The following is a 56,115-nucleotide window of genomic DNA, read 5'->3' as shown; positions in this document are numbered from 1 at the left end:
CGCAGCACATCGCTCTGGTTGCTGTCGGGCAGGCTAATAGTGCTGCCCTGCGTTTCCAGACCGTAGACCGGATCCACGTAGCTGAAGGTGGTCTGGCTTTTCTGACGAATCAGCTCGCCGCGATAAATCTTGCGGTACTCGTCGTCGATGCCCACCAGTACATCGTGCTGCATCCCCAGCCACTCTGGGCTGCCGCTCACTGTCAGTGTGGTGAAGCGGTCGGTACTCAGTGCGCCGCCAGTGCCGTCCATGGAGCGGGTCAACGTGCCGGTCGCCGGATTGACCGCTGTGATCCGCACCTGACTGGCGTCGTAGGTTTCGCGGTTGTAGCTGTACCCCAGATGGCCTTTCCAGTTGTCATCGAATTGATGATCGGCCTCGAAGCGATACAGATCCGAACGCCCTTCCATATTGTTGAACGGCTCGTCCAGCCGACGCGTGGCGGGAATGTCCAAGGGGTGACCGATGCCGGGATCAATGGCCGTACCGCGATCGAATGGGTAGACAAATTCACGGTGTTCGTAAGCGCCGAGTAACTGCGTGGTATCGCCATACCAGGCCAGCGATGGCGCCACCAGCGACTCGCGATGCACACCAAAATTGCGCCAGTAATCCTCGTCTTCATGATCGACGATCAGGCGATAAGCCAAGCCCTGCCCCTCCTGACCCGGCTCACCCAGCGGCCCGGTGCTGTCGAGCGTACCGCCGCTGCCGCTTTTACCGTCGCCAAAGGTCGAACCGCGTGCGGTCAGTGCGTGATAGGCCGTCATCTGCGGACGTTTGCTGACCACATTGACCACGCCGCCCGGGTCCTGAATGCCATACAACAAGGTCGAAGGGCCTTTGAGCACTTCGACCCGTTCAGCTGTGGCATTGAGGCTGCGGCCCTGCACCACGGGCATGCTATCGCGCATGATCGACCCGTCGCGGTTATCACCAAAACCGCGCTTCATCAGCGTGTCTTGCGTGCTACCCAGCGTGTTGCCCTGGGTGACGCCGCTGACATTGCTCAGGGCATCGTCGAGGTTGCGCGGCGCTTGGTCGCGCAGCACTTGAGCTGGCACCACGCTGATGGCTTGCGGCGTATCGAGCGTCGATGCCGACGAGCGCGAGACCGAGTTGGCGGATGGCGGTTGATCGAGGGTGGGCGATTGCACCCGCGAATCGATATTCGTTGCCTGCAACGTGATCGCACCTGACTGACCCGCGACAGGCTCGAGGGTGAAGGTGTGCGGGGTTGCGCGGCGATAGGTGAGTCCGGACGTGCCCAGCAGGGTTTTCAACGCCTGTTCCGGGCTGAATGCGCCGTTGAGTGCGGGAGCATTGATCGCGTAGGGCGTTTCCTGGGTGTAGACGACGCTCAACCCGGTGACACGGGTGAACTCACTGAGCGCTTGCGGCAAGGGCCTGGCCGAAATCGAAAAGCTGAACGTAGGCTCGGCGGCCTGTGCACACAGGCTCCAGAGCGCGAATGCGCCTCCACCGATCCAGTGTCTCAACGCGCTTCCCTCTCTCCAGTCATCTCTGAAGGTCTGCAGATCATGGTCATCACCGCAGCACGATCACGCGCCCCAACAACGCGTACTGCTCAAAACCCACCACAGATTTCAAACTGGCCAATATCGCTTCAGGGTCGTTGCTGGGGAAGCTGCCGCTGACACGGGTAGCGCCGAGTTTGTCGTTGAGCAACACAATGCGGCCGGGGTAATACCGGCTCAAGTCGCTGATCACATCGGCCAGCGGCGTGCGGTAGTAATTCAGCCAGCCCTGACGCCAGGCCAGAGCGCTCTCGCTGTCGACCGACGCAGGAACCGTGGTGAGTAGCTGGTCATAACGCACCTGTTGCCCGGCCGTCAGAACCTGTTGCGGCTGATCACCCACCGCGCTCACACCGACCTTGCCCGACAGCACTGTCACCTGCGCGCCGACCGGTTGCAGGCGGACCTCGAAACGGGTGCCCATCACCCGGGTATGGCCGGCATGCGCGTCGACCACAAACGGCTCATTGGTGTGCGTGACATGGAAGAACGCCGCGCCGCGACGCAGTTGCACGTGGCGCTCACCGATTCTGAAATCCACGGCGATCGCACTGTCGGCATCCAGCGTCACCTCAGACTTATCGGCCAGCGTAACGGTGCGCACCTGCCCCGGTGCCGACACATAGTCGGCACCGAAATCATCTGCCCAACGCTGCGGCTGCCAACCCATGCCGACGCTGACCATCAGCAGCAGACACGCCGCCATCGCCAAACCCGCTGACCAGGGCGCGACCCTGCGACGGTGGCGCGCCACTTCAGGCGCATCCATCGCAGCGAGCAGCACATCCAGTGACGCGGCGTTTTCACGCGCCAGGCGCTGGGCGGGTTCTTCGGTCAACTCCCACACCACCTGCGCCTGAGCGTAGGCTTCGGCGTGCACGGGATCGGCGCGCAGCCATTCGCTGAACCGGGCCTGATCGCCAGCGCTCGGCCGACCATGCAGACGGCCCAGCCATGCCAGCGCGGCGGCGTGCTGATCGGGCGACACGTTGACACGCGCAGGCGACGCATTCATCGACGGGCATCCTGTGACTTGCCACGCAGGCCACGGGCCGGCGGTGCGTCATGCGCAAGACTCGCCTTGCAGGCCTGCAAGGCGCGCATCATGTGTTTTTCGACCGCGCTTTGAGAAAGCCCCATGACCTTGGCGATCTCGGCGTATTTACGCCCGTGAATGCGATTGAGCAGGAAGATCTGCCGGGTTTTTTCCGGGAGCCCGCGCAGTGCAGCCTCGACGTGCCGCAGATCGTTGCCGGCTTCCAGCGCGGCATGGGGCTGATCATCGACCACGTCGTTCGGCTGGGTCATGCATTCCTCGCTAAGCCGCGCGCGCGTGCCCTCGTTGCGCAGATGATCAATGGCGATATTGCCCGCGCATCGCAGCAGATAGGTGCTCAGTTCTTCCACCTGAACCAGCGGACGACGCCAGAAACGCACGAACAGATCCTGTACCAGATCGGCTGCCGTTGCCCGGCATCCCACGCGTCGACTGACCAGCGCCTCCATTTGCAGCCGCTGGGACAGAAACACCTGGAGAAAATGCGCACGACTGCCGTTGGAAAACTCTGACTGCGCACAGGGCTGACGAGGCTCCGGAGTGTCCGGGTTTGGTGAGGTCATCAGGCTCACGTCAGGCCAACCACTGGCTAATGGCGGCGACCGGACTGATCAATAGCGCCATACCCGCCAGCAATAAAGCCAGACGGGGTCGCCAGGACAGCGCGATCAACAGCGCCATCGCGCTGATCATCAGTGATGCGGACCACTGCACCAGCCCCATCCCCCAACCGCCCGCTTCGATCCCCGCCCACAGCGAAAACAGCAACGCGACCCAGCCCAGTACACGCAGCCACTGGCGCCGCCCGGGTGCAAGTTTGCCGCCGATGGCGTCCGTGTAATGCCGGCTCATCGACAGGCTCAGCGCGCTGAATCCGACAAAGCACAGCAGCGTGGTCAAGAGCATCAATGCACCTCGTGACGGGAAGTGTTGAGTTCGTGAGCAAGCTCCCTCCCACGGCCGTCAGCCAGATGCAGCTTTTGCGTGCCGCTGGCGTGTGTGAGCTTGCTCGCGATGCTTTTTTGCCGCCCGGTGCGAAACTTCAACGCCGACCCGCCAAGAAATAACCCGGTGACCAGCGCCGTCAGGTCCACCCCCGGAATTGCCCAGTGCCCTTCGCGCACCGCTGCCGCCAGATAAGGCCAGGCCGTCAGTGCATCGAGCAGCGGCAGACCGGCAAACAGCAGCGCGCCCAGCCCCAGTTGTTCGCGCCACGCCGCTTTGCCCTTGCGCAGCAGGGCATGCAGCAAAGCCAGGCCCCACATGATGAAGAAGACGTTGATCTCCCAGCCATCGCGTCCGACCAGGCCGACCGGCAACAGCCGATTGGCCCAGAAAAAACTGCCCACGGCCAGCATCAGTCCGGCCATGCTGGCGACGTTCAGCACCTCCACCAGACGCAATTCAAAGGGCAGCACGCCACTGATCGCGTGCTTGAGGCGGCGCTTGCCCAGCCACATCACCAGCCCGGTGCCGATCAGCGCCGTACCGCCGACACCGAATACAAAGTAGAGCCAGCGCAAGACAGGCCCTGCGAAATGCCCCATGTGCAAGCCGTACAAACCGCCAGCCAACATCAGCGGCGCGGCGGTCATGACGCTTTCGCCGTCCACTGCGCCGGTGGTGCCGCTGAACGTCATGCCCGACCCTGGCTCGTAAAGAATGCGGTCATCGCTGCCGCGCTCGAACGTCACCGTTGCGTTGGCGTCTCCCGGCCGATTGACCACCAGCCGCGCGATCGACGCGCCCTGCCAGTGCTCCCGCGCGGTGTCCATCATCGGCCGCAATGGCGCCAGCGGTACCGCTTTGCCCGACGCTTGCACCGGCTTCTGCGAAGGGAACAGGTCGTTGAAAAACGTCTGCGTGTCGCTGCCGTAAGCGGTGAGAATGCTAGCTGGCATGACCATGGTCATGAAGATCACCAGGCTGCTGTAAGTGATCATCAGATGAAACGGCAGGATGAGCACACCCACCGCGTTATGCCCGTCCAGCCACGAGCGCTGTCCCTTGCGCGGCCGGAAAGTGAAGAACTCCTTGAAAATCTTTTTGTGAATGATGACGCCGCTGATCATGGTGACCAGCATCACCATGGCCGCGATCGCCGCCAGCCAGCGCCCCCACGGATAAGGCATCTGTAACTGAAAATGGAAACGGTAGAAAAACTCGCCGCCTTTGGTCTCCCGTGCGCTGGTTTCAGTGCCGGTGAGTGGGTCGAGGGTTTTGTTTTCGAAGCCTCGAACGGGCTTCTGCCACATCACCGTCAAACCGGGTGAGCGTGCGTCCGGCAGGTTGATGAACCACCGTGGCGAATCCGCCGCGTTCTGTTGCAGCCAGCGTTGCGCATGATCCAGGCTATCGCCTGGAGCAACGTCGCGCAGCTGCACCTCAGGCTGTGCCCACTGAGTGATTTCATCTTTGAAATACGACAACGTGCCCGTCAGGAATATCGCGAACAGCAACCAGCCGAACACCAGGCCCGCCCATGTGTGCAGCCAGGCCATGGACTGACGAAATCCTTCTTTCACGACAGCCACCGCCCGATGCCATAAAGGCTGGCGAACACGCCCGCGGGCAGCAAGACACCGAACCAGGCCAATACGACGCTGCGACAGGCAAAACACCACAGGGCCACGAGTAGCCAGGCAAGAAACGACACCGTCATGGCCAGCACGACAGACTCTGCGCGAGTGAACGGCAGCCACTGCGCCAGGCAGACGCTGAAAAGCGCCGCGACCAGATAGCCGCCCACAGCCGCAGCCAGCACCCGGAACGCTACAGCCAGGCGCCAGCGCAAGGAAACCCCGCCGCGCTTGGCCCTGCCAGGATTACGCCTGACTGATGAAACGCTCTCCATCAGTGAGCGATCCTCGATGGCGTGTAGGTGATTTCGACAGAATTTGTCTGAATCGACATCGAGTGTTGAGTCCTGATGACGGCATGTCGGTGGGACTTTGCCGGAGTTGAAACAAAAGAACGCAATATTAATGATAAATATTCTCATACGCAAAGGACTCTGACAGAATCGTCCGCATTTACAGGCCCCTCCCGGATCACCACTGGCTATGTCGACCGCTCATCCCCTCTCCCACCACATCGTGGAAGGTCTTTACAGCGCTCACCATCGTTGGCTGACGACATGGTTGCGCCGCCGTCTGGGTTGCCCGGACAGCGCGGCCGACCTTGCGCAGGACACTTTCGTCAAAGTCCTGCTGGCCCGTGACACGCCGCAGCTTGTGGAACCTCGCGCCTTCCTCACCACCGTCGCCAGGCGTGTGCTGTGCAACCATTACCGACGTCAGGAGCTGGAACGTGCCTACGCAGCAGCGCTGGCCGAACTGCCTGAATGCGTGGCCCCGTCGGAAGAAGAACGCGCGATTATTCTGGAAACGCTGGTGGAGCTCGATCAACTGCTCGATGGCCTGCCGATATTGGTCAAGCGCGCGTTTTTGCTGGCACAGGTGGACGGCCTGACCCACGGCCAAATCGCCGCCTGCCTGAACATCTCGATTGCCACCGTCAAACGCCACCTGAACAAAGCGGCCCTGCGCTGCTACTTCGCTCTGTGAGCATGAATCGCCCGGATATTTCGCCAGAGGTCGCCGAGCAAGCAGTGAGCTGGCTGGTGGAAATGCAAAGCGGCGCCCTTGAGCCCGGTCGGCAACACGCCTGGCAGGCCTGGCTGACCAGCCACCACGATCATCAACGCGCCTGGGCACATATCCAGCGGGTCAATCAGCGCTTGAGCGGTTTGTCCTCGCCGCTGGCCCACGCGGCTATCAACGCACCCGCCTCTCAAAGCCGGCGACATGCGTTGAAACTGCTGCTGTTACTCGGCGCAGGCGGCGCGTTGACCTGGGGCATGCGCGACCAGTTAGCGCTGCCACCCTTGTTTGCCGATTACCGAAGCAGCGTGGGTGAGCGGCGCGAAGTGGCGCTGGCGGACGGCAGCCAGGTGCAACTCAATACCGGCAGTGCGATGGATGTACGGTTTGACAGCCACCAGCGGCTGATTCGCCTGCTCGAAGGCGAGATGCTGATGACGGCGGCGTCGGACCCGCGCCCACTGCAACTGCTGACGGCGCAGGGCAGCCTTCAAACGCTCGCCGGTGAAACGCGTTTTAACCTGCGGCAACTGGACGGTCACTCTCAACTGGCGGTGTTTACGGGCAGCATGAGATTGACCCCGGCTGCTCGTTCAGGCCCGCCTTTTTTGCTCCAGGCCAACCAGCAAGTCACGTTTACCGCATCGCAATGGACGCCAGTGCGCGAACTGGATGCCAGCAACGGTGCGTGGGCCGACGGGATGCTGGTGGCTGCGCACATGCGGCTGGAGGACTTCCTCGTCGAACTTAACCGCTACCGTCGCGGCAGGCTCAATTGCGATCCCAACGCCGCAGACCTGTTGATTTCCGGCAGCTACCCGTTGGCGGACAGCGAACGGATTCTCGACATGCTTGAAGTAGCGTTGCCGGTAAAAGTCCAGCGTTTTACCCGGTATTGGGTCACCGTCGAAAAGCGCGTCTAGACCCAAGCATTTACTGCATCGGCAGGGTCCGACTCGACCTGTCCGCCCACAGCCACCGTTCGTGGCGCGATAACTCGGAATCCGGCGGCATCTCAACGACGAGGGGATTGCCTACAGATTATTTTCAGTTTTTAACAAATTTTATGAGCTGTTTTCATCGACTCGCGTGACAGACAGGAAAAGCACTTTTTATCCGTCTTTCCAAAGGACTCCTGCATGTCATCCCGCCCGACCCCGCTGCTGCCGCTCGCCCGCACATTGCGTCATGTCATCTTCGGCGCCAGCCTTTCACTGGGGGCGGTGTCGCTGAGCCACGCGGCCGAAGCGACCAAGCCGTATCACATCGCCCCCACTGAACTGGAAGCCGCGCTGAACCAGTTCGGCCGCGAAGCCGGTGTGCTGATCTCATACAGCCCGGACGTCACCAGCGGTCGTACGAGCCGAGGCCTGGAAGGCAGTTTCACCCCTGAGCAAGGGCTCGCCCAACTGCTGGAAGGCACCGGCCTGCAAGCCAGGACAGACGGCAATAACGGCTTCACCTTGCAGCCTGCCACTCAAGCCCAGAGCGCCGAAAACACTAACGACCCGATTGAGTTGGGCGCCTCCACGGTAGTCGGTGACTGGCTGGGCGCCGCGCAGCAGACCAACGTCTTCGAGCATCCTGGCGCACGTGATGTAATCCGTCGCGACGAATTCGAACGCACGGGCGCCACCAGTGCGCGTGAAGTCCTGAACCGCATTCCTGGCGTCAACGCGCCGGACAACAACGGCACGGGTAGCCACGATATGGCGCTCAACTTCGGCATTCGCGGCCTCAACCCACGACTTGCCGCCCGCTCCACGGTGCTGATGGACGGCATCCCGGTGCCGTTCGCGCCTTACGGTCAGCCGCAGTTATCTTTTGCGCCGATCAGCATGGGCAACATGGACGCAGTGGATGTGGTTCGCGGTGGCGGTGCCGTGCGCTACGGCCCTCAGAACGTGGGCGGTATCGTCAACTTCGTGACCCGGGCGATCCCGGACGCGCCGACTGTCAAGGGCGGGATTCAGACACAAACCAGCCCATCGTCCAGCCACGACGGCTTCAAAACCACAGGCAATCTGCTGGCGGGCGGTACAAACGAAAACGGCTTGGGCGGCGCCGTGTTGTATTCCGGCACGCGCGGCGGCGATTGGCGTGAGCACAGTGATACGCAGATCGACGACCTGATTCTCAAGGGCAAATACCAGATCGACGAAGCTAACAGCATCAATACCGAAGCGCAGTACTACGAAGGGCAAGCCGACATGCCAGGCGGCCTGAACGTGGATGACTACGACGCTGATCCGTACCAGTCGACGCGCCAGAAAGACAAATTCTGGGGTCGCCGCACAATGTTCAACATCGGTTATCGCTACGAACAAGACGCGCGGGTTTTTACCGTCAACAGCTTCTTCACCAAGACCCTGCGCAGCGGCTATCTGGACCAAGGCTCATTCGTGTCGCTGTCACCGCGTGAATATTGGGTGCGGGGGCTGGAAACGCGTTTCTCCCAAGGCTTCGGGCTTGGCGACACCTGGCACGAGGTCGGCGTTGGGTATCGCTATGTCAACGAAGCAGGCCATGAACTGCGCTATCGCGAAAATACGGCGCTGAATCTGCTGCCTACCACTGACAGCCGCAATGACCGGGACACCCGAGGCTCGACCCAAGCCCACGCGTTCTACATCGATGACCGCATCGACATCGGCAAATGGACGTTCACCCCCGGCATTCGCTACGAAATGATTGATTCTGCGCAGAACAACAACCTGACCAACGTCAAATATCAGGGCGATTACAACACCGCACTGCCTGCGCTCAATGTGCTGTATCACCTGACCGAAAGCTGGAATCTTTACGCCAACACCGAGGGGTCTTTCGGCTCCGTGCAGTACAGCCAGATGCCAAACCGTGTGATTGGCGGCGAAGTGAAACCGGAGAAAGCACGCACCTGGGAACTCGGCACCCGCTATGACAATGGCAACCTGCGGGCGGAGATCGGCGCGTTTTTGATCAATTTCGATAATCAATACGAGAGCAACCAGACCAACGACACGGTGATTGCTCGAGGGCAGACACGTCATCGCGGCATCGAGACCAGCGTCAACTTCGCGCTTGATGGTTTGAGTCCGATGCTGGGCGGTTTCGATGTCTACGCCACGTATGCGTTCGTTGACGCGACCATTGAGGAAAGTGGCCCGAACCAAGGCAATCGTGTTCCGTTCTCGTCAAAACACAAAGGCACCTTGGGTGTCGGTTACACCGAAGGTCCGTGGAAGCTGAACGTGGACAGTTCGTACCAGAGCAGCCAGTTCGCTGACAACACGAACACCTCTGCCGAAAGCGCCGACGGCAGCACCGGGCGCATTCCAGGCTTCATGCTGTTCAGCAGCCGTGCGGCCTATGATTTTGGTCCGCAAATGTCTGACCTCAACGTCGCCATAGGGGTGAAGAACATCCTCAATCGCCAGTACTTCACCCGCTCGTTCGATGACAACAACAAGGGCAAGTACGTGGGCGAACCTCGCACGCTGTATGTGCAGACCTCGGTTTCGTTCTGATCTCGCCCGGTGGGCCAGCTGGATAATTAGTTCCGTATCCAGCTGAAATATATTCTCTGGTTTTAGGGGTTGAATTGTTCGCCCATCGGCGCCAACACTGTGACTGAGGGCAGACGCAACTCTGTGACGTCGAGACTCTCCCGAGCAAGCCAAAGTAAGGGAAGAATTATGCAAATCCAGGTCAACAGCGATAACCACATCGAAAGCAGTGTCCGACTGGAGGAGTGGGTACGAAACACCGTTGAAAGCACGCTCGAACGCTACGAAGAAGACCTCACCCGTATTGAAGTCCATATCCAGGACGAAAATGGCGACAAGCCAGGCCCGCACGACATCCGTTGCCAGATGGAAGCCAGGCCAAAAGGACACCAACCTATTTCTGTCACCCACAAAGCCAGCTCACTGGACATGGCTGTGGACGGCGCTGCGGTGAAACTCGATCACGCACTGGAACACCTGTTCGGCAAACTGCGCAGCAAACGCGGCGGCGTGTCGGCCATCAGCAACACCAAAGACAGCGACGCCGAAAGTCCGGATGCGCTGCTTCAGGAAGAATTTCTTGAGAAGGATGATGCGCTGCACGGTTGATCCGGCAGCGATGGACCGACTGACAACAGCCGGCCCAACGAATTGAAGCACTCGAAAAGGGCGGGCCCGTGAAGACAGGCCCGCCCTTTTTCGGTTTGGCTTATTGCGTCGAAATCACGGAACTACTGGCTCGCACACAAAGCATGCACCCCGGGCACTAATGGTGCTTGTCGGTCCGGATAAGGGCATTTGCCTCTTGCGCTTTACCGCCAGCGAAGCGCCGATGACTGAATGAAAACAGGTTGAATGCCGCTGAATTGATGCGTTTGCACCGTTCATCGTACGTGGCCCAAACCATGCAGGTTACTCAGGGCAACGCCAAATACGTGCGCACAAGCGCGAATGCAATCCTCATCAGCTTCACGTCCAATCAGTATTCGCTTAACCGATAGCATCAACGGATCAGAAACAGGACGAAACCGTTAAGTCAGCGATAACGGCCAAGACAGGAATTTTTCTACCGTTGATCAGCGTCAAGAACTAAAGGGACTAACCCCCAGTCAACTTATGCAGACTCGATAACCAGGTACAGGCCATGGACAATCCATTTCAACAGATCACCGACGCTTTCCACCCAGACTACCGGGTTAATTTGAGTATCCAGGGCTTGGACGGGACCATCATGCTGACACTCTCCAACGAGTCAGGGGTGGTCGCTAAACGCTTGATCAGCGCAGAACAACGCAACTCCCCCAAACGCCTGAGTCGCTTGATCGAAAGCGTACAATTTGGCATTGCGATCGAACAGGGTCACAGCGCTATCAAGATCCTCGCCGCCATGACTGACGGAGACCTTAAACAACTTGCCCCCGTCGCAGCCAAGCCCCGCATGCTGAGCCGCCCCACAATGGCTGCGGGCATCTGAATGAGCTCAATCAGCGCGGAGGCGATGACCGTATCGCCTCCCTCTTCCTCAGGCGCTTAACCCAGCTTTTCCTGCCCTTGGTCCACCCAAGCCAACTGTCCGCCACATCAAGAATCAACAAACGCCAATACCGGCGATCGCCACAACGTCCCGATCCCCTGCCAGTTCAGCGCCCAGACAGAAAAGACCTGTTACAACAAAATCACAAGAGAGACTTCGGTCAATCATTCGTGGGTTGTTTCACGTTGTGGATAAGTCTGAGGTGGCGATATGTTTTTACGTAATGCAGCAGTGATTGCAGCACTGGCCATGACCGCCGGTTGCGTACAAGAGCGCGTCGTTCATGAACGCCGCGTAGTCGAGCGACCCGCACCCCGGACTGAATACGTCGAAGTCGTCGCTCCCCAGGCACCACCCGAGCGAATCATCGAGGAAGAACCGGCCCCCCGCCCCGGCTACATCTGGGCACGGGGTTATTGGCACTGGAACGGCAACCGCTACGTCCCGGTCCACGGACATTGGGAAACCGTGCGCCCTGGCTACCGCTATCAACATCCGTACTGGGAAAGCCGAGGCGATGGCTGGCACTACCACGTAGGCGTTTGGGTGAACTAAGCAATCCCGGACAATCCCAGACAGCAAAATGCCCGATGACCGGGGCATTTTTTTGGGGGTGGATGCTTGGGGACGAGTGAATGGTCACCGGCAGGTTTGGGCCCAGGCTGTGTGAAAACGCATGCACCATTTTGAAGTCCGCGTCGCTAATTGAAGTCTGCCAGCGTTCGGTTGGTCAGCGGACCTGAAATTTTCGTAGGGGCGCGATTTTCGGTCCGGTTCTGATCGTCAACCCTGCTCTAAAACGTTTTCACACAGCCCGGGCCAGAAGCGGACGTTCAAACATAGGCCGGAGATGTCTACCACAGCGGGGCGGTTCAAGCAGTCATTCAATGCATCGACAAAAGTAGGGTCGATTCAGCTGGATGAGTTTTTTTGATTTCAAACCCTTGCGAAGGCTAATAGATTACTTGTTGAACATTTCGTAAAAAAGCGTAGCATTGCCGACCATGATACTCGAACAGCTCAAAGCCCTGGCCAATGACACTCGCATGCAAATGATGGAGTGGCTCAAAGACCCACTTAGTAATTTCCCACCTCAGGATCATGGCGATCCTGCAATAGGAGTATGCGTAACCCATTTGCAGCACAAGGCAGGGCTTTCACCTTCTACCGCTTCTGCACACTTAGCTATCTTGCAGCGCGCAGGCTTCGTGCTAACCACCCGCATCGGAAAGTGGACTTACTACCGACGCAGTGAGCAGGCGATTGACGACTTTGCGGCTAGGTTGATGATCGAGTTGTAATTTTTAAACTTTCATTTCGTTATTTCGCGTAATTAGAAAACATAAGGAACCCCCTATGAGCAGCAAAACTATCTTCGTCCAACCCGGTGGCGGCTATGAAAACGTTGTGGTCGGCAGCAGCGAAGTCCAAGCCGCAGCGCTTGGCGAAATCACCGTACGACTTCACGCCAACTCGCTCAACTACCACGACTTCGCGGTGGTCAGCGGTATGTGGGGCCCTAGCGAAAAACGCATCCCCATGGCCGATGGTGCAGGCGAAGTCATTGCTGTCGGCCCAGATGTCACTGAATTCAAGGTGGGTGACTCGGTCGTCAGCACATTCTTCCCGGAGTGGATCGACGGTGTGCCACTGGTTGAAGGATTTGTCAGCGTCCCAGGCGATGGCATTGACGGCTACGCTCGTGAGCAAGTGACGGCCAAAGCCACATCTTTTACCCTCGCGCCTAATGGCTACAGCCATGCTGAGGCGTCGACGCTTACCACCGCTGGCCTTACTGCATGGCGCGCCCTGATGGCCGATGACTCACTCAAGCCGGGCGACACCGTGCTCGTCCAAGGCACCGGTGGCGTTTCAATTTTCGCCCTGCAGTTCGCTAAAATGGCCGGTGCTACCGTCATTGCTACCTCTTCAAGCGACGAAAAACTTGAACGTCTGAAAGCTCTAGGCGCTGATCATGTAATCAATTACCGCAAAGACCTTAACTGGGGCGAAACTGCACGCGCTCTAACGGGTGGCCGTGGTGTTGACCACATCATCGAAGTCGGCGGCCCTGCGACGCTTGAGCAATCGATGATTGCAATTCGGGTTGCTGGTCACATTTCCGTCATCGGGATATTGAGTGGTGTAAGCGGTGCAATGAATTTTGTGCCGGCACTGATCAAGCAAGTGCGTCTGCAGGGTGTATTGGTGGGTAGCCGCAGCCAGCAGCAAGACATGGTCCGAGCCATCAATGCTAATGGCATGCGCCCGATTATTGATCGTCATTTCCCTTTGAGCGAGATTGTCGAAGCGTTCAAGTACCAGGAAACCAACCAGCATTTCGGCAAAATCTGCCTGGATATCTAAGCCCACATAATGGGCATGATCCATATGCCTATCTAAAAAATATGCTGACATCGCTGCCGACGCAGCGGATCAGAGATTGGCCCATAGCTGCCTGTAGCACCGGCAGCTATGGGTCGATTCTGTTGAAAAAGTCCGCCGTGGTTTTCACGTTAGAAAAGTATGCGCGTGAGATTGAAATCTAGAGTCGGCGCAGAGGTATTCGGACTCAGACTTCAAGTGGCAGCGCATAAAAAAGACACTTTCACTGATCAGTATTATGGCAGTTTGAGAAAACCGACTTTTTCAACCGAATCGGTCGGTTGCAGCCCTTCATGAAAGGCAGTAATCGGGCGTAAACGGGGAGGCTCCCGTATGAGTTTCCCATGCTCAGCCATGCCCACCTATCAGAGATACGAAAGCCGTAAAGTTTTCCTCAATACTTTGCACCGACTCTTCTGGAGCAATCGCATAGAGTCAACGATAGGCCAGGGTGGTAAGTTCCCTTTGAGATCGAAAGCCACAAGCTCACCGCCGCCGTTGCTCCCGAAAACAAACATCTCTGGAGCTGCCTGCGCTTAGTGCGAAATCTCCCAAGGGTCGAGCACAACCTCCACAGCATCGAGTGCGAAGTTAAACGGGCCTACAGGCAACGACATCTCGTCAACATTGCTCAAGCGCAGCAACAGGTAGTAATCATCAGGAAGCACTTGCGGCACAGCCGCTCTTAGCGCGGTTAATGCATTTTCAGAAGCTCCCGGCAATTGGTGCCACTCTCCGTTGATGTCAGAACACTTGATCGGGAAGTTAACTGCGGCATGACTAAGCAATACAGATTAACAACGGCCGCCAACGAATCACGGGCATTAAAAAACCCGCCGAAGCGGGTCATTTTTCTCCATCAAAACCATTCCAACATCCTGTCGGTAGCCGTCCAGGCAATGGTGATCATCCGTGACCTCCGAAGCGCTTCCTGCACTTCAGTTGATGGCCTATCTTGAGCAATGCTTCGATGCTAGTAAACGGCCATTACACTGAAAAGCGTGTAAGCCTTTCGCTATCCGTGAGCGTACTGCTAGCTTGCTGAACTCCGTTCTAATGGATTTGCGCAGACTGATGACGCAGAGCTGACGCTGTTTGTGTGGCGAGAGTGCTGCGAGCGTCCTGAGTCACCTCCCATACAAGGCCCGTCTGTTGATCAGGTGATTGAGACTCTACGCTATGAATTGGGTTTTCAGCGCGCATGCATAAAAGGTGGCGGGTAGCGTCTTAGAAGCAGAAACACAAACCCGCCTATATAGGATCGTCGCAGTGGTTGCGGCAAACCCCAGGCGGTCCCGGGCCTGGTTCATGACAGCCCGTCCCGAAGAGTTCGCCTCAAGATCTGTTGGTACGTCAGCTTTGTACGGACAGCACTCGACTAAAAGAGCGAAATGAGCTCAGCTAGCACGGGTTAAAACAAGGCTGCCGGTCGCCTTCATTTCTTCAACGAAACCTGCTTGGCTTCGATATTCAGCTCGCTCATGCGTTTGAGCAGCGCTGTGATGTTCGCCCGAGCGGAGCCTTCATTGGCCAGGCGTAGGCGCTTGACACCGATGACCGAGTCGCCAACGCCAGCGGTGAACGGGGTTCGGATGATTTCGCGCCAGAGGACATTACTATTGCGCGATTCGATCAATGTATATTCAACCTCACTGGTCACTTCGAAATTCAACCCAATGAAGGGCTGGTCCACGCGCAGCAGATTGGCTCGCAACGAATAAGGGGCCGACCCATCGCCCAACAGGTTGGCATTGGCGAGAGACTGCTTGAGTGCGGCACCGAAGTCAGGCCCGTCGATTTCCGACGTCCATAGCGGGTTGGTTTTATCTCCGCCATCCACCTGGGAAATTTGCACGTTATGTTGCAGACCTGAATTGTAGGTAGCGGCCTGAGCCTGGTCAGCTCCGACCGACATTCCAGATACTTGGGCGGGCGAGGCACAGCCAGCACAGAGAGCAATGAGTGCTGACGCTAAAAGCGGGCGTAGATAGGTCATTCGACAATTCCTTTTGAGAAGTAATCCGAGGGGTCGCCGATGATAGCGCATTGCCATTCCAGTGACGAATTCTGGCAACGTTAGATTGGTCGTGGCGTTCGCATTGTGAAAATGCCAGGATTTCCTCACCGTTGAAATAGGCTCGGTCAGCCAGCACCGAAAGCGAATCCGAAGCCATGGCCATGGCCATGGCGCTGAGCTGATCGCGGTCGGAACCGACGGTGAAGTTACGGTCGCGGTCGTTGGCGGCGTTCTACGCAGCGTTGGTCGAAAACAGCCCTTTAGGTCAGACAGCAATCGGTCCTAAGCGGGTGTTTGCACCACTTCGGCTTTCAGCCGAATGCTACCGTCATGCAACACCCTCCGGTGTTGCCCCTCTCGACACTCATGTGAGACGTTGAGGTGTGGCTAATTTTTCAGGAAAATCATGCTCATTCGACAGACGGAAACAACAGACTGGATACGTTTGAAGCAAGTGCGACTCGCTGCGCTTTTGGACACACCAACGGCGTTTGGTGTGAGTTACCAAACAGCCGCTAAATACGATGATGAACAGTGGAAAGAGCGAGCATCATCGACCGGAACGGAGTTCTGGTTGGCTTTCGATGGAGACAAATCTGTCGGGATGGTGGGGGCCGGAGTTAGCATCGCGAATCGCTATACCTTGATCGGAATGTGGGTTGAGCCCGCCGCACGGGGCTCTGGCGTCGCAGTCCAGTTGGTTGATGCAGTAAAAGCTCGCGCGATGGGCAAGGGCTTTGATCGCGTTTTTCTCGACGTCTCACCAGACAATGCGAGAGCCTCAAACTTCTATCTGAAACAGGGTTTTGATTTCCTGGATGAATGGGAGCCGTTGGAAAGTCATCCTTATATTACGGTTCAGACAATGCTCTGGCTCGCAAACTGATTCACCAAGATCGGTACCAGCGGGGTGTCCGCAATGTGTTGGCGCTTATGCGATTGTGACCCAGGCTGCCTCAATTCATTGCGCTATCTGAATACTCAGCGAACGAAGTCTTTGCCTGGGATTTCAGAGGCCGCATATAGGTCAGTCAAATTAAGCAACAAGGGTCAATGACATCTCGGCAGATGGCTCAATTATCCCTTTGGCGATATCGAAGTGTGCCCTGGCCACGTCATTCAACGCGTTCGAGCATCGTATCGAGCGCCTGCTCGAGCGCTGACGATTCAATCTCAATACCATCGGAGTAAACAGCTGTACCACGAGTGCAGTCGATGGTCACCGTTATTCCCTTACCCGTGAGCCTTCCGGGGTATTTGCGCAGCGTGAGCTCAACACATGCGCAGTCCAACCACCGCGCCTGATCTGCTGACCAGAGATTGCTTTTTAAAGCAAACACACGGGTGTTGCGCTTTATATCTAATATCTCGGGCGGATAAATCCAGCACGTGTTACTCGCCTCCCAAGGGGTCGCCTGGACACGATAGCGGGCATTGGGCGACAGCGCGATGACCTCGATGCGTTCGCAGCGCGAGGTCAGTCCTTCATTCCGGATGTCCTCATCGGCTCGCCCGAATATGGGCTCGTAACCTGACCCCGCAAGGGTGAAGAATTTTGTTTTTCCGTCTGACCTCAATTGAGTCAACGCTGCGCACACTAATGGAAGAGTCCGATCGTCAGGCTCGAGCGCACGATCGTATCCGTCGAACTCAATGCCCATAAAGGCTGCTTCATCAGGCTCATCCGCGTAGCAGCGAGCGACGAGGGACAAGTCGCCATCCTTGAAGTAGTACACATCGTACTCATAATAATAATCATAGAAGCCATCCTTATCCTGCGTACCCTCGTCAATGTAGTGATACCTCTCCATGAGGACTGAACCCGGGCCCTGGCGCGTCCACTGCGGTTTAAGCTCACGATCACGATCACGATTGCCACTGATCTTTTTAATCCCGGCCTTGATCATGGCTTTGAAATGTAAGTACATGGTAGATCCATATTGACGATGGACTTCAGGCTACTCCGGCAAAACCATGCTTACCAGCCAACGGAAAGTGTAAGTTTCACCACAAAAGGTTACACCGGCCTTAGTAAGGTGCTATGCCCTTATCGCCTTAACGATAAACGCAGGGAGCAATAATGCAGTCGACGGTTGATACAGGCATAGGGCCGAGGGTTTTGATTATCGGGAACTCAGGTTCGGGTAAAAGCTGGCTTGCCTCGCAGCTCGGGAGGAAGTTGCGCTTCCCGCACATCGATCTGGATGATCTTTACTTCGTGGGCAGCGGGTACACCCACATGCGTACCAAGGAAGATACCGTCGAGCTTGCTCTCGTGAAAGCACAGCAAAATCGCTGGGTAATCGAGGGCATTTATGGATGGCTTGCTCAGGCACTCTTGGTCAGGGCAACTCATTTGGTCTGGCTTACCCTTCCCGAGGAGCAGTGCATGTCAAATATCGCGGCTCGCGGCAATCGAGGCAGTGCATCACCAGAGTCATTTCTTGATTTGTTGGAGTGGGCAAATACCTATCGCACCAGAAAAGGATCCAGTGCATTTGGATTTCACGAAAGGCTTTTTTCAAATTTTCAGGGCGCCAAATATCGACTGAATTCAAGAGATGAAGTCTCGACGTTGGCGCTGATTGAAAACTGACCCACCCTGCCAACTCATCAGCTCTCGGACTTTTCCTTCACTGACGGATACTGAGAAGAAGAATACCTGACAACAAGAATGGAAAAGGCCAACAGGAGCACGCCACCGCACACGTAGATAATCCCCATATCCGGTGCGTTGTGGTGCGAAACATCGCTGATCAGCAATCGGATCAACGCAGTAACGCCGATGTATAACAAGAACCGCAGAGGCATGTGGTTGGTTTTGAAATAGATGCCACTCATCGCGAGCAGTTCGAGATAGATAAACAGCAACAAAATATCGTCGACACTTATTTTTTCTTGCCCGAGCATACCGATGAACGCGCAGATTGCGGCCCACACGGTTACAGCCGCAATGCCGAACAGCGCCAGATAATGAAAAGCCTCAACCACCAGGTTGCCGACCGAGTCCGCCCCGCCGTGCAGGCTTTTTCGCAGCCGTTCAGCCCACTTTATTTCGCTCATCATTCACCACCACATCGGAAGAAGAAAACGCATTTCAGGCGTTGTCAGGCGCGCCACGACCCGGAACGGATGATGCCGCGCCAGCGTGACGATTTTATTCACGCTGTTGGCGGCCATTGTCTAGCAGGAACGAGGCCATAGACTAGGGTTTAGAGCGTGGCGGTTTGTCGCAAGGGACCCTACCTGACAGAGACGCGTCTTGGAAATCCCACTATCCAAAGCGGATCGATTACCTTATGCTGCGCACTGTATAAATAAACAGTACCCATTACTGCACCCGATGACGAGGCCGAAAGATGGCTGTTGAGACCCTGTATCGCAGTACCCGCGACTTGGAGACTACATTCGTGGACCGCAAACTCGCCGATGCGCATGACCAAATGCTTGAGCTGGCTGAATCGCTCACAGAGGTTTTGCAGAAGAACGTGGCTGGCCTGACAGAGAAGCAGGCAGAAGACGCCGGCATCTTCATGGCGAAGAACCGCGCAGCGTTCGCCGCCGCATTCAAGAGCAACGCCAGCGCCCTGGCCGAGCTGATCAATGCAGGCGAGGCGTCAGCCGAATGAGGGTGACGTCGTGAACGTGAAGCACCCGACAGACAGCGCCTGCAATGGCCCTGTCTGTTTTTTTACCTAAAGAAACGCCCCCTGAGCAACCGGCGGCGCTGATCACCGCCCGGCTCAATCAATCTCTAGCAACCGCTCGGCCAATGCATCGGCGACCCGGGCCGGTGAGCGCTTTTCGGCTTGGGCATGGGCGAACACCTCGGTCAACCGCTTACCGATTTGCGCCAGGTGTGCGGTGATGGTGCCGGACGCTTGTCCCTGATGTTGCAGAGCGATATGAATCAGGCCACCGGAGTTGATCACGTAATCGGGCGCGTACAGGATCCCACGTGCTTCGAGCTGATCGGCAACGACCGCACAACTCAGTTGATTATTGGCGCCTCCCGCTACGGCGGCGCAACGCAGTTTTGCGACGCTGTGGCTGTTGAGAATGCCGCCCAGACCACACGGCGCGAGGATGTCACAAGGTGTGCTGAGCAAGGCTTCGACAGCGATGGGTTTAGCACCTAACTGCTCCATCGCCAATTGCAACTTGCCGCTGTCCAGGTCGCTGACCAGCAGTTCGGCGCCAGCGGCATGCAGTTGCTCGGCCAGGGCATAACCCACATGCCCCAGGCCTTGAATAGCCACCCGCAGACCTTCCAGATTTTCGCTGCCCAGCCGCGCCATGGCCGTGGCGCGGATGCCGGCGTAAAGCCCCATTGCGGTGTGGCGTGAGGGATCGCCCACTTGCGTGGTGCTGGTAACGTGCTGGGTATATCGGGCAATGCAGTCCATGTCAGCACTGGACGTGCCGCTGTCTATCGCGGCGATGTAACGCCCGTCGAGGGTCTGGACGAAGCGCGCGAACGACTCAAACAAGGCCGAACGGTCAGGCACGTGAGCGGTACGCAGGATGACAGCGGTGCCGCCGCCCAGCGACAAACCCGCCAACACGGCCTTGTAGCTCATGACCCGGGCCAGCTGGATTGCATCTTCCACCGCGCTCTGTTCCGTTGGATAGGACAGATAGCGGCAACCACCCAGCGCAGGCCCTTTGCGGCTGCTGTGGATGGCGATCACGGCTTTAAGACCGGTCGCAGGGTCGACAGTCATGTGCAGTGACTGTACCTGCGAGCTTTGCATGAGAGCGAACATTGGCCGTGCTCCCGATTTTCATAGGGCGAGTATAGGCGCTGGCAAAAAAAACGACGGGCCGTTGTGGCATATCTCGGCCCGACATTGCGTCGCCAATGCATAAACAGCACGCAAACAAACGTCACTGGACGAACACGCCATGCAAGGGCTACAACGAAGCTTGCGATGACCAACGCCCAGCCGCCTGATCCAGCCGGAGACGTCGATGAACCCACGTAGTCAGTGCCTTGCCTGCCTGCAACGCATGCCACCCGCCATCTTCGAAGCGGGCCTCTGGATTTCTGTCGAACACGACCCGGATTGCGCGCCGGTCGAAACCCTCAGAGAAATCGACGATCTCACCCGCAAGATTGGCTTTGCGCTGCCCATCCTCCCTGCCGCAGAACTGGCCCAGCCGATGCTGCGACAACTGGCGACCCTCGGTTTTCAGCAGGACGACATGGCGCATCCCAAACCGCATTCCGCGCTCTTGCACAAGGTGGTTGAGCGTAGGCGTGGGCAACCATTGGGGCTGGCAATGATCAGCCTGGAGATAGCCCGGCGTCTTGAGATCCCCCTCGAGGGCGTGAATTTTCCGGGACATTTCCTGCTGAGAGTACCAGGGGCGGACCATTTGCTCGATTCCTGCGGCGGTCGCAGGCTGTACCCAAAAGATTGCAGAGAATTGCTGATACGTCAGTTTGGTCCCGAGATGTCGCTAAGAGCCGAACACATGAGCACTGCGACAGCACAGACGATGTTGCAACGCCTGTCGCGCAATTTGCGCCACTTGCACCACATCAATGACGACCCGCTGGCATCGCTCAAGGACGCCAATCGCGTGCTGGAGTTGGGCCAGGGGAATGTCAGTGACCACCTTGCACGAGCGGGTCTTTATCAAGCGCTCGAATGCCCTCAGGCAGAACGCTTCGATCTGGAGCATGCGTTGTTATTGAGTGACGACCCCGTGCAGCGTTTCAGGCTTGAGCAGCGACTCAGAGAACTCCCGTCAAGCCATGCCTTGCATTGATACTCCCCGGAAACTGCTCGCAGCTCCCACATCGAATACTCGGCGGAGCTTTTAATTAAATGATTCTTCACTTGATCAGGCGTTGATAGTTGCCTCTTACACAGGATTGTTACGCATGAAGTAACACTTCATATCATTAAGCGTTCTGTTAAGTACCACTCACTCACGTTAGTATCCGCACCGTTCCCAAACGTTGATTCTAAAGCTCCTGAGTCAATCGTTTTTTTTAGCCGCTGCAGATGCAGCGGCTTTTTTTTGCCTGTTAGTACGTCGCCTTCTTTTCTGAACATAACGCACTTCGAGGGAATTAAAAGAAACTTCCTACATAGAACTTAACTACCTCCTACAAAAGGGCCAATGTACAACGGCATATCGGCCCCGATACGAATCCAGACTTATTTAGTCCGCATACTTGTGCAGGTTTGCCATCATCTCTTTCAACGCATCGATATTATCTTGGGGATGGGCAGCACCCTCGAAGTCACCAATGGAGGCCCACTGTGCGGCGACGTCTCCAGGCCCGAATCCCGCGCGCGGGTCAAATCCGACACCGAGGCTGCGTTCCCATCGGACTTTGCCGATCCACCCGCCCCCCACCTCATACAAGCCTGCGCTGTCCGCACACTGCTCGCTGCCCAGATAAACCACCAAGGGGCTGATCAACTCCGGCTTGAGCAAATCGAAGACATTGGCCGGTAATAACCCTTCAGTCATGCGGGTGCCACCCGTAGGCGCGATGGCATTGACCAGAATGTTGTTCTTGCGCCCTTCGAGCGCCAGCGTCCGGGTCAGGCCGTACAGCCCAAGTTTGGCCATTGCGTAGTTTGACTGCCCAAAGTTGCCGTAGATGCCAGAGGTCGACGCCGTGAAAATCACCCGCCCATAGTTTTGCTCACGCAGATGAGGCCATGCTGCGCGGGTAACTTTGTAAGCACCCTCCACATGAACACGGTAAACCAGATCCCAGTCGGTATCGTCCATCTTGGCGAACGTCTTGTCTCGCAGAATGCCTGCGTTGTTGACGACAACGTCTACACGACCAAACGCATCCAGCGCACTCTGGACGATTTTGTCGCCGTCGGTCACGGAGTCGTGGTTGGCGACGGCGTGCCCGCCGGCTGCACGAATCTCGGCAACCACACGATCCGCAGCCGATGCGTTGGCGCCTTCGCCATGCGCAGAACCGCCGAGGTCGTTCACCAACACGCGCGCGCCATGCTTAGCAAACAGCAACGCGTGCGCACGCCCCAGTCCGCCACCGGCCCCCGTGACAATCACGACTTTATCTTCCAGACGTACGGATTCACTCATGCTGACTTCCCCAAACGGTAGGCGCACAGGCCAAGGTGCAATTGAGGGTCGAGTGTCGACAAGACCGACGCGGGTCACAATCAAGTCAGGGAGCGCTGAATAATGCGCGATAACGCAGCTCGATGATCATTCAAACGTCTTGGCGCCGCGCTATTCAAGACACCGCGAACACATTTTCACGGACACCCACGGCAGCACGAAAGGCGTTGTAGTGCCGTAACAGCAAGGCTGGCGCTTCAGTGTGCGGATAGCGACCGATGCCGTGCAGCAGAACGGTATCAGGGTTGGGCACAAGTTCGCGGTAACGCTGAACCATGTGCAAACCTGAGACCGGGTCAGCGGCACCGTTGATGAATTTGAGCGGGACTTGATCCTGCTGCATCGCCAGCACCCAGCGCTCTCGCAGCTGTATACGTTCGGGGATGTAGTTGATCAGCCGGTGCAAAATACGCGGACCGCCGTTGGCCGCGATCAGGCTCCAAAAATCATCCAGCTCACTTTCGCTTGGACGCGTGTCCACCCCGAAAATACGGCTGAAATCCTTGTCCAGGCTGGCACGATCAAACACCCGCCCGACCATCCATCCCAAGGGGCTCAACAACAGCTTTTGAATCCGCAGCGCGCGGTGGGCTTCCGGAAGCAGTCCGCCGTTGAGAAACACGCAACTGCCGAGATCAAAACGGCACTCGCAATGACGCGCGAGCAGTTCCTGCGCGACGCTGTCGCCGTAATCGTGGGCAAGTAAGTGAACGGGCTGATCAATCTGCAAATGGGTCAACAGTGCCTGCTGCAAATCAGCCTGCTCCAGGAGGCTGTACCGATGGGCGCTTGGTTTGGCTGAATCGCCAAAGCCCAGCATGTCGCAGGCGATCACCTGATAGCGCTGCGCCAGGGGTTGCCACAGGTAATTCCAGTCCCAACTGGCAGTCGGAAAACCGTGGATGAGCAGCAAAGGCTCACCCTGCCCGGCCACCCAGTACCGGATCGCGTGCCCGCGAAACATGAAGTCGTACCCGCGAGTGCGCCATACGGACAGAGGTATCTCGGCGATATTCATCAGGCCGCATAGCCGGGAGAAAACTTATCCAGCTTGCGCAGCAGCCCGGGCATGACCAACAGACCGCCCATGGTTTCACCGCTGTGAATGGTGTAACCGGCCGAGTTGATGTCGTAGGGGCTGTGCAGCAAAGTCTTGCTGGTTTGATTGGCCTCTTGCGAGCTGACCGGCACTTGAGGGCCTTGCGCAACCAGGGAGACATTCACGATGGCGAGTCCTCGGTGAGTTTCCTGCTCTTGGGGTGCAAGCAGTCTAGTCAGCGATGACAACAGCGAGAGTTGCCTTGGCAGCCACGTTAATGGCTTGGCGGGTCAGTAACGCCGCGAAGCGTCTGGATCAGGCGCTCAAGCGCTGCAGAAAATCTGCCAGCCACGGCTCCGCGTCGGTTTCAGGAGTAACGGTTTCGCTGGCGTCAAGACGCAGCATCTCAAGCACTTCGCGCACGCCCAGTTCTGCGAACAACTCTCGCATCTGCTCGCCGCCGCCACAGAACGTATCGCCATAACTGGCGTCGCCAAGCCCGATAACGCCGCCTGGCAATCCCCGCCATGCAGAAGGCAGGACGTCCCGGATTTGCGAATACAGGGGCTGAATGTTATCGGGTAACTCGCCCATACCTGTGGTCGACGTCACGACCAGCAAAGCTTGGGGTTCAAACGCCTGCAGCGCGGCAAAGGTGATGCGCGGGTTATGCAAAACTTCATGCCCGGCAGACTTTATGATTGACTCGGCATGCCTGGCGACTTCTTCGGCTGCGCCGTAGACCGATCCGGAAAGGATGGCGACTTTCATTGCGTAATCCTGTGACTGAGTAAAAACGTCCGGCATTATGCCCCACCCGGGCGCAATGTCTTAGAATGCCCACTTCGCGATCGGCTCGGAAACACGCTCATGATCAGTGCAAAACTGCTGCAGATGGTGGTAGATGCTTCCAACGATGGCATCGTCGTTGCCGAGCAGGAAGGCGACGACAACATCCTGATTTACGTCAACAAGGGGTTCGAGGCCATGACCGGATACAGCGGTGATGACATCCTTTATCAAGACTGCCGGTTCCTCCAGGGCGAAGATCATCAGCAAGCCGGACTCAATGCGATCCGTAAAGCCATCGCTGATAACCAGCCCTGTCGTCAGGTGCTTCTCAACTATCGCAAGGATGGCACGCCTTTCTGGAATGAACTGTCCATCACGCCCGTGTTCAACGATGCCGAAAGGTTGATGTACTACATCGGCGTTCAGAAAGATGTCACCGAGCAGGTTCAGGCTCAGGAAAAAGTGATAGAACTCCAGGCTGAACTGGCGCAGGCTCGCAAAGAGATCATCGAACTGAATAAACGGAACGGGTAAACTGACGAACGGCAGCAACTCCCCAAGGGGTTCAAGGTCTGCTTTTTAATAACCGGTTAATCGAGCTCGATCATGCAGCGCGACACTATCCTTACTCAGGATGAACTGGACTTTATCCAGAACATGCAGCACAACCCAAACCTGAATCTGCGAGACAAGTCGCGCAGTTTGGTGGTGAATGGCGGTGTGCAGATTCAGGACCTGCTGACCCGACTCGCGGCGCATGAGCAGGTGACGATTCAGGCGCAGTTCGATAACCAGCAAATGACCTTCCCGCTGCACCTTGTTGAAGACGAATTCCATGCGCTGCACCTTGAACTCGGTGCGCCAAGCATTTTTGAAGAAGGCCCGAGAATTCGTCCATGGAGGCTGGTGCTCCCCGAGCCCGCTGCCTTGCATACCGAAAAGGGCTCGCTGACTTCACTCTGGGTGCATGAGATTTCGTTCAAGGGGATCCTGCTGGAAACTCGCAAACAGACCAAGCCGCCGAAGTATTTTTCAGCCTGGTTTGTGGCTGAGGGCATCGCACCGATTGCCCTTCGCGGCGCCTTCGAACGCCTGACCGAGCAGGGCCTTGCAGCTTATCTTCTGAGCCAGAACAGCAAGGAAGACACCGAGCGGCTGCGCCAGTACATCCTTCAGGAACACCGCAAGATCCATCCCTCGATGCACCTCTGACACCTTCCCTCCTGCGCAGCTTCTAAACCGCTTGGCTAACACCTTGGCTCGTACCGAGCCTCGTCGACCACAGGTGTTTAGCGGGTCAGGAATTGCTGCAAGCGCTGGCGCATGGTGGCGGCGTCGCTGCCCAGGCATGTCATGGGAGACTCATCGGCATTGTCCTGCAAGATGTCCGCCGCCTCGCCGGCTAACACCAGTGGGCAGCACAGACCCAAACCCAACTTCACCAGGCGCTTTACCAGTTCGGCAGTGGGCGGATGATTGGAAAACACCACCAACGCGTCCGGCTTCATCTTGCCGCACACCAGGCCCAGCTCCTCCAGCGGTTGCCCCGGCGCCAGCGCAATGATCGCTGTTTCAGGGGTGCACATCATCAGCGCTGCGACCCATAACTCAAGCTCCAGGCAGTGGCCGGGAATCGATGCCAGCACCACGCGCTGCTCGGCATGAGCCGTCGATAGCTGCAATCGCTGCAACGTGCGTCCACGCAGAAAACTGTCGAGGAACAACCACTCGCTCGCACGCCCATGCTGATCATGCTGCGAGGCGAACTCTCGCCACACCGGCATCAGAATGTCTTGAAACACCTGAGCGATTGGGTAGCTAGAAAACACTTGCCCGTAGAGCCGTTCAAGCTGGCGCTCATCAAAGCCGTTGATCGCGATACGCAGCCGCGCTTGCCACTCACCCCACTCGCCAGCCCCGAGGATTCCCTCGACGGCCTGCGTCTCGGCACGCACAACGTGCGCCTTGGCGAGGATCTTGCCGACCTTGCTCACGGCCACTCCGCGCTCTATCCAGCCCAGGATACTGCGCACGTCGTCGATGTCGGCCTGTGAGTACAAGCGATGACCGCTTTCGGTGCGCGTCGGCTGAATCAAACCGTAGCGACGCTCCCACGCCCTCAGCGTGACCGGATTGATCCCCGTCAGGCGAGAAACTTCCCGAATAGGGAAAAGCTCTTCCTGTTGCAGCGCTCCGGCAACCGCGTGGTAGGTCAGGAGTTCGGTCATTGATCAAGTGTCACTCATGGGTAATGTAGGCATTGTAACGTTGCCGTTGGACATATAAGCGCTTGCGCCGAAAAAGTGTTCTGGCTTTTCAAGCGGAATCAGGAATAATCCTTGCTTGCTTTTTCCAACGAAGCTGACGCAACGCCACCACCCCGGCGTTTCGCCATGTGATTTCCCTATCCGGGAACCTCACTCGTTTATCGGAGATACACAATGTCTACCTCACCCGTCACGCTGATGGTTGCCCGTCGCGTCGCCCACGGTCGCTACCAGGAGCTGATTACCTGGCTGCACGAAGGCGAACAACTCGCTACAGACTTCCCCGGTTATCTCGGCTCAGGTGTGCTTGCTCCGCCGCCCGACGATGACGAATTCCAGATTATTTTCCGCTTTGCCGATGAAGCCACTCTGCACGCCTGGGAGCATTCGGCATCGCGAAGCTCCTGGCTGGTGCGTGGCAGCGGGCTGTTCGCTGCGCCATCCGAACATCGGGTCAAAGGCATCGATGGCTGGTTCGGGGCCATTGGACAGCGGCCGCCTCGCTGGAAGCAGGCCGTGGCTATATGGCTGGCTTTTTTCCCCGTGTCGCTGATTTTCAACTTCGTGCTGGGCCCGTTGCTGGGTCAACTGGAGTTGCTGCCGCGCATCATGATCAGCACGCTGATCCTTACGCCATTGATGGTGTTCTGGTTCATACCTCTCTCGACTCACCTGCTTGCCGCCTGGCTGCACAGCACGCCATCAGCCCCCGCGCGGGTCGAAACTGCCTCCACCCTGTAGCCGTTTCGGTACGGGTTTCGTGGTGGCGCCGCCCGGCCCCTCCCACGAAACCGGCCTATCCAACCCTGCGTTTAAATAAAGACCCAGTCCCCGCCCTTGCGCAAGGTTGTACAACCAACCAACTTGGTATAACTTTGCTGCAACTAATGACTGCGTGATTGCGCAGTAAAGGCAGCCCGCGCTCACGTTCAGCGCCGCAGCTGCCGCTACCCCGACGACTCCCCACTTGAAACGCGAGCGGCCCATGGCTTCTTACCCTGCCCCTGTCCTGATCACCGGTGCCAGCAAGCGCGTCGGCCTGCATTGCGCAGAGCGACTGTTGGCCGACGGGTACGCTGTGATCGTCAGCTACCGCACCGAGCGCCCCGGCGTGCAGCGCTTGCGGGAACTGGGTGCCATCGCGATTCATGGGGACTTTTCTTCGCAAGAGGGCATTTTCGCCTTCATTGCTCAGTTGAAAACTCACACCCAATCCCTGCGTGCAATTGTCCATAATGCGTCCGACTGGCTGCCCGACACCGACGATGACGGAGGCGATGGGTTGATGCGTATGGTCAACGTGCACATGCTGGCGCCTTACCTGATCAACCTGCACTGCGCCGAGTTGTTGCACCGTTCGGAAACGGCCGACATTATTCACATTGGCGACGATGTCACCCGTAAAGGCAGCAGCAAGCACATTGCTTACTGCGCTACCAAAGCAGGGATGGACAACCTGACGCTGTCTTTCGCGGCGCGATTTGCGCCCAGGATCAAGGTCAACGGCATTTCCCCGGCGATGTTGATGTTTCAACCTGACGACGACGAAGCATACCGCGCGCGCACACTAGCCAAAGCGGCGCTGGGCATCGAGCCTGGCGCCGAAGTGGTCTATCAAAGCCTGCGCTATCTGCTGGAAAACCCTTACGTTACCGGCACAACCCTGACCGTAAACGGTGGGCGGCACGTTAAGTAAGCTGCCCCCGAGGACCCTTTGATGACTTTGTCACTGCCACAGCATTACCGTGAAATTCTTGTTGGGCTGGGTGAAGACCCTGAACGCGAGGGCCTGCTTGACACCCCGAAGCGCGCCGCAAAAGCAATGCAATATCTGTGTCACGGGTACGCTCAGACCCTAGAAGAAATCGTCAACGGCGCGCTGTTTGCGTCCGACAACGATGAGATGGTGATCGTCAAAGACATTGAGCTGTATTCGCTGTGCGAGCATCACCTGCTGCCATTTATCGGCAAGGCGCACGTGGCCTACATCCCTACGGGCAAGGTGCTGGGCTTGTCGAAGATTGCGCGGATCGTCGACATGTTCGCCCGTCGCCTGCAAATCCAGGAAAACCTGACACGACAAATCGCCGAGGCGATTCAAGACGTGACCCATGCGTCCGGCGTTGCGGTCGTGATTGAAGCGCAGCATATGTGCATGATGATGCGCGGCGTCGAGAAGCAGAATTCGACCATGAACACGTCGGTCATGCTGGGCGCTTTTCGCGAGCTGCCCACGACGCGTATGGAGTTTCTGCAATTGATCGGACGGAGCAAATAGTCCATGGCACGACTTGAACCAGGGACAGCGCGCATTCGGGTCAAAGATCTGTGCCTGCGCACGTACATCGGCATCAATGAAGACGAGATTCTCAACAAGCAGGACGTCTTGATCAACCTGACCATACTGTACCCCGCGCAGGAAGCCGTACGCGACAACGACATTGATCATGCACTGAACTACCGCACAATCACCAAAGCCATCATTCACCACGTTGAAAACAACCGCTTTGCGTTGCTGGAGCGTTTGACGCAGGAAGTGCTGGATCTGGTGATGAGTCACGAGCCTGTGCAGTACGCCGAAGTCGAAGTCGACAAACCGCACGCGCTCCGATTTGCAGAGTCCGTGTCGATCACCCTCGCGGCTCAGCGCTGATTCAAACGTGGGAGGGAGCTTGCTCGCGAAGCCTGTGTTCAGGCTCCCTTTCAATCAATGACATACCGTCATCGCGAGCAAGCTCCCTCCCATAGGTCAGCCAACAACTGCCGATCATTGCCCGCCCGCCCTTGCACTCTTATCATCCGCCCTTCCCTTACTGAACAGAGCCCATCATGACCGAGCAAGAACGCCTCGAACTCGAAGCTGCCTCCTTCCGCCGTCTGGTCGCCCATCTGGACAGTCGCAAGGACGTCCAGAACATCGATCTGATGAACCTTTCCGGCTTCTGTCGCAACTGCCTGTCGAAGTGGTACAAGGCTGCCGCCGATGAAAAGCAGATCGACATCAGCCTCGATGATGCCCGCGAGGTGGTCTACGGCATGCCTTATAGCGAATGGAAAGCGACCTACCAGAAGGAAGCCAGCGCTGACCAGCAAGCCGCATTCGCCAAGGAAACAAAGCATGACTGATCTCAACACACTGCGTGCTCACTTGCGCAGTGGCGAACACGCGTTTGCCGACACCCTGGCTTTTGTCGCAGAGCAGTACGACTACCAGCCGCAAGCGTTCAGCAACGGCGGCGTCGAGAATGCTGCCGGTCAAAACGAAGGCTCTGGCAAAACCCTGGGTCTGGCATTGCTCGAAGGCTTTACCGATGAGGAAGCCTTGCTGGCTTTTGGCGAACACTACCGCTCGGTTCAGGCCACTCCGCAAGGCAGCGATCACGGTAATATCCGGGCGCTGATCGCCCATGGATTGGCGGGCGTAACGTTTAGTGCGCCGCCATTGAGGCGCAAGTGACCCACAAAAAAACCGGCCTTTTGAGCCGGTTTTTTTATTTAGAGCACTGACTTTTTGATGCTGATCAGAACGAAGCGTTGGCCAGTCCGTCCAGATAACGCTCTACATCGAGCGCCGCCATGCAGCCTGCGCCGGCCGAGGTGATCGCCTGGCGGTAAACGTGGTCAGCCACGTCGCCTGCTGCGAATACGCCTTCGACGCTGGTCGCTGTCGCGTTACCTTCACGGCCGCCCTGCACCACCATGTAACCGTCTTTGAGCGCAAGCTGGCCGTCGAACAACGAAGTGTTTGGCGTGTGGCCGATAGCGATGAACACGCCGTCGACTTTAAGCTCGGCAAAACTGCCGTCGTTGTTCTTGAGGCGTGCACCGGTGACGCCCATGTTGTCGCCGAGCACCTCGTCCAGTGTTGCGTTTAGCTTGAGTTCGATCTTGCCTTCAGCGACACGTGCATGCAGCTTGTCGATCAGAATCTTCTCGGCGCGGAACGTCTCGCGACGGTGCACAAGCGTGACTTTGCTGGCGATGTTTGCCAGGTAAAGTGCCTCTTCAACCGCCGTATTACCGCCGCCGACAACGGCCACTTCACGGTTGCGGTAGAAGAAACCATCGCAGGTCGCGCAGGCCGAAACGCCTTTACCCATGAACGTTTCTTCAGACGGCAGGCCCAGATAACGAGCGCTGGCCCCGGTCGCAATGATCAATGCGTCGCAAGTGTAGGTGCCGTTATCACCTTTGAGGTTGAACGGTTTGCCCGCCAGATCCACGGCGTTGATGTGGTCAAAAACGATCTCGGTCTCAAAGCGCTCTGCGTGTTCACGCATGCGTTCCATCAACACAGGGCCGGTCAGACCATGCGGATCGCCCGGCCAGTTGTCGACTTCGGTCGTGGTGGTCAGCTGACCGCCGGACTGCATGCCTGTGATCAACAAAGGCTTGAGGTTAGCGCGGGCCGCATAGACCGCAGCGCTGTAACCGGCAGGACCGGAACCGAGAATGATCACTCGGGAATGACGTACATCGGACATGACACACTCCTATCAACCGGCCATCGTGAAGCGAGGCACCAGGTCGGAACACCGGCGTACCGGCAGGGATAAAAAAGCAATCAGCGAGAGCCTCGGGATACCCTTGAAGCGGCCCGCTCACCCGCTGATCCTGAAATTTCCAGCAGAGCCGCAAAAGTGGGCGCAAGCTTATCGAGGTGGCAGAGATTAAGGAAATATCGTTTCACAATCCAGCTCATAGCCCACTTCTATGCCCATGCGCTGACGCATTCAACAGCCTGTGAACGTTATGTCGCTAGACTTAGCGCCAATGAGTTTGTTTCCGAGAATGTCACTGGCGGCACGTAATCCGGGCTGGCGCTGCCGTCTTGGGTCCACCCGATCAAATCCCCTTCACGCGCCGCATAAACCCGCTTTCAACCGCTTCGTAAAGCCGGTAAGGTCAGCGCGTTTTCAACGTCTGGAGGCTCCGATGCCTGCACCCGCTCTGTCTGGCCCGCAATACCTTCGCGAAGGCCTCAAACTGGTTCTCAGCCCTGGCCTGCGGCTGTTTGTATTGCTACCACTGACCATTAACCTGGTTCTGTTTGCCGGGCTGATTTACCTGGCCGGCCACCAATTCGAACTGTGGGTCGACACCTTCATGCCGACGCTGCCCAACTGGTTGAGTTTTCTCAACTACATCCTCTGGCCGCTGTTCGTGGTGCTGGTCATTTTGATGGTGTTCTTCACCTTCACCATGATCGCCAACATCATCGCTGCACCGTTCAACGGGTTTCTGGCTGAAAAGGTCGAAGTCGTGGTTCGCGGTACAGATGACTTCCCCGCGTTCAGCTGGGGTGAACTGGCCGCCATGATTCCCCGCACTCTGAGTCGCGAGATGCGCAAGCTGGGGTACTTCCTTCCGCGTGCGCTCGGGCTGTTCATTCTTTCGTGGATACCGGTGGTTAACATCATTGCTGCACCGCTGTGGCTACTGTTCGGCGTGTGGATGATGGCGATCCAGTACATCGACTACCCCGCCGACAACCACAAAATGAGCTGGCAGGACATGCTGGCGTGGCTACGCGCCAAGCGCTGGCAGAGTTTGAGTTTTGGCGGGATTGTCTATGTTGTGCTGTTGATACCCGTGGTCAACATCCTGATGATGCCGGCCGCAGTGGCGGGTGCGACGTTGTTTTGGGTCAGGGAGCGCGGCGCGGAGACGCAATTGGCAAAGACTGCCTAACCGCGATCGACACACAACAAAGGCCTCGCAATGAGGCCTTTTTTTATGGCTGGCTTAAAGCGATGGGGAGGAAAGCACGACAAGTGCAAGGTAATTCCCGTACCAAAAAAGCAAGCCGACAACGACCCACAGCCAATTGGCGCCGGAGAGTTCTGCATTGCTGCTTCCAGACGGATCATCGTTCACGACATTAATGAAGCGTTGCACCCGCATCAGCAAAAGGCTGTAAAGCGTTATCTGAGCAAGTGAGAAAAGGAGCAGCCCAATGGGGCCTGCATCTATCGCCAGCAGGCTTGGTTGCCTCGTCAGTGCTCTGATAAATCCATCCAGAAAACCCAGCCACCAAGGAGAAAAGACGATCAGGATGAAGAGCACTGCAATGAGTTTCCACCACGGCATCCCGCCCTTTCCCCTCTCCAGATGCACACGATCAACCTTGCTAAGCAATGAGGGGAAGAAGAACCAGGAAAACACAGCGCGCGGAACCGGCCAGATAGAACGCCCGGAAAAATGTTTATACAGCGCCCAGTTCTTGTAGAACCAATACACTCCGTAAAGCCCTGATGTGGTAATCAACATAAACAGCAGTTTTGCAGGCGAAACAGTAAAAAACGCTGAGCCGCCTTTGGTTTCAGGGGTGAGGTCAGCCTTAGGCGACGTATAGTTGGAATCAGGCACAGTAGATACTCGACAAGATGAAGCCGCGCATCCTATCGACTACCCATCCGCTTTAATCTGTTACCAAAAAATCAGGACCGATCCTACACAAGCCCTTCCCAAATCCCACCCTGGACCGTGTGTCTACTGACGCCTTTACCTTCGCAAGTAGCTGATGAACTGGCGTTTCAACTCGCCTTGCGGGTAGTCATAAATAGCCAAGTAGATGGCTTCATGACTCACATGTAGCTCGGGGTGATCGGGCAGATACAGTGTAGTCTGCTGGCGATTTGCTGGGGTGACGCCAGACCAAAACGGCGATAGCTCGAAGATGAGTTATTGAAGCTGAATCACCATGATGGCGACGCGTTCCTCAGTGCCGAGATGTGTGTATTTCACTGACGTGGCAAGACCTTGCATCAGGTGGTGCACTTGGTCGTTGAGTCCGCCGAAGCATAGGCCAAAGGCTAGCATCATCGAGCGAATACAACACAGCGCAAGAGTGACCCTCTTGTTTGCCCATGAAACGATTGAAGCCATGCGCCATGGTACTCAGTAATATATATCCTCTGTCACCAGTGTGTTTCCATCGTAGCGATTATTACTATCGAAACTCTGCGGTGCAAGGTACGTCTCAAATGTTCCAAGATGAGCGATTTTCTCATTGGACGTCCTCAGCATAGAATCCGCCAGTGCGAGTGCCAATAATGTTTCATTCCAGTAGGGTGAAGGCCTTCCATGCTTAGGAATGTTAAACACGGCTTTAACTCGGGACAGTCGATGCGGCTTAACAATAAGTGCTTTATGAACATCAGAACAATCGGAGTCGTCGATGAGAACTATACGATAAACGGGCACACTAGAAAGTCTTTTAATAATATTCCTAGCAAAATCATCATAGCCAAATATAACATATGTATCACTTCTGCCAAAATGTGCTGGAACTGTGTCTGTTAGAATTACCCCCCTAAACAAAGGTATTAGTCTTGACAGCGTTTTGCCGTATTCATTATTTTGGGCAATGACAATTATGTTTCCGCTCCCTCGTTTAGCAATACAATCAAACACACAGTATTGCACAAGCGCTTTGTTGTTGTTTTGATACTTATAGGTAAGGTATTGTTGATTAGCAGGCAACAGGTCAAGTTGGCAAGAAGTGGCTGCAGGCAGGATCACCGGCATATGGGCTGCGGCATAATACGGCATAGCAGAAATCGCAGCTATACTGGAAAAGTGCCCTATGACGATGTCCGCGCCCCAATCGATCAATCCCTTCGCTGAGTTGGCGCCCCCCGATCGGGATTTTTGGTCGCTCACAGTTCTATACATATATGAATTGAGGGCAGGAAAATTATCGAGGCTATACGCGATAGCCTCGATAAAAGTCTGAGTGTGGTAGGTTGCACTGTCATCGAGTGCAATAGCCAATCCGATTTTTTTCATTTAATCGATATTTTTATTTTATTACTGTAGCTTAACGCTTTAAATTCGGTCTCTTTACGTACGCTTCCCGATACTCCAAGGAAACCGACGATGTCATTTCCAAAAGGAGGCCTTTTAATTAAAGTGCCAGGCTGAGCCGTGATTTTCAACATAAATACAGCTGGGTCATTTGTAATGGTCGCAGGCACCAAAATATCGGTGATTGTGCCTGGACCGGAAATCAAACATAAAGCGAATGTATCCAAACCTGTGGGACTATAAAAACCATGGTTAGGTTTGACTCCCATTGCAATATCTATTGCCGATTTGACTGGGCAATAACCAGATGATAATCGAGACATAAAATCAAGGCCGCCGCCACCCAAGCGAGCGGCGATTTCGATTATATAAGGCTTATTCTGATGAAAGCGAATTTCTGCGTGCATAGCACTCCGCGTCAAGCCTTGAGCGACTGCGCCAGCATGCACCGCGGCTCTCACCCTTTCAATATCAAGCGGGCACAGGTCGGTGGGCGCGTGATGCACATCGTCATCAAAGGAATTACCTTCCAATGTAACTCTATCAACGATAGAGCCAAGCACAGTTTCACCGTCCCAAGTAAAAGCTTCAATCAGAAATTCCCGACCATCAAGGTACGACTCTACAAGCAAACTGTTAGGGCCTAAAAGACTCGTGATGCCTTCCTTCAAAAACTGACTCATCGCGTTGATACCTTTGAACGCCGTTGGGAATGCGTCGTTGAGTTCTTCATGATTATTGATTTTATACACAAACTGACTACCGGAACCAAGTGTGGGTTTGAGAATGACGGGAAAGCCTATTGAGTCGGCGGCTTTGCGTGCTTCATCAATCGTGTTCGTAAGCGCAAATGCTGGATGTGGGGCATTGTGGGTCCTGTGCGCGTTTCGCATGAATATTTTATTTCGGCTGTTCGCCGCTGCATTCACCGTGATTGATGGCAGCCCTAGCGCGGTCGCTATAATGGCAGTAGCGATAACGCTGTTCTCGGCAAGCGTGAAAACACCATCGAATTTTTGTTCCTGATTAATCTCTATGGCTCGTTTGGTTAAATCGGTGGTGTCCATGGTGTTGGCAACAAAAAATTTTCCCTCTTTCCAATGGTCGAAGTCAGCGACACCGGAAAAAACATATAAATCTACACCATAGTTTTCAATCTGTTGATATCGCGAGTTGTAATAATCACCAAATTGCCCTACTTCGATGGCTAACAATTTCATTTCGTTGGCCCTTTGATAACGAATAATGAAGCAAGTGATGTCAGGGCAACAACGGTGGCTGCTAATGCCACGTATCCTGCTATCACATCGAATGTGTCTACCAAGCTGCCGATGACGTAAATCAACACAACCGATGATGCCAGGCCAAGCGCGTTGCTCATTCCAAAAAAGCGGCCAGTGTATTGTGAGGAAATTGAGTTAAACATTAGTGTTCGACAGGAAATTCTGGCGATGCCAAAGGACAGTGCGCCTAAAGGGAAAAACACGATAAGCCACATAATATTAAATTGCGGTTGCAAGGCAATAAATAAGGCGTTTCCGATATAGCCTATAATTACTATTGATAACAGTGAATAGCGTTTTTGTAAAACGGGCGTCAGTGCAGCAGCAACGAATACACCAACACCGGCCAAAGCATCGACAATACCAAGTACGCTGGCTCCCGCGCTGTAATGTTTGGTGACGAGTATAACCAAGAGCATATTGCTGACGGTTATAATAATGTTGCCGATACCATATAGCAGGATTAACCAAGGCTTCCTAATCTGGACATCTCCTTTCTCCAGATCGGCGTCAGCATTTGAGCTAGTGTCCGTCAGCGTTGTTGATTGGCGGTTGATGTTGATTAGTTTGAATAAAAAAGCGCTACATAAGAAGGTTATTGCATTCAACACAAATACAAAATTCACGCCTGAGTACTGAATCAGAAATCCACCAATAGCAACCGATGTCAAAGTACCGATCTGTGTTGACATTTCTAATTTCGAGTTAAAAATGGCCATTCGGGTTTTAGTGATGGCGTCTTTGATAATAGCGTTGTTTGCCGGGAAAAACATTGCGGTTGTTAAGGACAGCATAAAGCTACCGACATATACGGTCATTGACGGGTCATCAAAAAAGGCGATGCCCACCAAAATGCTAATCACAATAACCGCATTTAAAATATTTGTAACGATACAAATTTTTTTGCGATCGTAGGTGTCTGAAATTTTTCCGAATAAAAGCGAGAAAAATGCTTGTGGGAGAGCCACTAGTATAAATAGAAAACCTACAGCTTTGGCGGTTCCCATGATTTGCGAAATAATAAGCGCATTGGCAATAATAAGAACACCGCTACCCAGAGTAGAGATCAATGAAGCGAGAAGTAGATAACGCTCATTATTATCTCGCGCGGGGAGTGTCTGTTGATTTACAAGGATCTCACTACTCATTTCATCTAGCCTTTATAATCATGTCACTTATGATTTCTGATATTGCTGGCGCGGCCTTAAATAACGATGCGTCGCAAGCGTTGATAGAAATTACGTTGTGATCTGGTCGTATTTCCCAATAGGTATTCGTATGTCGGGCAGATACCGGTAGTTCAAAATACTCAGAGACGCGCACGTCGAACGTTGTGTATTCGGCTTTTATTTTGCGAATAAGATAGTCAGTCATCTCATTAATTTGATCTACGCTTATTTTCTTTGTTAGAAAAAGATTACTAGCGCTCACACTCAGAATTTTTCTATCGACTGAGGGCACAGCCCACGTCGTTTGCGGATCACCAAAATTAAGCAACGGTAGGAGACCGTCATTAGTCGTGGCCTCGCTAAGGTTGAAGTCAATATGCAGTTGATAATGTTTTTTCAGTGTGCATGGTTCTCTTTGTGAGAACGCGTATTTCCCTGGTCGACCGGTTAAAAGAATAATCCCAGAGTAGTTGCGTTTTCCATGCGCAGTCTGAATAGAGCATTCAGAGATATCAGCATCGACGTTAATTTTTGTGTTAGGAAAAAAACTGACTTTACTCATGGATTTAAGCGTATCCACGAGATAAGAGTAAATCAATTTCCCGTTAATCAATAAGGCATCATTCGCAACAAACAAACGTTGTTCGCTAGTGATATCAATATCGTAAGCCTTCTTGATCGACAATTGGTCCGCGCTCAAGATTTCGAAGGTGTTGCCGCTGTTGTCATAGGCATCACCTAAAACTTCACACTGCGCCGATGTCAGCAGACGAACTATTTGGGTTTTTCTGACTGCTTCGAATTTAGACAAACTTTGGAGTCTCAGCCAAGCCTCTAACGACGACGCGGCTAATGCTTCTAGTGCTGGATTATTCTGGTGCACGTGCCGCCACATGCGAGCATCGGCAAAGGATAGATTACGTTTGTTCGGAATGTCTTCAGTATCATAGATCGCAACGGCCGCGCCCTTTCGGGCACAAGCCAGTGCTGTCATAACACCCAAGATCCCCGCGCCTACGATCGCAATTTCAGGACGCATGAAGTTCACTAATTTGAGTGCCATTGGTTAATACCGAGAGTTTCGGTAGTGTGAGCGTGCGTTTGGTATTCAAATTGAGTTTATTGTAGTTTTTTGCTTTGAATGAGTCATTGAAATCAATCATGATCAACGCCATTCCTTCGACGAGCACTAAGACCTGTGCGTTGAGTGATTCGGTGGTGCAGTGTTTCTCTAAGAGCAGGCTGTAAATTCTGTCAATGTGAGCTAACACCCAGTCAGCTAAACGGCGCATGCTGAATGTTTGAATATCACATGCTTGCTGTAAGCGATCTTTCATCACTTGAATAGCTAAGGTGTCGCGCTTCAGTTCAGCGTTTTCCACCATGCACCATTGGTGATTGTTGTAGGCATTTACTAAGTTGTTCCAAGGCGCGATCAACTGCCTCTCGATAACGGTGTTGAGCGCGGCGAGGCTAAAGTTACTTCTGTTGTGCTCCGGACATGTCAAACAAAGGTAAAATCTAGCGTAGTCGCGAGCCACGGTTTTTAGCAAATCGCGCGCCCAGATCAAATGATTTCGACTGGTTGAGAATTTAGAATTTTCCAATTCGTAAAACTCATTTGGCACGATGAAGTCTGGCAAAATGTATTTGCCCTCATGCGCCATCAACAGAGCTAAGTGAGTGACACCCCAGAAGTAAGAGTTATCAAAGCCTAGAAAATACCCAATAGTATTACCACTCTCTACGCGCCAAGATGCATCTGTTTCGGCGCGGAGAGTTTCTCCTATCGCATTACAATACATGGATGCAGCCATTCCTTCAGCCCAAGCATTAATAACCTGCCCTTCTGTACCAGGGAATGGTGATGGCAGACCCCATGTGATGGGATAGGTAATAGGGAATTCAATCAGGGCCTTACTGAACAACTCATTCATGAGTTGCAGGATATGAGGTCTCCATTTACCTTTTTTACCTGTATAAAAAGCCTCAAGTTGTTCCCGATAATCCTCGAGGACCAAGACAAGAATCTCGGCGTCTTTATAGATAAGTTCTTCGTAGGGTGGTAGCGTGGCCCGTGGATTTAGTAAGTTGTCAAAGTTGTTGGGATGGCCACAACTTTCGCAAAGCCCGCCGCGGGTCTGACTTAAACATATTGGGCATTCACCAGAAACGAATGACTCGACCATGAATTTTTTACGGTTGACAGAGAAGGGTAACTTTACGGACTTCAGTTTAAACTTTCCTGCATTGTGTAAGGGAAGTAGAAAATCCATAACCATCTTTTTATATTCATCATCGAATGGAGCATATCCGTCCAAGCTAATACCCCAAGCCGACAGGCTGCGTTCAATTTCTGTGGCTGCGCTTTCGCAAAGGCTTTCTGGCGTGATGCCTAAATGTAACGCGCTGGTGACAACATATGTCTGGCTGTCGTCAGTGCCAGTTGCGTAATTGACATGCTTGCCCTGCGATCTAAGTGCTCGTGCATAGATATCGGCAGCAAGGTAAGGACCGGCCATGTGTCCAACATGCAAGTCGCCATTGGGTGTCGGTGGCGGGGCAATAATAAGTACATTACTCATTGTTGTCACCTCCGCGATTGGAGAGGCTAAACATATGACGTTGAGAAAATTTTCGGGCCATTTCTTCATCCCACCAGATGCTGAACATCTCAAATGTTTCGTCACTTTCATTGATAACACTATGCTGTAAATTAGGCGGAAAATGCACAACGTCACCAGCTTTAAACAAAGTTTTTTTACCTTCCGAAATAATGAAGGCATTACCTTTCAAGGCGATAAAAATTTCATACTCATGATGGCAATGAGGAGACGATGATGTATGTGCATCAATTACGCACCACGAACCCTCGAAGGGCGCATTTAGCTCAGGCCAAGGTAGTAGCCTGTGTGAAAACAAGTTGTTCTCAAATTTAAACATTTTACGGTGTAATGTTTTTAATGAATGCATTCAATCACACTCCTTATTAGTCAGGTATATAGGTCATTAACTATTTCCTGTGAACGTTGCGCCAATACGCTAAGCAAGGAATCGGCAATGCCATGGGTAGATTCGTTAACACCTTGAAGGTGCAGAGAGGCCCCACCGACATACGGGAGTTCAGCGCGGTAGTGCCTGCTTACATTGAAGGATGTGCGATCCATCATCAGCATTGATTCGTTAAAAATATCCGGAATAGTGTTTTTATAACCTGTGCCTAAAAACACCAAATCAAACTGCTCTGTTTCTGTCTTACTCTGTACCTTATTAAACCAAGTTAAAATGATTCTAAGCCCATCATCATAGGCGCTTTGAATGTTGCATTGCGTATAAATCGCGGCACGGGTGCTGCCGTTTAACTCCTGCAAGTAATGAAAACGGTATAAGGTATCCAAGCTGACTGGAGCGACACCTGAGTAGTTGGTAGTGTGCATTTCCGCAAGCACTTGAGCGCGCGACCTGGCGTCGATATTGAAAAAAGTATTGACTTGGTCATTGCTGAACAGCGTATTTGTAAATTTGCTGCCTTCATAGTTTACAAGCCCAATTGAGCGCATAATCATTTTTACGTTGGCTTGTGGGAATTGCTCAAGGCAGCTCTGGTAAATTTCCACACTACTTTGCCCGCCACCAATAACAGCGATGTTGTTCACTGTTGTCTTATCGATGCCCTGAAGAGACGTCAGATAGTTTGAGCTATGCGTGACTCGGTCCCGACTTATTTTTTAAAGGCTTCTGGAACGTTTATATCGCGGCCAGCACCAAACACCAATTTTTTAACCTTGTACCTTTCTCCGCTCTCAGTGCGTACAAGCCAGGCGCTAATTTCTCCGGCCTCAGTTAGTTCAGGTTTAATCCGAGAAACTTTGCTCCCGTATAAGATTTTGGTTTTTGTCAAGCTACCCGCGACCCACTGCAAGTAGTCCGACAGTTCACGTCGATACGGATTGAACGTTTGAAGATTGATGAACCTCTCAAGTTTCCCGGTTTTGTGAAGAAAGTTGAGAAAACTAAAACGGCTCGTCGGGTCTCGTGGCGTTACCAAATCTTTAAGGAACGAAACTTGCGATTGGGCTTCTGGAAATAACATTCCTTTTTGCCAAGATACGCAGAGTTCTTGCTCAAGAATGACAGAACTTCCGATTTCGTTTGTGGAAGCATATTCTTCCAGAGCAACAGCGATAGATAGGTTCGCTGGACCACTGCCGATCATTAATAAATCAACTTTTTGCATGTGCCTTTCTTATGTACACATCGAATGTAGTTCGCATTTTTTGCCACGTCTGATGCATTTTATTTATTCGTTTCTTTAACCATTCATGAGCGTTTATCGGCCACGGCCGGTTTGTTGGAAATAGCTCCACACCTCGGCCAGACGCATGATCGGGCGAGTATGTTGAAGGCGATCAATAGGCCGACCGACAGTTGCCCGTCCATCACAAACCGCGCGCCCAGCCATAACGCGGCGACGTCACCAATTTGCCAACCAAACCCATGGCTTGGTTGGCAAATGCCGATAGGTTTTGCATCCGAAAACCGGCAGCCACATAACCGGCGAGCTGGTTGTCCCACTTGCGGATGATTTGTGGCTCTTCTGCTATGGATTTCAGGGTGTCGATCCCATTGATAGTTTCGACTAGAAACGACTGATTCTCCCCGCCCCGACTAAAGCTTTCGTTCAAACGCACCCGCAAGGGGGGGGTCACCATTAGCAACGAAAGAAAGAAATACAGCGGCAGCGCCAACCGCACTACCAGCGTCAGCCGCCCGCCGTAGACGAACATCACGGCGATAATTGCCACCGAGAAAAACACGTCGAAGATCAAGGTGATGCTGTTGCCGGTGAGGTAGGTACGGATCTGTTCCAGTTCGCGCACCCGCGCTACCGACTCACCGACCCTGCTTGGCTGGAAACAAACCAAGGGTAGGGTCACCAGGTGTTGAAACAGCCTTGAGCCGAGTTCGACATCTAGACGGCTAGCGGTGTGGGAGAATAGAGATGTGCGCAAACAACTGAGAGCGCTTTCGAACAACAGGATGCAGAGCAGGCCGAAAGGGATCACGTCCAAGCTGCTAAGCCCGCGGTGGACCAGAACCTTGTTCATCACCCCCTGAAAAAATAGCGGGGTCAACAGCGCAAAGATTTGTAGCCCAAAAGAGACCAACAATACTTCACCGAGAAGTTTGCGGTATTTTACGATCGCCGGAATAAACAAGGTGAAGTCGAACTTCGACAGTTCAACGGTCAACGCGGCGTCGGAGCGCAGCAGAATCAATTCTGCCGCTCCAGCGTGCCTGCAAGTCGAGGGGAAAGCTCTCGGGGAGCTGAGCACGGGATCATGGATCAGCAGTTCGTCTTCGGACAGGCGCGCGATGATGAAAAAGCGTCCCTCAGCATCGACCGCTATGACCGGCAGCGGAAGCTGGGACAGTCGATCGACGTGGCTACTTACAACCTTCGCTTTCAAGCCGATTTGCTTTGACGCGAGCAACAATTGCGGAGTAGTGAACACGCGATCACCTTCCAGAACCTGGTGAACGAGCTGTTCCGCGGAGACTGCCAGATGGTGACGACGGCCCGGCATTACCAGGCAGGCAAGTCCAGTATCGGATAGGGGTTGAGCACCTGGTCCTTGGGTTTCATTGTTCACAGCAAAATCCTTTTCTTAACAGGGGCTGAACTCAAGCAAGGCTGCACAGCGCGCAAATCTACTGGTTTGCAGACCGAAGACCTTTCATGCGCCGAGTATTAGTATTTTCCAGATCAATAGATGTAGGGATCTTCCGAAAAAAGCACGGGGACTTTCCGCAAAAAAAATGGTGGTTTTTGTGAGCCCGGTTCCTTTCAGAAGTACCGGCACCGGTTGGCAGCGAGTCCTGACAAGCCACCACCTCTAAGTAACCCTAAGGTGCCACGCGGGCATCAGACAGTGAAAAAAAGCCAAAAGTTGATTTTTGACAATTGAAGAGTTTCAAAATAATCTTAAATTGATGGCGTCAAATGACAATAGAATTACTACTGAAATCCTGAAGAAGACTTCCAAATTTGGCAGAATATCCGATATCAACCGCCGAAACGCTTGATGAAGCAAATGACCTTCGCCGACGCTGAGTACGCTGGCAAACGCAAGCAAACCCGTAAATAGCGTTTCCTGATTGAGATGACTCAGATCGTACCCTGGAATGGATTAATCAATATGATCGAGTCTCATTACCCAAAGGCGATGGTGGCCGTGCAGCCTGTCCGTTAATGGCGGTGTTGTGCATGCACCTGATTTAAAACTGGTTCGGCTACAGCCATCCGGCGGTGTTAGAAGCGCTGTACGAGACAACGATCCTGCGCCAGTTCCCAGGTTTGATTCTGGACCGGATTCCCGATGAAGCCACCATTCTCAACTTCCGGCGCTTACTCTAAAAACATGAGTTGGCAGGCGGGATTATGGACGTCATCAACGGCTATCTGGGTGATCGTGGTTCGATTCCGCGTCAAGGTACGGTGGGCGATGCGACGATCATTCATGCGCCCAGTTCGACCAAGAATAAGGACAGCAAACGCGATCCCGAAATGCACCAGACGATGAAAGGAAAGTACTATTTCTTCGGCATGAACGTGCATATCGGCGTTAATGCCGAGTCGGGGTTAGTCTATAGCCTAGTCGGCACAGCGGCGAATGTGGCGTACGTGACTCAAGTCGATCAGTTGCTGCGCGGCAAGAAAACCTATGTCATTGGTGATGTGGGTTGAACCGGCATGACGAGCGTGCGGAGAATCAGGATCGCCAGATGATCTGGTCGATCGCGGCACGCCCAGGCAGTTACAAAAAGTACGGCGAGAACAGTTTGATCGCACGCATGCGTCGCAAGATCAATTGCGCGAAAGCTCAAGTGCGGGCATAAGCTTGAACATCCGTTTCGTGTGATCAAGCGCCAGTTTGGTTATACGAAAGTCAGGCTTCGCGGATTAAGTAAATACATCACGCGATAGCCCACTCTATTTGCCCCGTCGAACCTTTGGATGATCCGAAAACGGCTGTTGGCTACGGGAGATGTGCGCCTGTAATGCGCTATAGACACCAGTTCACCGAGTTTTTCCACCACAGAAAAATGTGGGTTTCCGCCCCCTGTTTTAGTAAGTGGTCGGTCGCATTCCAGTCAAGGTAGCAGGCAATGTATAAAAGATGCATAGCAATTGTTCCGGGATCAATTTTTGCGAACTAAAGCCACTGGTAGACCATGGCCTTAAAAACTTACATTTGCAAATCGTTGTCTGTCGCCCACTGCAACTGGTAATTAACACGCCCCAACGATAGTTTCTATGTCACCTATTATTAAAAATAATCGTCACGTAAACGAGCGGACAATCTATCTTTAGTTCATCAAAGACAACAAACAGCACCATCCACGACCGAAGCGTCTATTGGAGTGTGCTCGTCGACAACTTAGCCGTTCGTAGCCCTGTCAGTCCCCAAAGGTTACCGCTGTGCACGGGCATGCCGTCTTGCTGAAGGCAAAGCACTGGGAACGCTCCACTGTCGAATCGCACGAGTTTGATTCTGTAAGGGTTCATTGTTTACACACTCCCAAGGTAAGCAATGATAAGCGCTAGACTACGATTCCATTTTTAGCGAAACTTTCTAACTGTTTGTTTTTATAATGTTTGCTTGATAATTATTTACGTTTTAATCTAAGTCGGCGCTACTGCCTGGCGCCCGTGAAAAACCTCGGGCCGGTTGCTGGACTAGTCAACTCAGCTCCGAAAATCAGGACCCGTCCTACAATAGTCTTCACGACATCCCACGCCCTACCTAAGCAACCATCAACGAGCCTCATCCGAGAGAGCAAATGCCTGTGAACGTTGTTTGCAGGCCAGCGTTTATCCTCAGGAGTCTTGATTGCCATGGAAGTGAAAAACAATACTCAACCCATCCAGAACCCACCCGCCTACCTGGAACGCAAGGTGGATTCTCGTTCGACAAAGTTCATGCAAGCGCTGGGTGAAGCCGTGGACGCCACACAGCCCGTTAAAAAAACAGTCGCATCCGAACCCGCCGCCCTCACCCGCCTCATTAGCCCACGCGCATCCATGGAGCTGAGAAGTCTCAATCCCGTCGAAATGATTTATTCACCTAAGCCTGCAGCGCTGGAAAAAATTGGAAATTCGCGAGTTTTACCGTTTGCGGCGGACTCTCGTCAGTGAGTGGGTGCAAAAGTGCTGCATACGAAAACAGTCACAGGCCGTCACAAATCCATCACATCGGCGCCACAAAACCGCAACGCTCGACTCCGAAACTGGCCGTCATGAGCGAATCCCTGCAGATCACCTTGATTACCGAAACTTTTGCACCCGAGATCAATGGGGTGGCCAACACGCTGAGTCGCTTGTGCGATGGATTACGTCTGCGTGGGCATCGGGTTGAGGTGGTACGACCCAGACAGGCTGGCGACAAAACGGGCGCGGCTCGGGACGACGTCATGCTCTGTCGGGGGTGGCCGATTCCGGGTTATCCGGGGCTGCAATGGGGGCAGTCCTCAATGCACAAGTTTCTGCGCCGCTGGAAACGTACTCGCCCGGATGTGCTGTACATCGCCACTGAAGGGCCGCTCGGGTTGTCTGCGTTACGCGCAGCGCGGCGTCTGGGGATCGCGACGGTCAGTGGGTTCAGCACCAATTTCCAGCAATACGCCCAAGAGTACGGGCTGGGGTTTCTCACACGTGTACTGACTCACTACCTGCGCTGGTTTCACAACCGCTCCGACGCGACGCTAGTGCCCAGTCCCAGTCAAAAAGCCGAGCTTGAACGTCGAGGTTTCGAGCGTTTGCAACTGCTATCACGGGGCGTCGACAGTCAGCTGTTTCATCCGTCTAAGCGTTCGGGTTTTCTGCGTGAAAGCTGGGGGCTTGAAGCCGCCGATGTGGCAATCGTGCATGTTGGCCGTCTGGCGCCCGAGAAAAACCTCCGGCTTCTCAGGCCGACATTCGATGCGCTGCAAAAGGCTCACCCCGACAAGACGCTCAGAATGATCATTATCGGTGACGGGCCAGAACGTGCAGCGCTGGAACAGCAACTGCCCGATGCCGTGTTCTGTGGCACGCAACGGGGCGAAGCGCTGGCCGCTCACTACGCCTCCGGCGATCTGTTTGTATTCCCGAGCCTGACCGACACCTTCGGTAACGTGGTGATGGAAGCTCTGGCGTCGGGGTTGGGGGTGGTCGCGTACGACGAGGCGGCCGCCGCGCAACATATCCGTCACGGACACAACGGCGCAGTGGCGATGCCAGGCGACGAAGAGGGCTTCATCGATGCAGCGCGCTGGATGCTGGAAGATGAGGAAACTCTGCGCCGTGTGCGCCTCAACGCCCGCCAGCACGCTGGCCGCCACGGCTGGGCAGGGATTATCGAGCTGTTCGAAAAACAGTTGCGATCGGTGATTAAGGTCCACGCAATGCCTGAAGCGGATGCCACCCCACGCCGGGCATCAAGACCGTCGTGAGGCCCGGCACGTCACTCAATCAAGTGTGGTCAGCGCTTCACGACTGAAGGGCAGAATGTCGTGTTCACGCCCTTCGCGCACCTTCACCGCCCAGTCCGGGTCCACCAACAGGGCGCGCCCAACGCCGACCAGATCAAACTCGTCGTTGGCCAAACGCTGCAGAAGATTCTCCAGACTCGCCGGCTGCGCGACCTTGTCGGTATTGACCATGAACTGCAGAAACTCGCCGTCCAGCCCGACGCTGCCAACAGTGATCGTCGGCTTGCCAGTAAGTTTTCGAGTCCAGCCAGCCAGGTTCAAATCAGAGCCTTCGAACTCGGGCTCCCAGAAACGCCGCGTCGAGCAGTGGAAAATATCGACGCCAGCGTCCGAAAGCGGCGCGAGAAACGCCCCAAGTTGTTCAGGCGTCTGCACCAGACGCGCCGTGTAATCCTGCTGCTTCCATTGTGAAAACCTGAAGATGATCGGGTAATCAGGCCCGACTGCGGCTCGAACCGCCTGAATCAACTCAATGGCGAAACGCGAGCGGTTGGCAAGGCTGCCGCCGTACTCATCGGTGCGCTGGTTAGTGCCATCCCAGAAGAACTGATCGACGAGATAGCCGTGTGCGCCATGAATCTCCACACCGTCCATCCCGATGGACTGGGCGTCTTTGGCCGCCTGGGCAAAAGCCCCGATGACTTCATCAATGTCCTGCTTGCTCATGCCATGGACGACGACCTTGCCATCCTTGAGCTTTTCGGTGGGACCATAAGCCGGCACCGTGCCGTCCGGCTCAGTGCCCAGGCGGCGGACAGCACCGACGTGCCAGAGCTGTGGAACGATCTTGCCGCCTTCGGCGTGAACCGCTTCCACGACCTTTCTCCAGCCTGCCAGTGGCGCTTCACCAAAAAACTGCGGAACGTTGGGGTAGCCGTTCGAGGCCTTGTGATCGACGGTAGTGCCTTCGGTGACAATCAAGCCAACGCCCGCTGCCGCACGTCGTCGGTAGTACTCGATCACCTTTGAATTGGGCACACCACCGGGCGAAAAAGAGCGCGTCATTGGCGCCATTACCACCCGCGACGGTAGGTGCAGCGTGCCCAGGGTGAAAGGCTTGAACAGGGCTTTTACCGGCATGCGCGCTTCCTCGAAATGAGCTGGAATTTTCAGATGACGGAGGATAGAGCGAGGGGTCGGGCGCGGGACAGCACTATTGATTGCCGTGATCAAGGCTCAGAAGTCGCTGCTCAGGGTCTGAAACCGGGAGCTATTATCGGCGGGGGAGGATGTTAAAGGAAGCGCGACACTGAAAGGCTCAGTGCAGCGCTTTTTCGATTGCAGCGATGACAGCGGGGTCATCCGGCGCAGTACGCGGGGAGAATCTGGCCAATACGCGACCATCCTGCCCAACGAGGAATTTTTCGAAATTCCAGGTGATGTCGCCCGGGAACTCAGCGCCCTCGCCTGCCAGCAGCCGGTAAAGCGAATGACGATGCGGGCCATTCACTTCGAGCTTGTCGCCCAAAGGGAACGTCACGCCGTAGTTCAGCGAGCAGAATTCCTGAATCTCGTCCTGAGTACCAGGTTCCTGGCCAGCGAACTGATTACAAGGCAGGCCCAACACGCTGAAGCCCTTGTCCTTGTAAGTTTGATAGAGGTTTTCCAGCGCAGCGTATTGCGGTGTCAAACCACATTTGGACGCCACGTTGACCACCAGAACCGCTTTGCCTTTGAGCGGCGCGAGAGGCAATTCCTGGCCATCCAGAGCTTTTAATTTCAGGTCGTGAAATATACTCATGACGAACTCCCCTGCTCACCCTATAAAAAACACCATCGGCCGAAAAAAGCGCCCTTTCCGGTACGAAAGCAAAAAGCGCTTTCGTCACACCCGGGAGGACGCCTGGCCAGCTATCTGAGCCTAGCAGCAGAAATCAGTGGTGATGACCGCCTTCGCCGTGCACGTGACCGTGCGCGACTTCTTCTTCGCTGGCATCACGAATGTCCACGATCTTGACCTGGAAATGCAGGCGCTGACCGGAAAGCGGGTGGTTGCCGTCGACAGTTACGTCGTCGCCGTCCAGGTCGCGGATGGTCACAATCTGCATCTGGCCATCCGGTGCGGATGCATGAAACTGCATGCCGACTTCCAGCTCGTCAACGCCTTCAAACATGCTGCGGCTCAGGGTGCTGACCAGTTCAGCGGAGTATTCGCCATAGGCATCTTCGGGTTCAATGGCAACCTTCAGTTCTTCACCTGCTTCCTTGCCTTCCAGCGCCTTTTCCAGACCCGGGATAATGTTACCTGCACCTTGCAGGTACACCAGCGGCGCGCCGCCGGCAGAACTGTCGATGACCTCACCAGCGTCATTGGTCAGGGTATAGTCGATGGAGACAGCCTTGTTGGCGGCGATCGGCATGGGGCGAGACCTTTTGCTTGAGAATTTAGAACGAGCAAGTTTAACCAAGCCCTCGCGCGAAAGCGAACGCAACTCAGACGGACGGCCCCGATCACAATCGGCTAAAAGCTTCACCGTGGCTGGTGTGCGCGCGATGCAGATAACGATAACCTTGTGCCCCGTTGAGACGCTGCGATTGAACAGCGTCCTGTTATCTCCGGTCGACTCATTGGCGAAACACGCCCCGGCCCTTGCACTGCTTTATTCGAGAAGCCCGCATGCAGACTTTTTTTATCGCGCCCACAGACTTTGGTGTGGGCTTGACATCCATCAGCCTTGGGCTGGTCCGAACCCTTGAACGCGCAGGGCTCAAAGTCGGCTTTTTCAAACCCATCGCCCAGCCGCATCCGGGCGACACCGGCCCCGAGCGGTCCACTGAACTGGTGGCCCGCACCCATGGCCTGCAGCCGCCAAAGCCACTGGGACTGGCGCATGTAGAACGCATGCTCGGCGACGGTCAGCTCGATGAGTTGCTCGAAGAAATCATCAACCTTTATCAACAGGCAGCCGTCGGCAAGGACGTACTGATTGTCGAGGGCATGGTGCCGACGCGCAGTGCCAGTTACGCCGCTCGGGTCAACCTGCATTTGGCGAAGAGCCTGGACGCCGATGTGATTCTGGTCTCGGCACCGGAAAACGAAGTGCTGACGGAACTGTCGGGACGCGTAGAGTTGCAGGCCCAGATGTTTGGCGGGCCCAAAGACCCGAAAGTGCTGGGTGTGATCCTCAACAAAGTGCGCACCGACGAAAGCATGGAGGCTTTTGCTGCACGTATCAAAGAGCACTCCCCGTTGTTGCGCAGCGGAGATTTCCGCTTGCTGGGCTGCATTCCGTTTCAGGCCGACCTCAACGCGCCGCGCACTCGTGATGTCGCCGAACTGCTCGGTGCTCAGGTGATCAACGCCGGAGACTACGAACAGCGGCGCATGTCGAAAATAATCATTTGTGCACGCACCGTGCTCAACACCCTGCAATTGCTCAAACCAGGGGTGCTGGTCGTCACACCGGGCGACCGCGACGACATCATCCTGGCGGTGAGTCTGGCCACCTTGAACGGTGTGCCGCTGGCCGGCCTGCTGCTGACCAGTGACACGCTGCCCGACCCGCGCATCATGGACCTGTGCCGCGGCGCCCTGCAGGCTGGACTGCCCGTATTGTCGGTGAGTACCGGCTCGTACGACACGGCCATGCTGCTGAACCAGTTGAACAAGGAAATCCCGATTGATGACCGCGAACGGGCGGAAATCATCACCGATTTCGTCGCCAGCCATCTGGACGCCAACTGGCTGCACCAGCGTTGCGGTACGCCGCGTGAGCTGCGCCTGTCGCCAGCCGTGTTTCGCTATCAGCTGATTCAGCGCGCGCAAGCGGCGAACAAGCGCATCGTGCTACCCGAGGGCGCCGAGCCGCTGACCGTGCAGGCAGCCGCCATATGCCAGGCGCGTGGCATCGCACGCTGCGTTCTGCTGGCCAAGCCGGAAGAGGTGCAAGCCGTGGCCCGCGCTCAAGGTATCGAATTACCGCCCGGGCTGGAAATCCTTGACCCGGACGTGATCCGCGAACGCTATATCGCGCCCATGGTTGAACTGCGCAAGAGCAAGAGCCTCAACGCGCCAATGGCCGAGCAGCAACTGGAAGATCCGGTGGTGATCGGCACCATGATGCTGGCGCTGGATGAAGTGGACGGTCTGGTGTCCGGGCTGATTCACTCCACCGCCAATACCATTCGCCCCGCCCTGCAACTGATCAAGACCGCGCCGGGGTGCACGCTGGTGTCTTCGGTGTTCTTCATGCTGTTCCCCGATCAGGTGCTGGTGTACGGCGACTGCATCATGAATCCGCACCCAACGGCCAGCGAGCTGGCGGAAATTGCGGTGCAGAGCGCCGACTCCGCCGTGGCGTTCGGTATCTCTCCGCGTGTCGCGATGATCAGTTATTCCAGCGGCAACTCGGCCAGCGGCGAAGAAGTCGAGAAGGTCCGTGAGGCTACGCAACTGGCCAGGGAAACTCAGCGCGACCTGTTGATCGACGGACCATTGCAATATGACGCTGCCGCCAATGAAACCGTTGCCCGGCAACTGGCGCCGGACAGCGTGGTGGCTGGCCGGGCCAATGTGTTTGTGTTCCCTGACCTCAACACCGGCAACACGACCTACAAAGCCGTGCAGCGCAGTGCAGACTGCGTGAGCCTCGGCCCGATGCTGCAAGGCCTGCGCAAACCGGTGAACGACCTGCCACGGGGTGCTCAGGTGGATGACATCGTCTACACCATTGCACTGACAGCGATCCAGGCGGTCAATGGCAGCGCAGAACCCCGGTAGCCGGGGCGCTGACATATTCGTTCCACACAATAAAGCCGCCGGGCAAACACCGGCGGCATCGGTCTTATCTGGAGTCTGACCCACCATGGATTTTCTCCCCGCACCCGTGCGCGGCGTCATCGCCTCGCTATTGTTGGCCCTCAACACCATCGTGTGCTGCACGCCGCTTTTTATCGTGGCGATCTTCAAGCTCTGCCTGCCCTTCCCGGCTGCGCAGAAGCTCACCGACTGGCTGATGAGCCACATCCATGAAGCCTGGATCAGCAACAACAAGGGGTGGATGAACCTGATGGACCACACCCGGTGGCACGTGACCGGGCTCGAAGGGCTGGACTACCAGCACTCGTATCTGGTGACCAGCAACCATCAGAGCTGGGTCGACATCATGGTGTTGCAGTACATCCTCAATCGGAAGATCCGTCCGCTGAAGTTCTTCCTCAAACAAGAGCTGATATGGGTGCCGGTGATCGGTCTGGCGTGGTGGGCGTTGGGCTTCCCGTTCATGAAGCGATACACCAAGGCGTATCTGACCAAACACCCGGAAAAGAAAGGCAAGGACCTGGAAACCACGCGACGCACGTGTGCGAAGTTTCGCAACAATCCGGTGGGAATCTTCAATTTCGTCGAAGGCACGCGCTTCACTCAGGGCAAGCACGACCAGCAGCAATCGCCCTTCAAGTACCTGCTCAAGCCAAAGGCCGGCGGCATCGCTTTTGTACTGGACGCCATGGGCGAACAACTGGAATCCATCGTCAACGTCACGATTCACTACCCGGGCGGTCAACCAGGCTATTGGGACTTGCTGTGTGGCAACGTCAATGAGGTCGTGGCGCATTTCGAGGAGATAAAAATCCCACAGCAATTCATTGGTAAAAGCTACGACCAGGACGGCGAATACCGACTGGAGTTTCAGCGATGGATTAACCGGTTGTGGGAAGAGAAAGACGCGTTGTTGGCAAAGATGCATGAGCAGCAATACGCGACGAAACGCTGATGTGACCTGTAGGACCGCGCTTGCCCGCGATTGCATTTTGTCTATGACGGATGCATCGACTGACACACCTCAATCGCGGGCAAGCGCGCGCCTACAGAAAACGAAGCGGGATTACTGCTGCTGATACTGCTGTCCAGGAATCGGCTTCAAGTTGACCTCAACGCGACGGTTCTGCGCACGACCGTTTACGTCGGCGTTGCTGGCAACCGGCTGATCAGGACCAGCACCGCGTACCGACAAGTGCGAACCGTCAACACCTTGCGACGTCAGGTAAGTCGCCACGCTTTGCGCGCGCTGCTGGGACAAGTCCATGTTGTGCTGGCGGCTGCCGGTGCTGTCGGTATAACCCACGATCTCGATCATGTTCTGGTTGTACTGCTTGAGCGAACCAGCGAGGTTGTTCAGCGGGGAGTAGAAGCTGCTCGCGATGGCAGATGAGTCGGTCGCGAACGTGATGTTGCCTGGCATCACCAGCTTGATCACGTCGCCCTGACGCTGCACCTCAACCCCGGTGTTGGCCATGCTCGCACGCAAGGCGGCTTCCTGCTTGTCTGCGTAATAACCGTAACCCGCCGCACCTGCACCGACCACGGCAGCACCGATCAACGCGCCTTTGCCTCGGTTGTTATGGTCGATGGCAGCACCGGCCAAAGCACCGGCCAGCGCGCCTAAACCACCGTATTTAGCGGTTTTGCTAACGCCGCCGGAGTTTTGGGCCTGGCCTTGGTTGTCGTAGGGGTTGGATTGGGTTGCGCAACCGGACAGCAGCGCAACGGCCGTGGCGGCAATGATCAAACGGCGAGAATTCAACATTAAGACTGCTCCTGATTTCGCTGTATGCGGCACAAAATTCTTTGCCTGGCCAACGAACCATCCGCCTGGCCATGTGCGCGTTTAGAGCGTGACATTAGGGGAAAATTCCTTAACCGCACCTGAACAGCGATGACCCGCTGATAAGACATGCCCCCCATCATGACGCCTAGCAACGCCTTTCTCAAACCGACGAGCGGGCATCTGCCGAATGCCAGTGAACTCAAACTCCACCTGCTATCGCCGATAAATTCAGACGAAAGACACCTATATTCACTCTTGGGGACCTGCAGATAGTGGCATTCAGCAACTAATCTATACGGCACATGTGCCAGCTGTATCGATGTCGACTCAACACTCGCTCCCTGAGACACGCCTTATTTGTCCTTGCTCGTCCGGCACAACGCCAGCGACGAATTGACCACAACTTCGGTAGAGCCACTGATGCTGAGAAAAATACTGGTTTGCGATTTGACGGTTGGCATGTACATCCACGAATTCTGCCGGCCATGGGTCGATGATCCGTTCTGGATCAACAACGTCGAATCGCTGCTGCAAGACGCTGCCGTACTTGAACGCATTTGGCAGTCCTCTACCACCGAGGTGTGGATCGACACCGCTCGTGGTTTGCAACCGAGCGTCAACTCAGCCGCGGCCGCGCCTGGGACCCAACAAGAAATTCCAACGGTCAGCGATGCTTCGCCGTCAACCATGAATGAGGAATTGGCGCGCGCCCGTATGATTTGTGGGCGGGCCAAAGCTGCGGTCATAGCCATGTTCAGCGAGGCCAAAATGGGACGCGCCATTCAGTCCGAAGACGTCGACCTGATGGTGGAGGAAATCTCGAACTCCGTAATGCGTAATCCTCATGCGCTGATCAGCCTCTCTCGCCTGAAAACGTCGGACGAGTACACCTACATGCATTCGGTGGCTGTGTGCGCGTTGATGGTCGCACTGGCACGGCAGATGGCGTTGTCAGAAGCTCAGGTGCGCGAAGCGGGCGTCGCGGGGCTGATGCACGATGTCGGCAAAATGATGATCTCCAACGCCATCCTCAATAAGCCCGACCGGCTGACACCCGATGAATTCGAAACGATGAAATACCACCCGGAAGCGGGGGTAAAAATTCTTCAGGAAAACCATCACATGACGCAGGCTGTGAAGGACGTTTGCCTTCACCATCACGAGAAAATAGACGGCACAGGGTATCCGCATCACCTCTCAGGCGACCAGATCAGCGTGTTTGCGAAGATGGGTGCCATCTGTGACGTGTACGACGCCGTGACCTCAGAACGGCCTTATAAAAAAGGATGGGATGCGGCGTACTCGATTCGCGAAATGGCGTCATGGAAAGGCCATTTTGACCCCATGGTCTTTCAGCACTTTGTCCGAACAGTCGGCATTTACCCGGTGGGCGCACTGGTGCGTCTGAAAAGCGAGCAACTTGGCGTGGTCATCGAGCAGAGCAGCAAATCGCTGCTCAAGCCGGTCGTTAAGGTGTTCATGTCCACGCGCACCCGAATGAATGTCGAGCCGGCAGTCATAAACCTGGCGCACCCGGACACCAGGGATGCCATCGTCAAATTCGAGCTGGCCCAGGATTGGGGAATTGGCAACGTGGATGCTTTGTGGTCCAAATCTTCAGTGGGTTAATTAAGCACCTGTTGAAGCGACGCTTGGCCGCGCAATTAACGACGCGCAGTGTCAGGCACATCAGGACGGCAGCTTCGCGGGCAAGGCTTGCTCCAACAAGCGGGTGTTACACCGCGACAAAATGCCCATCCCCGAGCGCCTTGAACTGCTGGGGCGGCATCACAAAACCTTTGCCCTTGATGGGGCTCGGCTGCTCGAACTCTTGAAGCAGCGCCTTGAAATCACGCTTGCGGTCGACGTCCGGCAATGGCACAGCGCTGAGCAACCGCTGGGTGTAAGGATGCTGCGGATTGTGCAGCACTTGATCACGCGGACCGATTTCGACGATCTGGCCGCCATACATCACCGCCACTCGGTGACAGATGCGCTCAACCACGGCCATGTCGTGAGAGATGAACAGATAGCTCAGTCCGTGTTGCTGTTGCAGTGATTCGAGCAAGTCCAGAACCTGCGCCTGCACGGAAACGTCCAGCGCCGAAACCGACTCATCAGCAATGATGACCTTGGGGTTTAGCGCCAAGGCGCGGGCGATGCAGATGCGCTGGCGCTGACCGCCGGAAAACTGATGCGGGTAACGCTGCATGGCGTCGGCGGGCATCCCCACCTGATGCAGCAATTGGGCGACCCTCGCCTGCCGGTGTGCGGCCTGCATTTTGTCGTGAATCAACAGCGGCTCGCCCACCAGTTCAAAGATGGTTTTGCGTGGATTGAGCGCCGCGTACGGGTCCTGAAACACCATCTGGATGTCGCGGCGCACGGCTTGCAAATCCGCGCCGTGCAAACCGTTGAGCTCTTTGCCGGCCAGCTTCACGCTGCCCTCGAAAGCGATCATGTTCATCAGCGCCTTCCCGGTGCTGGACTTTCCGCAACCACTCTCGCCCACCAGGCCCAGCGTCTCACCGTCACGCAGTTCGAAATTCACCTGCTCGACCGCATGTACCGTCTTGATTTCCTCGAACCAGCCCACGCGTAACGGGAAGCGCACGCTGAGGTCTTTCACCGCCAGCACCACGGTTTTTTCACTGAGGTCTTCGGGTTTGCCTGCGCTGCCCAGCACCGGCACAGCGTCCAGCAGCTTGCGCGTGTAGGCGGCCTGCGGCTGGGTGAACAGCTGACGCACCTGCGCGTGTTCTTCAGTACGGCCATGGTTCATCACCACCACTTCGTCGGCCATTTCCGCGACCACGCCCATGTCGTGGGTGATCATCAGCAGGCTGGTGCAGTAGACCTTCTGCAGCTCGCGCATGAGTTCCAGAATCTGCGCCTGAATCGTCACGTCCAGCGCCGTGGTCGGCTCGTCGG

At 55.3% G+C, this 56,115-nt stretch carries 58 protein-coding genes and 4 pseudogenes (2 of these 62 cut by a window edge); 28 read left to right on the top strand and 34 right to left on the bottom strand.

Annotation, left to right across the window (positions count from 1 at the left end; all coding sequences use genetic code 11):
- The 6 genes in view from OYW20_RS05390 to OYW20_RS05365 are tightly spaced (at most 49 nt apart) and all read right to left on the bottom strand, a layout consistent with a single transcriptional unit that may run on beyond the window.
- A protein-coding gene (locus OYW20_RS05390; protein WP_408005467.1) for a TonB-dependent siderophore receptor crosses the window boundary here: on the bottom strand, positions 1–1,499 show its 5' portion. It extends 886 nt beyond the left edge of the window; 1,499 of the gene's 2,385 nt are visible here — the first part of the coding sequence; the start codon lies at positions 1,497–1,499; its stop codon lies off the left edge, out of view.
- A 49-nt stretch (positions 1,500–1,548) separates the two neighbouring features.
- Positions 1,549–2,553 (bottom strand): FecR family protein, encoded by a 1,005-nt coding sequence (locus OYW20_RS05385; RefSeq protein WP_268799693.1) that lies wholly within the window; start codon positions 2,551–2,553, stop codon positions 1,549–1,551.
- Positions 2,550–3,161 (bottom strand): RNA polymerase sigma factor, encoded by a 612-nt coding sequence (locus OYW20_RS05380; protein WP_408005500.1) that lies wholly within the window; start codon positions 3,159–3,161, stop codon positions 2,550–2,552. Before OYW20_RS05380 ends, OYW20_RS05385 begins: the two co-directional genes overlap by 4 nt.
- 7 nt (positions 3,162–3,168) lie before the next feature.
- Positions 3,169–3,501: a DUF3325 domain-containing protein gene (locus tag OYW20_RS05375; protein ID WP_268799691.1), complete on the bottom strand. Its 333-nt coding sequence runs from the start codon at positions 3,499–3,501 to the stop codon at positions 3,169–3,171.
- The gene (locus OYW20_RS05370) at positions 3,501–5,120 is read right to left on the bottom strand and encodes a PepSY-associated TM helix domain-containing protein (protein ID WP_268799690.1); all 1,620 of its coding nucleotides are present in this window, start codon (positions 5,118–5,120) and stop codon (positions 3,501–3,503) included. The genes OYW20_RS05375 and OYW20_RS05370 overlap by 1 nt, the downstream gene beginning before the upstream one ends.
- Complete coding sequence (locus tag OYW20_RS05365) at positions 5,117–5,449, bottom strand: DUF3649 domain-containing protein (RefSeq protein ID WP_268799689.1); 333 nt, start codon at positions 5,447–5,449, stop codon at positions 5,117–5,119. Before OYW20_RS05365 ends, OYW20_RS05370 begins: the two co-directional genes overlap by 4 nt.
- Before the next feature lie 208 nt (positions 5,450–5,657).
- On the opposite strand from OYW20_RS05365, the gene OYW20_RS05360 reads away from it, so the two are divergent.
- The 8 genes from OYW20_RS05360 (at position 5,658) to OYW20_RS05325 (ending at position 13,583) form a co-directional block, all read left to right on the top strand.
- Positions 5,658–6,161: a sigma-70 family RNA polymerase sigma factor gene (locus tag OYW20_RS05360; RefSeq protein WP_268799688.1), complete on the top strand. Its 504-nt coding sequence runs from the start codon at positions 5,658–5,660 to the stop codon at positions 6,159–6,161.
- The gene (locus tag OYW20_RS05355; RefSeq protein ID WP_268801048.1) at positions 6,143–7,120 is read left to right on the top strand and encodes a FecR domain-containing protein; all 978 of its coding nucleotides are present in this window, start codon (positions 6,143–6,145) and stop codon (positions 7,118–7,120) included. The genes OYW20_RS05360 and OYW20_RS05355 overlap by 19 nt, the downstream gene beginning before the upstream one ends.
- Positions 7,121–7,336: 216 nt before the next feature.
- Positions 7,337–9,703, top strand: coding sequence for a TonB-dependent Fe(3+) dicitrate receptor FecA (gene fecA, locus OYW20_RS05350; RefSeq protein ID WP_268799687.1), 2,367 nt, complete (start codon positions 7,337–7,339; stop codon positions 9,701–9,703).
- 168 nt (positions 9,704–9,871) lie between these two features.
- Positions 9,872–10,291: an HPF/RaiA family ribosome-associated protein gene (locus tag OYW20_RS05345; RefSeq protein WP_268799686.1), complete on the top strand. Its 420-nt coding sequence runs from the start codon at positions 9,872–9,874 to the stop codon at positions 10,289–10,291.
- A gap of 535 nt (positions 10,292–10,826) precedes the next feature.
- Positions 10,827–11,156, top strand: a complete 330-nt coding sequence (locus OYW20_RS05340) for a DUF3509 domain-containing protein (protein WP_268799685.1) — start codon at positions 10,827–10,829, stop codon at positions 11,154–11,156.
- A gap of 270 nt (positions 11,157–11,426) precedes the next feature.
- Positions 11,427–11,771, top strand: a complete 345-nt coding sequence (locus tag OYW20_RS05335) for a YXWGXW repeat-containing protein (RefSeq protein ID WP_268799684.1) — start codon at positions 11,427–11,429, stop codon at positions 11,769–11,771.
- 449 nt (positions 11,772–12,220) lie between these two features.
- Positions 12,221–12,517 carry an ArsR/SmtB family transcription factor gene (locus OYW20_RS05330; protein ID WP_268799683.1) on the top strand — a complete coding sequence of 99 codons (297 nt, stop codon included), beginning with the start codon at positions 12,221–12,223 and terminating at the stop codon, positions 12,515–12,517.
- Positions 12,518–12,572: 55 nt separating this feature from the next.
- Positions 12,573–13,583 (top strand): zinc-dependent alcohol dehydrogenase family protein, encoded by a 1,011-nt coding sequence (locus OYW20_RS05325; RefSeq protein ID WP_268799682.1) that lies wholly within the window; start codon positions 12,573–12,575, stop codon positions 13,581–13,583.
- A gap of 554 nt (positions 13,584–14,137) precedes the next feature.
- Here OYW20_RS05325 and OYW20_RS05320 read toward each other — a convergent pair.
- The 3 genes and pseudogenes from OYW20_RS05320 to OYW20_RS05310 form a co-directional block, all read right to left on the bottom strand.
- Positions 14,138–14,278 carry a hypothetical protein gene (locus OYW20_RS05320; protein WP_268799681.1) on the bottom strand — a complete coding sequence of 47 codons (141 nt, stop codon included), beginning with the start codon at positions 14,276–14,278 and terminating at the stop codon, positions 14,138–14,140.
- 758 nt (positions 14,279–15,036) lie between these two features.
- Positions 15,037–15,516 carry a hypothetical protein gene (locus OYW20_RS05315; RefSeq protein WP_268799680.1) on the bottom strand — a complete coding sequence of 160 codons (480 nt, stop codon included), beginning with the start codon at positions 15,514–15,516 and terminating at the stop codon, positions 15,037–15,039.
- Between the two features lie 193 nt (positions 15,517–15,709).
- A pseudogene (locus OYW20_RS05310) lies at positions 15,710–15,814 on the bottom strand (hypothetical protein); the annotation flags it as partial.
- Between the two features lie 210 nt (positions 15,815–16,024).
- Between OYW20_RS05310 and OYW20_RS05305 the strand changes: the two are divergent.
- Positions 16,025–16,504, top strand: coding sequence for a GNAT family N-acetyltransferase (locus OYW20_RS05305; RefSeq protein ID WP_268799679.1), 480 nt, complete (start codon positions 16,025–16,027; stop codon positions 16,502–16,504).
- A gap of 229 nt (positions 16,505–16,733) precedes the next feature.
- Here OYW20_RS05305 and OYW20_RS05300 read toward each other — a convergent pair whose 3' ends face one another.
- Positions 16,734–17,546 carry a hypothetical protein gene (locus tag OYW20_RS05300; protein WP_268799678.1) on the bottom strand — a complete coding sequence of 271 codons (813 nt, stop codon included), beginning with the start codon at positions 17,544–17,546 and terminating at the stop codon, positions 16,734–16,736.
- A 152-nt stretch (positions 17,547–17,698) separates the two neighbouring features.
- Here OYW20_RS05300 and OYW20_RS05295 point away from each other — a divergent pair, with 152 nt between their 5' ends.
- Positions 17,699–18,214, top strand: a complete 516-nt coding sequence (locus OYW20_RS05295; RefSeq protein ID WP_268799677.1) for a P-loop NTPase family protein — start codon at positions 17,699–17,701, stop codon at positions 18,212–18,214.
- Between the two features lie 17 nt (positions 18,215–18,231).
- On the opposite strand, the gene OYW20_RS05290 is transcribed toward OYW20_RS05295, so the two are convergent.
- Positions 18,232–18,684 (bottom strand): phosphate-starvation-inducible protein PsiE, encoded by a 453-nt coding sequence (locus OYW20_RS05290; RefSeq protein WP_408005466.1) that lies wholly within the window; start codon positions 18,682–18,684, stop codon positions 18,232–18,234.
- Positions 18,685–18,977: 293 nt separating this feature from the next.
- Between OYW20_RS05290 and OYW20_RS05285 the strand changes: the two genes are divergently transcribed.
- Positions 18,978–19,247 (top strand): YebG family protein, encoded by a 270-nt coding sequence (locus tag OYW20_RS05285; protein WP_268799675.1) that lies wholly within the window; start codon positions 18,978–18,980, stop codon positions 19,245–19,247.
- 114 nt (positions 19,248–19,361) lie between these two features.
- Here OYW20_RS05285 and OYW20_RS05280 read toward each other — a convergent pair whose 3' ends face one another.
- Positions 19,362–20,384, bottom strand: a complete 1,023-nt coding sequence (locus tag OYW20_RS05280; protein ID WP_268799674.1) for a Glu/Leu/Phe/Val dehydrogenase family protein — start codon at positions 20,382–20,384, stop codon at positions 19,362–19,364.
- A 205-nt stretch (positions 20,385–20,589) separates the two neighbouring features.
- Here OYW20_RS05280 and OYW20_RS05275 point away from each other — a divergent pair, with 205 nt between their 5' ends.
- Positions 20,590–21,393 carry a SirB1 family protein gene (locus OYW20_RS05275; RefSeq protein ID WP_268799673.1) on the top strand — a complete coding sequence of 268 codons (804 nt, stop codon included), beginning with the start codon at positions 20,590–20,592 and terminating at the stop codon, positions 21,391–21,393.
- Positions 21,394–21,792: 399 nt separating this feature from the next.
- Here the strand turns inward: OYW20_RS05275 and OYW20_RS05270 are convergent, their stop codons facing one another.
- The 4 genes from OYW20_RS05270 to OYW20_RS05255 all read right to left on the bottom strand — a co-directional run bounded on the left by OYW20_RS05270 (position 21,793) and on the right by OYW20_RS05255 (position 24,553).
- Entirely contained in the window at positions 21,793–22,704 is a 912-nt protein-coding gene (locus OYW20_RS05270) for an SDR family oxidoreductase (protein WP_268799672.1), read from the bottom strand.
- Between the two features lie 154 nt (positions 22,705–22,858).
- Complete coding sequence (locus tag OYW20_RS05265) at positions 22,859–23,761, bottom strand: alpha/beta fold hydrolase (protein ID WP_268799671.1); 903 nt, start codon at positions 23,759–23,761, stop codon at positions 22,859–22,861.
- Complete coding sequence (locus tag OYW20_RS05260) at positions 23,761–23,967, bottom strand: hypothetical protein (RefSeq protein WP_268799670.1); 207 nt, start codon at positions 23,965–23,967, stop codon at positions 23,761–23,763. Before OYW20_RS05260 ends, OYW20_RS05265 begins: the two co-directional genes overlap by 1 nt.
- A 130-nt stretch (positions 23,968–24,097) precedes the next feature.
- Positions 24,098–24,553, bottom strand: coding sequence for a flavodoxin (locus tag OYW20_RS05255; protein ID WP_268799669.1), 456 nt, complete (start codon positions 24,551–24,553; stop codon positions 24,098–24,100).
- A gap of 99 nt (positions 24,554–24,652) precedes the next feature.
- Between OYW20_RS05255 and OYW20_RS05250 the strand changes: the two genes are divergently transcribed.
- Together OYW20_RS05250 and OYW20_RS05245 are read left to right on the top strand one after the other, a co-directional pair.
- Positions 24,653–25,108: a PAS domain-containing protein gene (locus tag OYW20_RS05250; protein ID WP_268799668.1), complete on the top strand. Its 456-nt coding sequence runs from the start codon at positions 24,653–24,655 to the stop codon at positions 25,106–25,108.
- Positions 25,109–25,180: 72 nt separating this feature from the next.
- The gene (locus tag OYW20_RS05245; RefSeq protein ID WP_268799667.1) at positions 25,181–25,786 is read left to right on the top strand and encodes a hypothetical protein; all 606 of its coding nucleotides are present in this window, start codon (positions 25,181–25,183) and stop codon (positions 25,784–25,786) included.
- 77 nt (positions 25,787–25,863) lie between these two features.
- On the opposite strand, the gene OYW20_RS05240 is transcribed toward OYW20_RS05245, so the two are convergent.
- Positions 25,864–26,802, bottom strand: a complete 939-nt coding sequence (locus OYW20_RS05240; protein ID WP_268799666.1) for a MerR family transcriptional regulator — start codon at positions 26,800–26,802, stop codon at positions 25,864–25,866.
- 213 nt (positions 26,803–27,015) lie between these two features.
- Here OYW20_RS05240 and OYW20_RS05235 point away from each other — a divergent pair, with 213 nt between their 5' ends.
- The 6 genes from OYW20_RS05235 to OYW20_RS05210 all read left to right on the top strand — a co-directional run bounded on the left by OYW20_RS05235 (position 27,016) and on the right by OYW20_RS05210 (position 30,298).
- A complete protein-coding gene (locus OYW20_RS05235; RefSeq protein WP_268799665.1) occupies positions 27,016–27,582 on the top strand; it encodes an antibiotic biosynthesis monooxygenase in 567 nt (188 codons plus the stop codon).
- Between the two features lie 244 nt (positions 27,583–27,826).
- The gene (gene folM / locus OYW20_RS05230; protein WP_268799664.1) at positions 27,827–28,537 is read left to right on the top strand and encodes a dihydromonapterin reductase; all 711 of its coding nucleotides are present in this window, start codon (positions 27,827–27,829) and stop codon (positions 28,535–28,537) included.
- A 21-nt stretch (positions 28,538–28,558) separates the two neighbouring features.
- Positions 28,559–29,119, top strand: coding sequence for a GTP cyclohydrolase I FolE (gene folE / locus OYW20_RS05225; protein WP_268799663.1), 561 nt, complete (start codon positions 28,559–28,561; stop codon positions 29,117–29,119).
- Positions 29,120–29,122: 3 nt separating this feature from the next.
- On the top strand, positions 29,123–29,494 hold the full coding sequence (gene folX / locus OYW20_RS05220) for a dihydroneopterin triphosphate 2'-epimerase (RefSeq protein ID WP_268799662.1): 372 nt from the start codon (positions 29,123–29,125) through the stop codon (positions 29,492–29,494).
- A 176-nt stretch (positions 29,495–29,670) separates the two neighbouring features.
- Positions 29,671–29,967 carry a DUF1244 domain-containing protein gene (locus tag OYW20_RS05215; protein WP_268799661.1) on the top strand — a complete coding sequence of 99 codons (297 nt, stop codon included), beginning with the start codon at positions 29,671–29,673 and terminating at the stop codon, positions 29,965–29,967.
- Positions 29,960–30,298, top strand: coding sequence for a HopJ type III effector protein (locus OYW20_RS05210; protein ID WP_268799660.1), 339 nt, complete (start codon positions 29,960–29,962; stop codon positions 30,296–30,298). The genes OYW20_RS05215 and OYW20_RS05210 overlap by 8 nt, the downstream gene beginning before the upstream one ends.
- Before the next feature lie 64 nt (positions 30,299–30,362).
- Here OYW20_RS05210 and trxB read toward each other — a convergent pair whose 3' ends face one another.
- Entirely contained in the window at positions 30,363–31,325 is a 963-nt protein-coding gene (gene trxB / locus OYW20_RS05205) for a thioredoxin-disulfide reductase (protein ID WP_268799659.1), read from the bottom strand.
- A gap of 451 nt (positions 31,326–31,776) precedes the next feature.
- Between trxB and cysZ the strand changes: the two genes are divergently transcribed.
- The gene (cysZ, locus tag OYW20_RS05200) at positions 31,777–32,532 is read left to right on the top strand and encodes a sulfate transporter CysZ (protein WP_268799658.1); all 756 of its coding nucleotides are present in this window, start codon (positions 31,777–31,779) and stop codon (positions 32,530–32,532) included.
- A 54-nt stretch (positions 32,533–32,586) separates the two neighbouring features.
- On the opposite strand, the gene OYW20_RS05195 is transcribed toward cysZ, so the two are convergent.
- From OYW20_RS05195 to OYW20_RS05145, 11 genes and pseudogenes are all read right to left on the bottom strand, one after another.
- Entirely contained in the window at positions 32,587–33,210 is a 624-nt protein-coding gene (locus tag OYW20_RS05195; RefSeq protein ID WP_268799657.1) for a hypothetical protein, read from the bottom strand.
- Between the two features lie 138 nt (positions 33,211–33,348).
- Positions 33,349–33,491 (bottom strand): annotated as a pseudogene (locus OYW20_RS26430) (IS30 family transposase); the annotation flags it as partial.
- Between the two features lie 250 nt (positions 33,492–33,741).
- A complete protein-coding gene (locus OYW20_RS05185; RefSeq protein WP_268799656.1) occupies positions 33,742–34,632 on the bottom strand; it encodes an ABC transporter substrate-binding protein in 891 nt (296 codons plus the stop codon).
- On the bottom strand, positions 34,629–35,870 hold the full coding sequence (locus OYW20_RS05180; protein WP_268799655.1) for an ATP-grasp domain-containing protein: 1,242 nt from the start codon (positions 35,868–35,870) through the stop codon (positions 34,629–34,631). The genes OYW20_RS05185 and OYW20_RS05180 overlap by 4 nt, the downstream gene beginning before the upstream one ends.
- A complete protein-coding gene (locus OYW20_RS05175) occupies positions 35,867–37,081 on the bottom strand; it encodes an MFS transporter (RefSeq protein WP_268799654.1) in 1,215 nt (404 codons plus the stop codon). Before OYW20_RS05175 ends, OYW20_RS05180 begins: the two co-directional genes overlap by 4 nt.
- Position 37,082: 1 nt before the next feature.
- Positions 37,083–38,165, bottom strand: coding sequence for an FAD-dependent oxidoreductase (locus tag OYW20_RS05170; protein WP_268799653.1), 1,083 nt, complete (start codon positions 38,163–38,165; stop codon positions 37,083–37,085).
- On the bottom strand, positions 38,131–39,687 hold the full coding sequence (locus tag OYW20_RS05165) for a class I tRNA ligase family protein (protein ID WP_268799652.1): 1,557 nt from the start codon (positions 39,685–39,687) through the stop codon (positions 38,131–38,133). Before OYW20_RS05165 ends, OYW20_RS05170 begins: the two co-directional genes overlap by 35 nt.
- Entirely contained in the window at positions 39,680–40,075 is a 396-nt protein-coding gene (locus OYW20_RS05160) for a cupin domain-containing protein (protein WP_268799651.1), read from the bottom strand. The genes OYW20_RS05165 and OYW20_RS05160 overlap by 8 nt, the downstream gene beginning before the upstream one ends.
- A gap of 20 nt (positions 40,076–40,095) precedes the next feature.
- Positions 40,096–40,758, bottom strand: a complete 663-nt coding sequence (locus OYW20_RS05155) for a SidA/IucD/PvdA family monooxygenase (protein ID WP_408005465.1) — start codon at positions 40,756–40,758, stop codon at positions 40,096–40,098.
- 65 nt (positions 40,759–40,823) lie between these two features.
- On the bottom strand, positions 40,824–41,339 hold the full coding sequence (locus tag OYW20_RS05150; protein ID WP_268799650.1) for a SidA/IucD/PvdA family monooxygenase: 516 nt from the start codon (positions 41,337–41,339) through the stop codon (positions 40,824–40,826).
- 202 nt (positions 41,340–41,541) lie between these two features.
- Positions 41,542–42,756, bottom strand: a complete 1,215-nt coding sequence (locus OYW20_RS05145; RefSeq protein WP_408005464.1) for an ABC transporter transmembrane domain-containing protein — start codon at positions 42,754–42,756, stop codon at positions 41,542–41,544.
- 501 nt (positions 42,757–43,257) lie between these two features.
- Between OYW20_RS05145 and OYW20_RS05140 the strand changes: the two are divergent.
- The 3 genes and pseudogenes from OYW20_RS05140 to OYW20_RS05130 all read left to right on the top strand — a co-directional run bounded on the left by OYW20_RS05140 (position 43,258) and on the right by OYW20_RS05130 (position 46,597).
- A pseudogene (locus OYW20_RS05140) lies at positions 43,258–44,165 on the top strand (IS5 family transposase).
- 837 nt (positions 44,166–45,002) lie between these two features.
- Entirely contained in the window at positions 45,003–45,302 is a 300-nt protein-coding gene (locus OYW20_RS05135; protein ID WP_268799649.1) for a hypothetical protein, read from the top strand.
- 101 nt (positions 45,303–45,403) lie between these two features.
- Complete coding sequence (locus OYW20_RS05130; protein WP_268799648.1) at positions 45,404–46,597, top strand: glycosyltransferase family 4 protein; 1,194 nt, start codon at positions 45,404–45,406, stop codon at positions 46,595–46,597.
- A 15-nt stretch (positions 46,598–46,612) separates the two neighbouring features.
- Here the strand turns inward: OYW20_RS05130 and OYW20_RS05125 are convergent, their stop codons facing one another.
- The 3 genes from OYW20_RS05125 to OYW20_RS05115 all read right to left on the bottom strand — a co-directional run bounded on the left by OYW20_RS05125 (position 46,613) and on the right by OYW20_RS05115 (position 48,996).
- On the bottom strand, positions 46,613–47,716 hold the full coding sequence (locus OYW20_RS05125) for an NADH:flavin oxidoreductase (protein WP_268799647.1): 1,104 nt from the start codon (positions 47,714–47,716) through the stop codon (positions 46,613–46,615).
- A 178-nt stretch (positions 47,717–47,894) separates the two neighbouring features.
- Positions 47,895–48,377, bottom strand: a complete 483-nt coding sequence (locus tag OYW20_RS05120; RefSeq protein ID WP_268799646.1) for a glutathione peroxidase — start codon at positions 48,375–48,377, stop codon at positions 47,895–47,897.
- A 133-nt stretch (positions 48,378–48,510) separates the two neighbouring features.
- Positions 48,511–48,996, bottom strand: coding sequence for an FKBP-type peptidyl-prolyl cis-trans isomerase (locus tag OYW20_RS05115; RefSeq protein ID WP_268799645.1), 486 nt, complete (start codon positions 48,994–48,996; stop codon positions 48,511–48,513).
- On the opposite strand from OYW20_RS05115, the pseudogene OYW20_RS05110 reads away from it, so the two are divergent.
- The 3 genes and pseudogenes from OYW20_RS05110 to OYW20_RS05100 all read left to right on the top strand — a co-directional run.
- A pseudogene (locus tag OYW20_RS05110) lies at positions 48,965–49,081 on the top strand (DUF3565 domain-containing protein); the annotation flags it as partial. The gene OYW20_RS05115 and the pseudogene OYW20_RS05110 overlap by 32 nt on opposite strands.
- Before the next feature lie 172 nt (positions 49,082–49,253).
- Positions 49,254–51,356 (top strand): phosphate acetyltransferase, encoded by a 2,103-nt coding sequence (gene pta / locus OYW20_RS05105; RefSeq protein WP_268799644.1) that lies wholly within the window; start codon positions 49,254–49,256, stop codon positions 51,354–51,356.
- 85 nt (positions 51,357–51,441) lie between these two features.
- Positions 51,442–52,350 carry an acyltransferase gene (locus OYW20_RS05100; RefSeq protein ID WP_268799643.1) on the top strand — a complete coding sequence of 303 codons (909 nt, stop codon included), beginning with the start codon at positions 51,442–51,444 and terminating at the stop codon, positions 52,348–52,350.
- Between the two features lie 111 nt (positions 52,351–52,461).
- Here OYW20_RS05100 and OYW20_RS05095 read toward each other — a convergent pair whose 3' ends face one another.
- On the bottom strand, positions 52,462–53,163 hold the full coding sequence (locus OYW20_RS05095; RefSeq protein ID WP_268799642.1) for an OmpA family protein: 702 nt from the start codon (positions 53,161–53,163) through the stop codon (positions 52,462–52,464).
- Positions 53,164–53,604: 441 nt separating this feature from the next.
- Here OYW20_RS05095 and OYW20_RS05090 point away from each other — a divergent pair, with 441 nt between their 5' ends.
- The gene (locus OYW20_RS05090; RefSeq protein WP_268799641.1) at positions 53,605–54,813 is read left to right on the top strand and encodes an HD-GYP domain-containing protein; all 1,209 of its coding nucleotides are present in this window, start codon (positions 53,605–53,607) and stop codon (positions 54,811–54,813) included.
- Positions 54,814–54,919: 106 nt separating this feature from the next.
- Here the strand turns inward: OYW20_RS05090 and OYW20_RS05085 are convergent, their stop codons facing one another.
- Positions 54,920–56,115: the 3' portion of an ABC transporter ATP-binding protein gene (locus OYW20_RS05085; protein WP_268799640.1), read on the bottom strand. 553 nt of this gene lie beyond the right edge of the window; 1,196 of the gene's 1,749 nt are visible here — the last part of the coding sequence; its start codon lies beyond the right edge, outside the window; it ends in the stop codon at positions 54,920–54,922.

The sequence above is a fragment of the Pseudomonas sp. BSw22131 genome (assembly GCF_026810445.1).
Classification (GTDB): domain Bacteria; phylum Pseudomonadota; class Gammaproteobacteria; order Pseudomonadales; family Pseudomonadaceae; genus Aquipseudomonas; species Aquipseudomonas huanghezhanensis.
The sequence above is the reverse complement of the archived record's forward strand: the minus strand, read 5'-3'. Positions and strand labels throughout refer to the sequence as shown.

Bases quoted from the DNA above. Each gene is read 5' to 3' on its own strand.
- OYW20_RS05385 (WP_268799693.1), bottom strand. From the start codon at position 2,553: ATGAATGCGTCGCCTGCGCGTGTCAACGTGTCGCCCGATCAGCACGCC.
- OYW20_RS05375 (WP_268799691.1), bottom strand. From the start codon at position 3,501: ATGCTCTTGACCACGCTGCTGTGCTTTGTCGGATTCAGCGCGCTGAGC.
- OYW20_RS05365 (WP_268799689.1), bottom strand. From the start codon at position 5,449: ATGGAGAGCGTTTCATCAGTCAGGCGTAATCCTGGCAGGGCCAAGCGC.
- OYW20_RS05360 (WP_268799688.1), top strand. From the start codon at position 5,658: ATGTCGACCGCTCATCCCCTCTCCCACCACATCGTGGAAGGTCTTTAC.
- fecA (WP_268799687.1), top strand. From the start codon at position 7,337: ATGTCATCCCGCCCGACCCCGCTGCTGCCGCTCGCCCGCACATTGCGT.
- OYW20_RS05345 (WP_268799686.1), top strand. From the start codon at position 9,872: ATGCAAATCCAGGTCAACAGCGATAACCACATCGAAAGCAGTGTCCGA.
- OYW20_RS05340 (WP_268799685.1), top strand. From the start codon at position 10,827: ATGGACAATCCATTTCAACAGATCACCGACGCTTTCCACCCAGACTAC.
- OYW20_RS05335 (WP_268799684.1), top strand. From the start codon at position 11,427: ATGTTTTTACGTAATGCAGCAGTGATTGCAGCACTGGCCATGACCGCC.
- OYW20_RS05330 (WP_268799683.1), top strand. From the start codon at position 12,221: ATGATACTCGAACAGCTCAAAGCCCTGGCCAATGACACTCGCATGCAA.
- OYW20_RS05325 (WP_268799682.1), top strand. From the start codon at position 12,573: ATGAGCAGCAAAACTATCTTCGTCCAACCCGGTGGCGGCTATGAAAAC.
- OYW20_RS05315 (WP_268799680.1), bottom strand. From the start codon at position 15,516: ATGTCGGTCGGAGCTGACCAGGCTCAGGCCGCTACCTACAATTCAGGT.
- OYW20_RS05305 (WP_268799679.1), top strand. From the start codon at position 16,025: ATGCTCATTCGACAGACGGAAACAACAGACTGGATACGTTTGAAGCAA.
- OYW20_RS05300 (WP_268799678.1), bottom strand. From the start codon at position 17,546: ATGTACTTACATTTCAAAGCCATGATCAAGGCCGGGATTAAAAAGATC.
- OYW20_RS05295 (WP_268799677.1), top strand. From the start codon at position 17,699: ATGCAGTCGACGGTTGATACAGGCATAGGGCCGAGGGTTTTGATTATC.
- OYW20_RS05290 (WP_408005466.1), bottom strand. From the start codon at position 18,684: ATGATGAGCGAAATAAAGTGGGCTGAACGGCTGCGAAAAAGCCTGCAC.
- OYW20_RS05285 (WP_268799675.1), top strand. From the start codon at position 18,978: ATGGCTGTTGAGACCCTGTATCGCAGTACCCGCGACTTGGAGACTACA.
- OYW20_RS05280 (WP_268799674.1), bottom strand. From the start codon at position 20,384: ATGTTCGCTCTCATGCAAAGCTCGCAGGTACAGTCACTGCACATGACT.
- OYW20_RS05275 (WP_268799673.1), top strand. From the start codon at position 20,590: ATGAACCCACGTAGTCAGTGCCTTGCCTGCCTGCAACGCATGCCACCC.
- OYW20_RS05270 (WP_268799672.1), bottom strand. From the start codon at position 22,704: ATGAGTGAATCCGTACGTCTGGAAGATAAAGTCGTGATTGTCACGGGG.
- OYW20_RS05265 (WP_268799671.1), bottom strand. From the start codon at position 23,761: ATGAATATCGCCGAGATACCTCTGTCCGTATGGCGCACTCGCGGGTAC.
- OYW20_RS05255 (WP_268799669.1), bottom strand. From the start codon at position 24,553: ATGAAAGTCGCCATCCTTTCCGGATCGGTCTACGGCGCAGCCGAAGAA.
- OYW20_RS05250 (WP_268799668.1), top strand. From the start codon at position 24,653: ATGATCAGTGCAAAACTGCTGCAGATGGTGGTAGATGCTTCCAACGAT.
- OYW20_RS05245 (WP_268799667.1), top strand. From the start codon at position 25,181: ATGCAGCGCGACACTATCCTTACTCAGGATGAACTGGACTTTATCCAG.
- OYW20_RS05240 (WP_268799666.1), bottom strand. From the start codon at position 26,802: ATGACCGAACTCCTGACCTACCACGCGGTTGCCGGAGCGCTGCAACAG.
- OYW20_RS05235 (WP_268799665.1), top strand. From the start codon at position 27,016: ATGTCTACCTCACCCGTCACGCTGATGGTTGCCCGTCGCGTCGCCCAC.
- folM (WP_268799664.1), top strand. From the start codon at position 27,827: ATGGCTTCTTACCCTGCCCCTGTCCTGATCACCGGTGCCAGCAAGCGC.
- folE (WP_268799663.1), top strand. From the start codon at position 28,559: ATGACTTTGTCACTGCCACAGCATTACCGTGAAATTCTTGTTGGGCTG.
- folX (WP_268799662.1), top strand. From the start codon at position 29,123: ATGGCACGACTTGAACCAGGGACAGCGCGCATTCGGGTCAAAGATCTG.
- OYW20_RS05215 (WP_268799661.1), top strand. From the start codon at position 29,671: ATGACCGAGCAAGAACGCCTCGAACTCGAAGCTGCCTCCTTCCGCCGT.
- OYW20_RS05210 (WP_268799660.1), top strand. From the start codon at position 29,960: ATGACTGATCTCAACACACTGCGTGCTCACTTGCGCAGTGGCGAACAC.
- trxB (WP_268799659.1), bottom strand. From the start codon at position 31,325: ATGTCCGATGTACGTCATTCCCGAGTGATCATTCTCGGTTCCGGTCCT.
- cysZ (WP_268799658.1), top strand. From the start codon at position 31,777: ATGCCTGCACCCGCTCTGTCTGGCCCGCAATACCTTCGCGAAGGCCTC.
- OYW20_RS05185 (WP_268799656.1), bottom strand. From the start codon at position 34,632: ATGAAAAAAATCGGATTGGCTATTGCACTCGATGACAGTGCAACCTAC.
- OYW20_RS05180 (WP_268799655.1), bottom strand. From the start codon at position 35,870: ATGAAATTGTTAGCCATCGAAGTAGGGCAATTTGGTGATTATTACAAC.
- OYW20_RS05175 (WP_268799654.1), bottom strand. From the start codon at position 37,081: ATGAGTAGTGAGATCCTTGTAAATCAACAGACACTCCCCGCGCGAGAT.
- OYW20_RS05170 (WP_268799653.1), bottom strand. From the start codon at position 38,165: ATGGCACTCAAATTAGTGAACTTCATGCGTCCTGAAATTGCGATCGTA.
- OYW20_RS05165 (WP_268799652.1), bottom strand. From the start codon at position 39,687: ATGAGTAATGTACTTATTATTGCCCCGCCACCGACACCCAATGGCGAC.
- OYW20_RS05160 (WP_268799651.1), bottom strand. From the start codon at position 40,075: ATGCATTCATTAAAAACATTACACCGTAAAATGTTTAAATTTGAGAAC.
- OYW20_RS05150 (WP_268799650.1), bottom strand. From the start codon at position 41,339: ATGCAAAAAGTTGATTTATTAATGATCGGCAGTGGTCCAGCGAACCTA.
- OYW20_RS05135 (WP_268799649.1), top strand. From the start codon at position 45,003: ATGGAAGTGAAAAACAATACTCAACCCATCCAGAACCCACCCGCCTAC.
- OYW20_RS05130 (WP_268799648.1), top strand. From the start codon at position 45,404: ATGAGCGAATCCCTGCAGATCACCTTGATTACCGAAACTTTTGCACCC.
- OYW20_RS05125 (WP_268799647.1), bottom strand. From the start codon at position 47,716: ATGCCGGTAAAAGCCCTGTTCAAGCCTTTCACCCTGGGCACGCTGCAC.
- OYW20_RS05120 (WP_268799646.1), bottom strand. From the start codon at position 48,377: ATGAGTATATTTCACGACCTGAAATTAAAAGCTCTGGATGGCCAGGAA.
- OYW20_RS05115 (WP_268799645.1), bottom strand. From the start codon at position 48,996: ATGCCGATCGCCGCCAACAAGGCTGTCTCCATCGACTATACCCTGACC.
- pta (WP_268799644.1), top strand. From the start codon at position 49,254: ATGCAGACTTTTTTTATCGCGCCCACAGACTTTGGTGTGGGCTTGACA.
- OYW20_RS05100 (WP_268799643.1), top strand. From the start codon at position 51,442: ATGGATTTTCTCCCCGCACCCGTGCGCGGCGTCATCGCCTCGCTATTG.
- OYW20_RS05095 (WP_268799642.1), bottom strand. From the start codon at position 53,163: ATGTTGAATTCTCGCCGTTTGATCATTGCCGCCACGGCCGTTGCGCTG.
- OYW20_RS05090 (WP_268799641.1), top strand. From the start codon at position 53,605: ATGCTGAGAAAAATACTGGTTTGCGATTTGACGGTTGGCATGTACATC.